This is a genomic window from Collinsella sp. AF23-4AC (assembly GCF_003462685.1).
Classification (GTDB): domain Bacteria; phylum Actinomycetota; class Coriobacteriia; order Coriobacteriales; family Coriobacteriaceae; genus Collinsella.
Genome location: NZ_QRVE01000011.1, coordinates 1 through 57,671, shown reverse-complemented (window position 1 = coordinate 57,671; position 57,671 = coordinate 1). Strand labels below are relative to the sequence as shown.

The following is a 57,671-nucleotide window of genomic DNA, read 5'->3' as shown; positions in this document are numbered from 1 at the left end:
AAAGTACTCAACCAAATAATAAAACAATTGAATTTTAAAAGAAACCGATACCGTTTACGAAATTGGAACAGGTAAAGGGCATTTAACGACGAAACTGGCTAAAATAAGTAAACAGGTAACGTCTATTGAATTAGACAGTCATCTATTCAACTTATCGTCAGAAAAATTAAAACTGAATACTCGTGTCACTTTAATTCACCAAGATATTCTACAGTTTCAATTCCCTAACAAACAGAGGTATAAAATTGTTGGGAGTATTCCTTACCATTTAAGCACACAAATTATTCAAAAAGTGGTTTTTGAAAGCCATGCGTCTGACATCTATCTGATTGTTGAAGAAGGATTCTACAAGCGTACCTTGGATATTCACCGAACACTAGGGTTGCTCTTGCACACTCAAGTCTCGATTCAGCAATTGCTTAAGCTGCCAGCGGAATGCTTTCATCCTAAACCAAAAGTAAACAGTGTCTTAATAAAACTTACCCGCCATACCACAGATGTTCCAGATAAATATTGGAAGCTATATACGTACTTTGTTTCAAAATGGGTCAATCGAGAATATCGTCAACTGTTTACTAAAAATCAGTTTCATCAAGCAATGAAACACGCCAAAGTAAACAATTTAAGTACCGTTACTTATGAGCAAGTATTGTCTATTTTTAATAGTTATCTATTATTTAACGGGAGGAAATAATTCTATGAGTCGCTTTTGTAAATTTGGAAAGTTACACGTTACTAAAGGGAATGTAGATAAATTATTAGGTATACTACTGACAGCTTCCAAGGAGCTAAAGAGGTCCCTAGCGCCTACGGGGAATTTGTATCGATAAGGGGTACAAATTCCCACTAAGCGCTCGGGACCCCTTGTAGGAAAATGTCCTAAGTGTGGCAACAATATTGTATTAAAAAAATCGTTTTATGGTTGTTCAAATTATCCTGAATGTACCTTCACTTTAGCTGAACATTTTAGAAAGAAAAAACTCACCAAAACAAATGTAAAAGAATTACTAGAGGGAAAAGAAACCCTGGTAAAAGGAATCAAAACGAAAGATAGAAAGTCCTACAATGCCGTTGTAAAAATCGGAGAAAAGGGATATATTGATTTTATCTCTTTTTCAAAATAAGCATAAAAGCCCTTTAAAGAGGGCTTTTATATATTAATCACAAATCACTTATCACAAATCACAAGTGATTAATCACAAATTAAAGCTTTAAATTAGCCTTTGTTGCTAACAACCTGCTAACACTCTACGGTGTATGAGGGTACACCAGAGAGTATCAACAATTAAACATAACAAGCACTTATGCTTTAATTTACGGCATTAAACGCTCCCAAGAGGATAATCGAACTTCTAGCTACCACGGTTCGCAGAGAACTCCTAAGGGCCTGAGGTGCTCGAGATTGGGAGCGACAAGCCCGACGAAGCGTACTTTAGGTACGCGAGGAGGGTTGGAGCCCCAAGGTTGAGTGCCTCAGTGCCCTTAGGCCAGGTCTTCGCCGTTGGTGGCGATGACCTTCTTGTACCAGTCGAAGCTCTTCTTTTTGGAACGCTTGAGAGTACCGTTGCCCGCATCATCGCGGTCGACATAGATAAAGCCGTAGCGCTTGGACATCTCGCCCGTGCCGGCAGACACCAGGTCGATCGGGCCCCAGGTGGTGTAGCCCAGCAGGTCAACGCCGTCCTCGGTCACCGCGTCGTGCATCGCGGCGATATGTTGACGCAGGTAGTCGATACGGTAGTCGTCGTTGATGGAGCCGTCCTCCTCGACAACATCCTTGGCGCCCAGACCGTTCTCGACCACAAACAGCGGCTTCTGATAGCGGTCGTACAGGTCGTTGAGGGTGATGCGGAAGCCCAGCGGATCGATGGCCCAGCCCCACTGGCTCTCCTGCAGGTAGGGGTTCTTGGCGCCGGCGAAGGCATTGCCCTGGGTGCGCTCGACATCAGGGTTGTCGGCACCGGCAGAGCAGCGAGTGCTGTAATAGCTAAAGCTGATGAAGTCAACGGTGTTGGCGGCCAGGATCTCGCGGTCCTCGTCGGTCATACCCACGTCGATACCCAAGCGCTCAAGCTTCTTGACGGCATAGGCCGGGTAGTAGCCGCGGCTCTGGACGTCGACGAAGAAATAGTTGCTCTGGTTGTCAATCTGCGCCTGGCGTACATCGCCCGGACGGCAGCTGTAGGGGTAGTAGCTACCTGCGGCAAGCATGCAACCGATCTTGACCTCAGGGTCGATCTCGTGAGCGATCTTGGTTGCCCAAGCGCTGGCGACGAGCTCGTTGTGGGCGGCCAGGTACTCGACGGCCTCCTTGTTCTCGCCCTCCTCAAAGACCAGACCGGCACCCATAAACGGCAGGTGCAAGATCATATTGATCTCGTTGAAGGTGAGCCAGTACTTCACCAGGCCCTTGTAGCGGGTGAAGATCGTGGTCGCGAGGTTCTTGTAGAAGTCGATGAGCTTGCGGTTGCGCCAGCCGCCGTACTCCTTGATGAGATGGATCGGGCAGTCGAAGTGCGTAATGGTCACGAGCGGCTCGATACCGTGTGCCTGACACTCGCGGAACACGTCCTCGTAGAAGGCCAGGCCGGCCTCGTTGGGCTCGGCCTCGTCACCGTTGGGGAAGATTCGAGTCCACGCCAGGCTCATGCGGAAGGTCTTAAAGCCCATCTCGGCAAAGAGAGCGATGTCCTCCTTGTAGTGGTGGTAGAAATCGATGCCGGTCTGCGCGGGATAGTAATAGCCGTCCTCGAAGTCGAGCATCTTGCGCTGGCCGGAGACCACCGCATAGCGCTCGGGGCCATGCGGCGCCACGTCCACGTTGGCCAGGCCGCGGCCATCCACGTTGTAGGCGCCCTCGCACTGGTTGGCAGCCGTCGCTCCGCCCCACAGGAAGTCTTTACGGAAAGCCATACATCGATCCTTTCACACGCTGTTTGTCGTGGCTTCAGTATCCCCGCAAACAGCGCGCCGCTCAACGGCAGCAACGCAGGTCGACACTTCTTTTCGCGCGCGGGCGTCCGGCAGCCGCCCCTGTCTGACACTTTTTGATACCTGCCCGCCCAAACCGCCAGCCACCACAATGGGGACAGGCAGCTTTGTGGTGGTTTGGGCCCGTTTTGTCTCGATCTGTAACAGTTGGGCAGCCAAAACCGGGCCCGGTGTTACAGATCGAGATTTTTCGGACAGCCCCTTCAGTTTGTCTAAATCTGTAACAGGTAGAGACGATTTAGCCCGCTAGATGTTACAGATCGAGACAGAAGATTCTAGTCGCAGGTGATGTCGAGGTTCTTGCCGAAGAGGCCCACGTAGCCGCCTTCGGCTGCCTTGGGGCTGTCGGCGTGGCAGAGGACCCACTTGTCAGCCTTCCAGTAGCAGTAGCTGTCGCCGACCGCGGGCACGTCGGCTGCGGCCTCGGGGCGCGGACCATTGGTGCCGGCGGGCAACGCAACCATTACCTGGAAGCCGCCGTCGTCGACCATGCATGGCGTGTAGTGGAGCGTGGTGTTGAAGACTTCGACGACCGTACCCGCCGGCACGCGGAACGCCTTGACGCACGCGGTGTCGAGCTTGCCGTCCTCGATCTCCCAGCGATGCGCCACGAGCAGGATAAAGTCGCGGGCGCCCAGGTTAAACTCGCTGGCGCGGTGATACTCCAGGCAGTTGAGGCGTGTGTTGTGGCCGTTGCACCAGCCGAGCTGGAAGGGGCGGCCGCCAAACATGAGAAAGCCCAGTTTGTCGGCATCCTTGACGCCTTCGAGCTCCGGCGCACTTGCTACGTACTTGCTGCCCTCGGGAATGGGCGTGGCAGAGAGCGCCTCGAGCACGGGCGACGTGAGCTCGGACGGAACGTCATCCCAAACGTTGCCATAGGATTTGAACTCGGGATCGTTGACAGAATAGATATGCATGTTCACTCCTGTTCGTTTATGTGACAGTACGAACATTCTAGAACAAACATGAGCGATTTTGAACGCTCGTCCCGACCACTCAACAAAAAGGCGCCCCCGCATAAGCGAAGGCGCCCAATGCGCGCGCTTTGGGCGATAAAGCCCTTACGCCTGCTGGTAGTGCAGGTGCTTCTCGTCGATATCGGCCAGGTCGCGGTCGAGGTAGCGACGCGCGAGCCAGTTAGCCATGGGAAGGTTCTGGTCCAGATAGTTACCGCACTCCTCGGGAGCGGCACCGGGGACATCGCCCTCAAAGCCGGCGACAAACTCGAACAGCTCACGCACGAGCGGCAGGATCTCCTCGCTCGTCACCTCGCCAAACACGACGAGGTAAAAGCCCGTGCGGCAGCCCATGGGACCAAAGTAGACAATGCGGCTCGACCACTCGGCATGGTTGCGAAGGAACGTCGCGCCCAGGTGCTCGATGGTGTGGCACTCGGCCGTGTTCATGACCGGCTCCTTGTTGGGCGTGGTCAGGCGCAGGTCAAACGTGGTGACGGCGGCGCCGGTCGCCGGATCGCGGTCGATGCGGCTCACGTACACGCCGGGCTCAAGCAGCAGATGGTCAACGGAAAAACTCGCGATACGCTCCATGGCAGATCCTCTCGATAGTCAATTTAGGACGGGGCTCTTTTAGCTGGTTGGAATGGTCGCACCAATCATACCAGTCAAAAAAGCCCCGTCCCAAATGAGCTGCCAAGGACGGGGATCAATGAGTTTTTAATCCCCGTCCCAGAAAAATCCTTGGGCGCCGCGCAGCCGCCTAGGCAGTGTAGGCGATAGTCGCGTCGACAGCATGGCGCCAGCCGGCGATCTTTTTGACTCGCTTGTCGGCGGGCATCGACGGCTCCACGATGCCGCGGGCGCCGTAGACGTCGACGACATCGCGCGTGTACATGTCCAGCGCAATGCCGCAGGCCCAGGCCGCACCCAGGCCGCTCATCTCGTCGTTGCTCGCGATGCGGATGGGCGAGCCAACCAGGTCGCTCTCAAACTGCATCAGGTACGCATCGCGCGTGGGACCGCCGTCAACACGAAGTTCGGCCAGCGCCGCGCCCGAATCCTCGACCATCGCATCAATCACGTCAAAGATCTGATAGGCGATCGACTCGTCGGCGGCCTTCACGAACTCCGCGCGACCCGTGGTGCGCGTCATGCCAAAGACGCAGCCCTCGGCGTCACTCGCCCAGTGCGGCGCGCCCAGACCGGTAAACGCCGGCACAAAGTAGACGCGGCTCGCCGGATTGGCGGCGTAGCACAGGTCGGTAACTTCCTCGGGGTTATTGATGAGCTCCAGATCGTCGCGCAGCCACGTCTTGACGGCGCCGGCGTAGCTCACGTTGCCCTCGAGCACGTACTCGGTCACGCCGTCCATGCGCCATGCGAGCGAGCTCGAAAGCCCGTGCGAGCTGGCGACGAACTCGTCGCCGACGTTCATCATGACCGAGCTGCCGGTGCCATAGGTCGCCTTGGCCATGCCGCGGCTATGGCAGCCCTGCGCAAACAAGGCGGCATGGCTGTCGCCGAGCACGCCGTGAATGGGCACGGGTGCCGGCAAAAAGCCGCCCAGGTCCGTCATGCCAAACAGGCCATCGGAATCGGTCACCTGTGGCAGGCAGGCTGCATCGACGCCAAAGGCCTCGCACACCGGCTCGCTCCAGCAGCCACGGCGCAGGTCAAAGAGTTGCGTGCGGCTGGCGTTGGACCAGTCGCAGCGGAACTCCGCGCCGCCCGTGAGCGTCCAGACCACCCAGGCATCGATGGTGCCCAGGCACAGCTCGCCCGCTGCAGCGGCCTCGGCAGCCGCGGGAACGTTCGCGAGGATCCAGGCCATCTTGCCCGCCGGGTAGTAGGGCGAGAGCACTAGACCCGTCGTGTCGCGCACCAGCTCGGCCACGCCCTCGCGCGCGGCCAGCTCGTCGCACAGCTCGCGGGCGCGGGCGCACTGCCACACCACGGCGTCGCACAGCGGCTCGCCCGTCGTGCGGTTCCAGGCAACGGTAGTCTCGCGCTGGTTGGAGATGCCGATGCCGGCGACGTCGGCCGGATCGACCCCGGTCTCCTCCACCACGGCGCGCGCCACGGCCAGCACGTTAGCGGCGATCTCGGCTGGATCATGGCTCACCCAGCCGGCCTCGTTGACAATCTGGCGATGCGGGCGATCGGCACGATGAATCAAATGGCCGCCCTCGTCCACCAGCAGCGCCTTGGTGCCCTGCGTGGATTGATCGATTCCGATGATGTAGCGGCCCATGGCCACCCCTTTCAAAACGAATGTGACAAAGGGGCGGTCCCTTTGTCACATTCCAGTTACTCTGCGGGCAAGAACTCGGCGACGGTCTGCGCGATTCCGGCACCCGTCAGGCCGTAGTGCGCAAAGACCTCGGGGCTCGTACCGGTGATGACCGGCGCGTCGGGCAGGGAGAGGCACTTGACCGGACGCGGGCAATGCTCGCCCACGACCTGCGCGACCATGGAACCCAGGCCGCCGAAGGGGCTGTGCTCCTCGACGGTCACGACGGCGCGCGTGGCGCCGGCGGCCTCGATCACGGCCTCGGCGTCGAGCGGCTTGACGCAGTACATGTCGAGCACCGTTGCCGAGATTCCCTGCTCGGCCAGCAGATCGGCGGCGTCCACGGCGTGGCGGACCATCTCGCCGGTGGCGACGAGCGTCACATCGGTGCCGCGACGCACCCAGGTGGCGCGATCCATCTGGAACGGACACTCGTCCTCGGTGTACACGTCCTCGACCGGGTTGCGCCCCACGCGGATGTAGGCCGGCTTGTTGTCGGCTACCAGGGCGCGCACAAGCTCGGCGGTCTGGAAGCGGTCGCTCGGCAGATACACGCGCATGTTGGGAATCGCGCTCATAGCGGCGATATCCTGCGCAGAATGGTGGCTCATACCCAGGGCGCCATAGGACACGCCGCCCGAGATGCCGATGAGCTTGACGTTGGTGTTGGAGTACGAAACGTCGACCTTGCACTGCTCATACGAACGCGTGGTCACAAAGGACGCCGGCGAGGCGGCCCAGGCCTTCTTGCCGCACGAGGCCATGCCGGCGGCGATGCTCACCAGGTCCTGCTCGGCAATGCCGACCTCAATGGACTGCTGGGGATACTGATCGAAGAACGGCGTGAGCGACGCGGAGCCGCGGGAGTCGGAGCACAGGACGACGATGTCTTTATCGGTTGCGGCGGCCTCGAGCAGCGTGTCGCAGATAACCTTGCGGTTGGCGATCTTGTTAGCCATTGATAGCCTCCTTATGGGCAGCGAAATCGGCGATGATCTGGGCATATTCCTCATCGTTGGGCAGGTGATGATGCCAGGCAGCCTTGTCCTCCATAACCGGCGAGCCGTAGCCCTTCACCGTGTTGAGGATGATGACCGTGGGCTTACCCTTGGTCTCGGCGGCCAGCGTCAGCGCGGCGTCGATGGCCTGGACGTCGTTGCCCGGAATGGACAGCACGTTCCAACCGAAGGCGGCCCAGCGCTCCTCCTGCGAATCCTGCTTCATGACGTCCTCGGTGCTGCCGCTGATCTGCAGGCGGTTGCGGTCCACGAGCGCGCACAGGTTATCGAGCTGGTAGTTGCCGCCGCTCATGGCGCCCTCCCAGACCGAGCCCTCGGCAAGCTCGCCGTCGCCCATGATGGTGTAGACGCGGTAGTCGCGGCCATCCATCTTGCCGGCAAGCGCCATCCCGACGGCCACGGGCAGGCCGTGACCCAGCGAGCCCGAGTTCATCTCGATGCCCTTGAGCTTGTTGTTGGGGTGGCCGATGTAGGGGCTGCCGAACTTGGAGAAGCGGGCCTTGACGTCATCGAGGTCAAGATAGCCCTCGTGGCAGAGCACCGCGTAGTAGGCCTCCATGGCGTGGCCCTTGGAGAGCACGAAGCGATCGCGGTTGGGATCGTCGACGGTCTCGGGAGAAATGTTGAGGTGGTTGGCGTAGAGGGTCATCAGCGCATCGATGACCGACATGTCGCCGCCGATGTGCCCGCCGGCGCCAGCCATGATGATATCGACGCAATCGCGGCGAAGGTCCCAACGCAGGGATTCAAGCTCTTCGATAGTTGCCATTTCTACTCTCCTCGCAGGTAAGCTTTGACGTCTTCTTCGATGGGATCGTACAGGTCGGGGACAATGCCGATGTACTTGCATGCCTCGTAGAGCACCGGCACCACGTTGGCGTGGATGGCGACACAGTGGTGGATGTAGGGACCCTCGACGATCTTGGCCTCGAGGCGCTTGAGGTTTTCGACCTCGACCCACAGGTAGGTGCCCATGCCGGCCGGGCCGTCGATGCCGCGGGCGTTGCCCAGCAGCAGCGAGTACTCGCCGTTGTCGCCGTCAAAGCGGGCAAGGGTGAGGTCGCCGTGCTTGGCCTCGGCCGTCAGCGCGCCGGGGTGATCGAAAGCCAGCGGGTAAGTGAGCTTGGGCTTGACGGCCGCGCAGCTGCAGGGCCAGGGGCCGCAGTGCTGCAGCAGCTCGCCGTTCTCGTTGTCGGGATGACGCACGGTCCAGTCGGCGAACATGCCGCGGTGACGGCCCAGGTCGGCGGCCTCGACCATCAGCGCTGTGATGGCGCCATGGATGTCGGTCTCGCAGACGACGGGGATACCCATCTCGTTGAGGATGGCGTTGGCGGCGCAGGGCATAATGCCCAGCTCGTCCTGCAGGGCGTTCCAGCACTGGATGGCACCGGCGTTGCAGCCGTACTTCTCGACCAAGCGCTTCATGGCAATGGCAAGACCGGCCACAGCGGGGACCTTATCCTCGGGGATGCAGATCTCAAAGCTGTCGGCAATGTGGGCGAGCATGGCTGCCATGGCCTGCTCGTCGGCCTGGGCGTCGCGCACGGCCTGGACAAGCTCGGTCATGGGGATGGGCGAAAGCTGAATGTTGAACTTCTCGAGCAGCTCGCCCTCGTTGCACATGGTGGACCAGAAGTCGAACGGGCGAGTGGCCATCTGCAGGATGCGGGTGTGCTTGAAAGTCTTGACCACGTTGCACACGGCCAAAAAGTCCCAGACACCGCGCTCGAACTCGGGATCGGTCAGACGGCAGTTGGTCATGTAGGTGAAGGGAACCTGGAAGCGACGCAGGACCTTGCCGGTGGCGAACAGACCGCACTGGCTATCGCGCAGACGGGTGCCGTCGGGCTCGGGGCGCTCGTCGCGCGGACCCCACAGCAGCACGGGCAGGCCGAGCTCGCGGGCAAGGCGGGCGCAAACATACTCGGTACCAAAGTTGGCGTGGCAGAGCATGATGCCATCGACGCCCTCGGCGCGGAACTTCTCGACGATAGGCGCGATATGGCTGTCGTCGAACAGCAGGCCCTCGTCGTTGATGTCGTCGATATCCACGATGTCGACGCCGATCTCGCGCAGACGATCAGCCGTCAGGCCGCGATACTTGATCGCGTCCGGCGCGCTAAAGATGCTGCGGCGCGTGGGTACAAAGCCGAGCTTGATCTTATCCATGTACGTCCTCCCCTAATCACATGTTCAGTAAACAGATGTGTGTTTCGTTTTGTTCTGTTTACTAAATGTTTTACTCTTTTGTTTAAAAGTTTAGCGCGAAAGTCTCGTAAACGGTAGAGAAATCAGCCTAAACGGTATGTAAACAATCTGAACATACAAGGGCAACAAAAAGAGGGCCCCGAAGGACCCTATCTATCCGCATATGTATGTACGCGAAATCAATACCGCCCTATTCCCGCGAGCACACCGCCCGCGGGGGTAATCTGGCTGCAAGGCCCGTGGTTACGCGCCCATCTTGCGATAGACGTCCACGAACTCCTTGGCAAGGATGCCAAAGCCCTCGGCACTCATAAGCTGATCTTCGGCATGAACAACCAAAAGATCGATGCTCAGGTTCTCGCCAGCTGCAGTCTGCTGGACAAGGCCACCGTGAGCCGCGTGACCCTCGGCATAGTGCTGCTGCCCCTCGGCGATCTTCGCCTCGGCCTCTTCGAACTTGCCGTCACGAGCTAGGTGAATCGCATCGATGTAGCAGGTGCGCGCGCAACCGACGCCCGCAATGATCTGAAAGCTCTGAAGCTGAATCTCTTCTGCCGTCATACCTACAGTCCCATCAGTTCCTTGGCCTGGGCCAGAGCCTTGGCGCCGTCCATCATGCCGTAGATGGCCATGGGGATCACGCCGACCGGTACCTCGGGGCATGCGGCAGAAACCTCGTCCTTGGCATAGCCAACCTGCGGCCCAAGCAGGATGCAGTCGGCATTGCGTCCGATGGTGGCAGCCTCGCTGACGGCGTGGGCGGAGACCTCGCACTCCAGACCCTCGGCGTCGGCAGCCTTCTTGATGTTCTTCATGATGATGCTCGTGGACATGCCACCGGCGCACATAAGAACGATGTTTTTCATTGCAGTTCCTTTCCTGTAACCCCTCACAGGGACTTATATGTTTCGGCAATCGACGCGATCGGCCGAACCTACGAACTTACGGACAATGACCTACTCGGCAGAAGCCTTTGCGGCGGCCTCCTCCTCGAGGGCCTCCTTGTCGGCCATCTTGACAAACGGGATGAACAGCAGGGCAACGGCGAGAATCGCAGCGCAGACAATGACAACCAGACCAGGACCGCCGATGAAGAAGTCGGTGATGGGCAGCGGTACGACGAACGGCATGTTGACCGTCGGGTTATACGCGTTGCCAAGACCCAGCAGCAGACCAATAGCGGCAACGGCGCATGCGACCGGCTTGAGCAGGATGTAGGGGATGAACATATAGGGGTTCATGGCGACGGGCGTACCAAAGATGATGGGCTCGGAGATGTTGAAGATGGCAGGCACCAGAGCGACCTTGGAAAGCGTCTTGTAGCGCTCGGACTTGGCCGTGAGCAGTGCAAGCTCCATGCCCAGGGCGTCAACAGAACCCACGGAGAACATAACGATGAACGGCAAATACGGAAGCGGCTGGCCGGCAAGGTATGCCTCGACGTTGGCCAGAGCGCACGTCGAAACGACCGGCATGTACACGCTCATCAGGACGCTGGGATGTACACCAAAGAAGAACAGCAGGTTGCACAGGATAAAGTAGACGACGACGGCCCACGGGCTGGAGCCCAGGAACATAACGGGCACCGCAATGGTGGAGTTGATGAGGTTAAAGACATCGCCGTAGCTCGTCAGGCCCATGCCCCACTTAAGCAGCGCGGCCGAGGTAAAGATGACGATGGCGCAGAACATCGGGGACAGCGAGTCGTTGACGAACTGCGGAACGGAATCGGGCATGGGGATGGCGATATGCTTCATAAGGAAGTTGAGCGCCTTCGGCACGATCAGCGCCACGAGCAGGGCCACGAACAGACCCGAGCTGCCCAGGTAACGGGTGGTGATGAAGGTCGAGCCGTCCTCGGCATGGCCCAGCGGGATCAGCAGGAGCAGAACGCCAATGGACGCAACCGTCGTCGTAAGGCCCTTGTTCTCAAGCACCTTGCCGTAGGAGTACGAAACCGAAGCGCACATGTAGATGGCACCGAGGTTCATGGTGACGACCAACACATCGGCAATCGTCGCCGACATGCCAGTGCCGGTAAGGAACGCCTGCAGCGGCGGGATCGGCAGTCCGTTGATGATGGAGAGCAGCGCCACGCCCAGCGTAACGGGCATGGTCGCCATCATGCCGGACATAAGGCCCTTTACGACCTTAAAGCTGCTCACTTTGTGGGCAATGGGGCCCACGTGCTTCTCGAGGAAGCCCTGCATCGAATCGAGAACGCTCATTTCGTGTTCACTGATCCTCTCTAAACGATTCATCTAGCTGTCAAGCGGGAAATTGCGGCCGACTCTTTCCCGCCTATGACCAAGGGAAATATGGTTATGCCTTGAGCTCGAGGACGAGGAGCCAATCCCCAACCTCGGGTTTGTCAGGCAGTGTGATGCTGTCCGTGACGGCAGAGACGTTCTCGCCGTCACGGTATGCGCCCGTGCGGGGGTTAAACCATCGGCTTGCATAGGCAGCGCCCGTCGGCACGCCCTCGATAGCAAGCTTTCGGCGCACGGTATCGCCAAAGTACGCGACGATGCGCGAAAGGTCTCGGTTGGCGGTTGCCAGCGGAGCCTTGTTGGCAAACAGGTTGCCCGCATCGGTCGTTTCGTAGGGAGCGAGCTCCCAGAAGTGATTTTCTTCGTAGAAGGAGCGCATATAGCCCATCTGGACTGCACCCTCTCCGTCTACCGCCTGGGCCCACGTAATGCCAAAGCGGTTGAAGATCGCCATAAAGGGATCGAGCTCCTCGGGACTTTCCCACACGTTGTCCCAGATGCCCTGGGCTCCGTAGGTATAGCCAGCGCCGCCCGCCTGCATGCAGATATACGCCACGCGACGCAACATGTCTGCGGTGCACAGGCGCGTACCCATTTCCTCGAGAGTCGAGCAAAACTCGTAGAGCGCCTCGCCCTCGACGAAGGGCTTGTCGTCATGAGCTGCCAGATAGTCAAAGTAGTCGCTCGCCTTGATTAGGTAATCGCCATGACCGGCCTGGTTGAGCGTAAAGTCCATCCAAGCCTCGTCCTGGTAGTAATCGGCAAAGGGGCGCTCGTTGGTATAGTGCGCCGTAGCCAGGTGGCCATAGCCGTCGCGGGCCTCGATCTCCAAGGCGACCTCACGCCATCCGTCGATCAAAGCGGCTCGATCTTCTTTGCCATACCCGGCAACCTCGCCGGCAAGCGTCCAAACCATCGGATATGCGCCATAGCGCGCCACCAGATAGCGGGCAAGGTGCTTTTGATGCTCCACGCCATGATCGCCGCGAATAGAAAACGCCCATGCCTGGCCAAGCGCGTTGACCAAACCGGCATCGGCGACATAGGCCATGCGGCGATCAAGCTCCTGCCGGTAGAAAGCAACATTGGGCAGATCCTCTGCGCCCTTGGGCATACCGCCGTCAATCCAGTAGCGACCATCTGCGCCCATGTCAGAGCGCAAGTTGGTCTGGTAGACGGTAAATCCCTGCTTGGCACGCAGGTCGACCATGCCGCGGAACTGACTCGTCATGCCAGGGTGGTTCGACTTGTCCCAGCTCTCGCGGTAGGCAAACTCCCAGTGGGTGTCGCCGAGCCAAAAAAACGGCGTGCCATCCGAATAGGCAAATAAGTGCGGGTTGTCCGCGACGCGGATAAAGCCGTGGCGATACAGGTCGAGGTCGCCCGTGTACGGTACAGCCTCGACGCTGCCCACACGGCCATTAAGACCGGTCTGCTCGGGAGCCTCGATACCATAGTTCCAAGCGCCGAGCTCGGTCGGGGCAAACGAGACGCGGTAGGTGCGGTCGCCGTCCCAGTAGGCCTCGCGGCGGATCACCCTGCCGCTCGGACCGACAAACTCCGCCCAAATCTCAACATCCAAAAACGGGTTGTCGAACGAACAGGCGCTCTCAAACGTCAGAACGACCGGACGCCAGATCTCGGCGACAGCGTCATGGTTCAACGTCGTATCCATTACAGACCCCTCTCCGGTCTTAATACCTACTAGTTCAGTCCCCGCTCGCTCGCGGACCTCACGGCAAAGTCAACGATCGCCCGGGCGTCTTCGGCACAGACAAAGCCTTGCGACACCTCAATCGCCGTATCGCGCTCGCACAGGGCGCGGTAATTTTCGAGCGATCCGTACAGCTCCTTGAGCATCGATGCCGAGAACGACTCCATGTGGCCAAACAGCCCATCCTTGTCGCTCGTTTTATCGACCGTGCCCTGACCCGGCTCGACCAGGCTCGTGTTGGAGTAACGGGCAAACGGATGCTCGAGCAGGCAGGTGCGAAGACCGCCCTTGGTGTTGCCCAGGGCATCCTTTACGTTCTCGCCGTTTGCATCCAGCTCAATGCGCGGGCACGTTGCCGGCGCGGCGCCGGTGCGGACCCAACGGAACAGGTTGCGGAAGGCAGCGTGGAAGAGATACTGCGACGGATAGGCGTTTGCCTCGGCATGCTTGCCGACATACACCGGCAGGTGGTCGATACGCTTAAGATCCTCGTCGTCCTGGTAATAGTCGACATAGCTCCACTGCGTATCGTGGGAGGCGCCCGTCACCTCGTACAGCCGGTACTTAAAATCGGGGGCATCGCTATCGGGCATAAGCGTGCGCCAACTCTCAAAGCGACCGTTCTCGCTTTCGGTCTGAAGGGCGATGAACGGCTCCTCGACGTGCTCCACGCGCATCAGGTGATGCGCATAGTCCCGGCAGCACTCATACTGGTTGACGGGAGTGCACAGCGAATGGATGCCGCCGCCGGACAGATAGCCGTCAAACACGCGGCCGTCGCGGCGCACCTCCTCGCGATAGGCAAAGCTGTTGAGGTAGCGGAACAGATAGGCGCCTGACTGGGACCATCCCGTAAGGCAGATCGCCTGGTGCGGATAATCGCGGATCGGGTTGAGGTCGGAGTCCTCGCGCAGGAGCCACGCAAGATCGGTCAGCATATCCCAAAACAGACCTGTCTCGTAGGAGATGTCCATGTCGGGAAGTGCACCGCCGCGCTCGAGCTCGGCCGGATCATAGTCGAAGGGTCGCTCGGGAGTCGGGTTCGCCCAACTCATAAAGGCATAGCGATCGGGATTGAATTCCTTGAGCTTGGAGATGGTATTGGGCTTGCTGGTGATGCCTACATAGATGTCACCAGAGCGCACAAACTCACCGTAGCCCAGAATCCACATGCGCTCGATTTCCATGAACGACGTGGGGTTGATAATCTCGACCACCACGTTGCCGCTCGCCTGCGCCGGATCTTTGGGCGCGCGGACAACAATGCGATTGGAATAGGGGGCATCGGCGGTCATGACCTCTACGCCGCCATCTTCGTCGGCAGTGCGATACACGTTGGCGGTGCCGTCAACGCGATATTCGCGTTCGACGTAGCCATTCGCGCTTAGATGACAGTAGCGCTCGGCGCTCGAAAACGGATAGCTCTCATCCGTAACGGGCATTTCGGAAATAACGCTGATCATCTCGTCCCCCTTGCTGTCGCGTTTGTTGAGACAAACTCTACTGGGGACGCAACTTAACTTCTATCGATTCTTAAGTTGACTTACTAAATATTTAGCTTAATGAACAGCCGAGTGTTAAGCTCGTTTTAAGTTAACAACCGTTAGGAACCACCATGGCCGTTACTGCAAAACAAATTGCTGATCAGCTGGGAATCTCGGCAGCGGCCGTCTCCCTTGCACTTAACAATCGACGCGGCGTAAGCGAAAAAACACGGCAGCTGGTGCTCAGCACCGCTGAAGCCCTAGGTTACGACTTTAGCAAGATTAAGTTCGAGCGACAAAGAAGCGGAACCGTTGCCTTGGTTGCCTTTAACCGGCGCCGCATCTTTGCGAGCCCCTTTTTCGCCGACATGCTCGCCGGAGTCGAGGGCACCCTTAGGCATGCGGGATTCTCATTTTCGCTGGTGAACTACTCGCCATTCGAAAACATTCACCAACAGATCGCCGACATCGCCGAGGCACGATATGACGGCGTCATCATCCTCGCAACCGAGATGTACGAGTCGGATTTTTTGCCGTTTGCATCGCTGGACTGCCCTCTGCTGCTGCTGGACTCATGCATGAGCGTTGGGGTCGACACGGTCAAGATCGACAACGCTGCCAGTATGACACTTGCCGTACAGTACCTGTATTCGAAGTATGGATCGGTCCCCGGCCTGTTAACGACGCCCATTACCTTGGGCAACTTCACCGAACGACGTTTCGCCTACGAGCACGCCAACAGTCAGCTAGCCGGGTCGGAAAAATGCGGCATCATCCACGAGCTCGCCGTCGATCTAGACGAGGCCTACTCGGGCATGCTCGACATTATTGATTCGGGCGAGTCCCTTGCCCAAAGCTACGTCGCCGTCTTTGACGATGTGGCTATTGGAGCCATGAAAGCCTTCATCGAGCGCGGCTATCGCGTGCCCGATGACGTACGCATCGTCGGCTTCGACAACAACATCGGCGGCACCTACGTGCAGCCGCAGCTGACCACGCTCAACGTTCCTTCGCAGTATATGGGCGCCATCGCCGCACGACGCCTCGTCGAGATCATCGACGAGGCCGAGCACCACCCGCTCAAAATCGAGCTGGGGGCATCGCTTATCAAACGCCGTTCTGCCTAGATCTCGCGCACGCTTTGGCGCTCGACAAAATAGGTCGATACGGCCGTCTTGCAGGTATAGCTCTTGGGATTGCGGATGTTGCCCACCAGACGGCGCACCGCGATCTCGCCCACCTCGTGTTTGGGAACATGCACCGTGGTGAGCGGCGGGTTGGAAAAAGCGCCCAGCGACAGGTCGTCAAAGCCGATGATCGAGACATCCTCGGGCACGCGAATGCCATGCTCGTTGAACGCGCGCATGGCACCAACGGCGAGCACGTCGTTTTCGGCAAAGAAAGCCGTTGGCAGATCTTCGTGCGAGGCGTTGTCGAGCCACGCGCCCATGTCGCGATAAGCGCCCTCGAGCGTGGTGCCCAGCGTGACGCGCCATGTCGGGTTGGCCTCAAGGCCCGCGTCCTCAAGCGCTTGACGATAGCCGCGCTCGCGATCCTTAAAGTTGCGGATACGAAGGTCGCCCGCCAGATAGCCGATTTGCTTGTGACCTTTCTCGATAAGGTAGTCCACGGCACGCAGCACCGAATCGGTATTGGCAATGACCACGGCATCGAAGTACTGGCGGTCGCTCCAGCCATCGAGCACAATCAGGTGGGCAGCGGCGTTAGCGAACAGGGCGTAGTCTTCTTCGCCCAGCTCGGTGCCCATCAGCACGATGGCAGCGGACGGATCGGCAATCAGGCCCTCGACCTGCGGGCGCACGGCGTCCAGGTCGCTAAAGTCGAGCGAGACAAAGCTCGTGCTCATGCCGTGGCGACGTGCCTGGCGCTCCACGCCCTCAATAACCGCGGGATGAAAGGTGCTCTCGTCCAGGATGGCGCCCGTCTTGCGCGCGAGCACAAACTGGATGCTCTCGAGCTGCGTCGACTGCTGATAGCCGAGCGACTGCGCGCACTCCAGGATGACCTTGGCGGTCTCCTCGCTCACGCTGCGCTTGCGGTTGAGCGCGTTGGACACGGTTGCGGGCGAAAAACCGGTGATGCGGCTGATCTCGCGAACACTTGCTTTGGCCATTGTTCCCCCTAGCAACGGTCGTGGCGGAGCATCGTGGCCTGACCGCCCCGTGACTCGACAACTAAACGACCGCAAATTCAATCTAAACAGAATAGTAAATGTTTAATAGCTAGTTTAGCCTGTTGTCAAGCGAAGCGACGCGACTATTCCCCCAACGGGCGTATTTACTCGGTAGCTAATCTGGAACGGGGCACAGAGACCGTTTAGCCCAGGACGCGGGCCATGCGCGCCTTAAACTCCACGAGGAAACGTGGGGCGTCCACGGTGAGCGCCACGAGCGCGCTCTTATCCGGATCGGACAGACGGTGCTCGTCGCAGATGGTGCGGCCGCGATACTCGCCCAGCAAGTCAACGCGCAGGTTACAGCCGAGCGCGCCCACGAGCGTGGGATCAATCGCCACGGCAACCGCCAGCGGATCGTGCAGCGCGCAGCCGCCCAGGTAGGGCGCGTTCATTTCGTACGAACCGATATAGTGCTCGACCATGCTCGCAAACGCGCAACCGGCCATAGTGCCCGAGCCCGTCCAGCCGGCAATGTCGCGACGCGTGAGCACCACGCGGTGCGTCACATCCAAGCCCACCATGGTGAGCTTGCGACCTGAACGCAGCACGGCATCGGCCGCCTCGGGATCACTTGCCATATTGGCCTCGGCGCCCGCGCTCACGTTGCCGGGCACGGTAAGCGCACCGCCCATCACGACCACGCGGCCGATGGACATCATCGCCGCCGCATCGCGCTCCAGGGCAAGCGCCAGATTGGTAAGCGGGCCGGTCGCAACGTAGACCAGATCGGGCCCATAGGTACGCGCGGCATCAATCAGGTAATCGACCGCCGCATTGCCATCGGCCGACGTCGCGCCCACCGGCTCGTACGGCGAGGCGGGCACGCTTGCGCCGCCGATGCCGTTCTTGCCGTGGATAAGCGTGGTGGACGCCGGCGGCGTGTAGGGTTCGGTTGCCTTCATGGGACGATCGGCGCCCAGGTACACCGGCACCTCGGGACGACCCAACAGGTCGAGCACCGCCAAGCAGTTGTGCGCCGACTGCTCGACGCGCACGTTGCCAAAGCACGTGGTGATGCCGACGAGCTCCACCTCGGGGCTCGCGATGGCATAGGCGAGCGCCATCGCATCATCCACGCCCATATCCAGATCAAGGATCAGCTTCTTGGTTGCCATTGTTCTACTCCGCTTCTCCGTCTACATCCAAACCGTCTAAACCAAACTTGTGCTCGACTTCCGCACGCATGGGAATTGATTGCTGAGCGCCCAGGCGCGACACCGTCACCGCCGAGGCGCGAGCACCCGCCGCCATGCACTCAAAGAGCGGCAGGCCCTCCAGACGAGCCGCCGCCAACGCGCCGATAAACGTATCGCCCGCGGCCGTCGTATCGACCACTGTGCTCGAAAGCGCCGGCATGCGCAGCGGCTCGCCGTCATCGCCAAGCGTAACCGAGCCGGCGCCACCCAGCGTGATGACCGCGGCGCCGGCACCCTTGGCGAGCAGGGCGTTGAGCGCGGCGACGCAACTCGCATCATCCGTGGGCAGAATGCCCGTCAGCACCTGGCACTCGGTCTCGTTGGGGCAGACCAGGTCGACCGCAGGCCACGCTCCTGCCGGCAGGTCGCAGGCGGGTGCCGGGTTAAAGATCGTATAGAACCCCAGCTCGTGAGCGCAACAGAGCGCCGCAGCCGTTGCCATCAGATCACATTCGCCCTGGGCGATAAAGACGCTTCCGGCAGCCGGGGCAATCTCGCTGGCGTCGCCGTCGAGCTCGTCGGCCACCAGGCGCCTCAGTGCGCGGGCAACGTCCTCGCCCGCAAGTGCATGGTTGGCGCCCGGCGACAGCACGATGCGGTTGTCGCTCTCGCAGCGAATGATAGTCGCGGTACCGGTCTCCACGCCATCGAGACGTGTCACAAACTCAACGCCCACGCCGGCATCCTGAAGCCCCGCCACGAGCACATCGCCAAAGGTATCGCGCCCAACGGCGCCAATCATGCACGTGTGCGCACCCATGCACGCGGCGGCGACGGCCTGGTTGGCCCCCTTACCGCCGGCGTTGGTGATAAAACCGCTGCCGCCGACGGTCTCGCCCGCGCGCGGCATGCGCTCGCACGCCACCGAAAGGTCCATGTTCATGCTGCCGAACACCGCAACGATGCTGTGATCCGCCATGGAAACCTCCTCGTCCGTGGGCTCTGCGCCCGCTGTCGGCCGTCAATCGTATGCTCTCGCACCTCTATAACTTTAGTTCACTTTGATGTGGACGCACGCTTGAGCTTGCGCCAGCAGCAAGCATTCACAGGAGCAGGCAGCTACAATGAATACGTGCCGATTATTCTCGTCATTGGATGATGTTTTATGGAACAATTCTCGCAATCGGGCTCGCGCGGCCGACACCGCACGGGCAACGAGCCGGCGCCGCACAAACGCGTGAAGGGCGAACGCCGTGCCAACGAGCCGCGACGCACCGCGAGCCCCCATCGCGCTTCCGCCAACAACGAGGGCCGCGCCAACACTCCCGCCGCGGAGCAGACGCCTGCTCGTCCCAAGTCCCGCTATATCCCTGCGCTCGACGGTCTGCGCACGCTTGCCGTCGTCGCGGTGGTGCTCTACCACCTCAACCTCACGTGGGCTCAGGGCGGCCTGCTCGGCGTCACGATCTTCTTTGTGCTTTCGGGCTATCTGATCACGCGCTTGCTGCTCAACGAAGTCGCTAAGACCGGCTGCATCGACCTTAAGAGCTTCTGGATTCGCCGCATCCGCCGCCTGGTCCCCGCCGTGGTAACGGTAGCGTTCGTGACCTGCGCGCTGTGCACCATCTTTAACCACGTGATGCTCACCAAGATGCGCCCCGACATCCTGCCGTCGCTGCTGTTCTTCAACAACTGGTGGCAGATTGCCCAAAACGTCTCGTACTTCAATGCTCTGGGCGACCCCTCGCCGCTCACGCACTTTTGGTCGCTTGCCATCGAGGAACAGTTCTACCTGATTTGGCCGCCACTGTTGTTTGCCATGGTATCCATGCATGTGAGTAAGCCCAACACGCGCCGCGTGGTTCTGGGCCTTGCCGCGGTATCTGCCCTCGCCATGATGGTGCTTTACAACCCTGCCGCCGACCCCAGCCGCGTGTACTACGGCACCGACACCCGTGTGTTCTCGCTGCTGCTGGGTGCCTGGATGGCCTTTATCCCCGATCGCGACCTGGCGCCGGTGCGTCTCGCTCATCGTTTGGGGCTCAAGCGCCTGGCTGGCGCCGCCAAGCACGGCAAGAACGCCGAGAGCAAATCTGGCGAGAAGGCCGACGAAGCAGCCGAGACCGCCCCGGCACAGCCGAGCGCCCTCGTGCGCTTTTGGTCCTCGCCCGCATCCATCGATGTGTTGGGCGTCGTGGGTCTGGTTGGCCTTGCCGCCATGGTCGCGCTCACCAACGGCTACACCGCCTTCCAGTATCGCGGAGGCACGCTGCTGTGCTCGATCCTCACGCTCATGGTCATCGCGGCCTGCGTGCAGCCCCAGGGAATGGTTGCCCGCGCGCTGTCCGCCGAGCCGCTCGTGTGGGTTGGCAAGCGCTCGTACAGCATCTACCTGTGGCACTATCCGCTGCTGCTGCTTATGAACCCGGTCGCCAACATCAACGACACGCCCTGGTGGCAGTACATTTTGCAGGTACTTGTGGTGGTCGCCGTAGCCGAGTGCTCCTATCGCTTTATCGAAACGCCGTTTAGGAAGGGCGCCTTCGGCCACACCGTCGCCGAATTCCGCGATGGCACCACCACGCCCGCCAACTGGGCACGCGCGCACGCCCCTGTCTGCGCAGCCTGCGCTGTCGTGTTGGTCGTTGCACTGGGCGGCCTGATCTTTGTGCCCGAGACGTCTGCGCTGAGCGGCGAGGGCGCCGAAGTTCTGAACAAGGAAGCCAAAAACACCGCGCCCACCGACCAGCAGGCGGCCGACGACACCGACAAGGACAACGACGGCTTCCCCGATGGCTCCTACGACCTGTTGATGATCGGTGACTCCGTGTCACTGCGCGCCGTCGATTCCTTTGACGACGCGTTTCCTCACAGCCATATCGATGCCGAAAAGGGCCGCCAGTTTGATGCGGGCCGCGCGACATTTGAGGGCTATATCCAGCAGAACCTTGCCGGCAAGATCGTGGTCTTTGCCCTGGGCACTAACGGTTTGGTAACGGACGCCCAGATTGACGCCATCATGGCCGATGCCGGCGAGCAGCGTATCGTCGTGTTTGTAAACACGCGTAGCCCGCAGCCGTGGGTCGGGTCCACGAACCAGGCCATCGCCAACGCCGCCACGCGCTACAAGAATGTACGCGTTATCGACTGGTACGGGCACAGTGCAAACCGCAACGACCTGTTCGATGGCGACGGCACGCACCTGTCGACTACCGGCGTGACCGAATACCTCAACCTGATCCACGATGCGGTCAAGAAAGACCTGCCCGTGCACCCCGAGGACCACGTCAACGATCCGCAGCCGGCAGCCGTCAAGTCCGCCGCCGACGCACTCGTCAACGCGCTCGCCTACAAACCGCACAAGCTGGGCACCGACAAGTAACGCACAGCCAAATCTGCTTACACCCGCAGGGGGCGTCGGCCACGGCCGACGTCCCCTGCGGCAGTTAGGGACGTTCCTTATGTGCCGGCACCTAGGGACACTCCTAACACAGTCGAGGAACGCCCTCCTTGCGACCGAATTCTGGGCACCTCGCCACCCCGAGCGTTGTTTCCAAGCCCACACCCGCAGCAAACAACCCAAAATCACTCTTTTCGAACCGGATCCAAGAGGTCTGTGGGCAAAAAAGGGCAAATATGAGTACTGTTACCATTTTAGTAGCAGGCAAAACCACCCAAAATGACGTCCGAGCGACCCCTACAACCCCCTAAAGCAGCCAACCTGACTGGTTTAGGGGGTATTGGAGCCAATTTTAATGAACATACTATAGGTTATGTTCATTATCTTCTTGGATGTAAATGCTATTCACTTGGCAACAGTACTCATATTTGGCATTTTTTGCACATCGGTATATAACTGACCCCCTATAGCGGGCAAAAAAGAGGCCGCAGTCCATGGCCGCGGCCCGCTCGACACCAAAAAGAGGCGTTAAGCGCTGTAGCCCATCGCTTGCAGCACAAACATGACGACTGTCAGCACCGTAATCACGCCGATAGTCGCCCAAGTGAGCACATTCCACACGCGGCCGTTGCGGTTAGTGCCCATAATGTGACGGTCAGCGGCAATAACCACCTGGAACACCAGAACCACGGGCAGCAGCACGCCATTGATGACCTGCGAGGTCATCATAATCTGGAACAGATCGACGCCGGGCATAAGCACCAGCACGGCAGAAATACCGATGATGGCCGTAATGATGCCGCGGTAAACCGGGGCCTCGTCCCAGCTGCGATCGGCGCCGCGCTCCCAACCAAAAGCCTCGCAGATGGCACTCGACGTAACGCCCGGCAGCACGCAGGCAGCCAAAAAGCTCGCTGCGACCAGGCCCGAGGCAAACAGCACCGTGGACCACTGACCCGCGATGGGCTCCAGCGCGCGGGCGGCATCGGCGGCATCGCTAATCTGAATACCCGCCGGGAACAGCACCGTACCGGTCGTGATGATAATGAAGCCCGCAATGATATCAGCAGCAATCGAGCCGCTCACGGTATCAATACGCTGCAGCACGATATCGTCCTCGCCCGCATTCTTATCGACCACGTTGTTCTGAGCCAAGAAGATCATCCACGGTGCGATGGTGGTACCAATTGTTGCGACCACGAGCGACACGTAGCTGGGGTCGTTTTGAATATTGGGGACGACCAAGTCGACCGCGACCTCGCCCCAGTTGGGGCCGGCCATAAACGCGGCGACAATGTAGGTCACGAACACGCAGCTTACCAGCAGCAAAATCTTCTCGATGCGCTGGAAACTGCCTGACATGGTAAGCATCCACACCAGCAGCGCCACGAGCGGCACCGAAATGCTCGCCGGAACGCCAAACAGGGCAAGGCCGCTCGCGATACCCGCGAACTCCGATATGGTCACCGCCGTGTTGGCGATCAGCAGCGCCGCCATGGCCAGCACGCTCTTGCGCACGCCAAAGCGCTCGCGAATGAGCGACGCCAGGCCCTTGCCCGTGACGCAGCCGCAGCGCGCCGCGGTCTCCTGCGTCACGATAAGCAGCACGGTCATGACGGGAAGCATCCAGAGCATCTTATAGCCATAGCTGGCGCCCGCGCTGGAATACGTGGCGATACCGCCGGCGTCGTTACCCGAAAGCGCCGCCAGCAGACCGGGGCCCATGGCGCCAAAGATGGCCGCGATGGTCAGCTTTTGCTTGGTGCTCGCCTTTTGTTTCGTGTTTTCCACGCGACCACCTATCCCATGACCGACATGGTGAGCAGCACCGCGGCGATGCAGTACGCCACACACGAAATCATGACGGCGATGACGTTCATGGCGGTACCCGACGTATTGAGGTAGTGCTCATCGCGCCAGAACAGCACCATCAGATAAATCACGGCGCTCATGTTGCCCACCAGGCAGATGATGGCAGCAATGTTAAAGCAGCCGGTAAAGAGCTGCTCCTCAAGCATAGGGGCATCGGGGAACGCGGCGGTGCGCACCAGCTGCGCGCACAGGTAAGTAACAAGCGAAAGGATCAGGCCCATACCCGTGCTCTGGAAGAAGAACCCCAGATACGGCTTGGGCTCATCGTCATGGCCGTCGTACTCCAGGAAGTAGTTCTTGACGAACGACACCATGCGCGAGGCAGCCAGCAGCACGAGCGGCATGGCGCACATGGGGAACACCACCAGATGCGCGGAGCCCAGCGCCGTCCCCAGCACCGTCGCCATGATGCACGAGGCGATTCCCCACACGACGACCCAGTACTGACGATGCACGAACCAGCTGAGCACGTTCGTCGAGTCGTCCGACGCGCTATCGCCCGAGCCGACACCGGCGATCTGCAGGTCCTCCTGATGTTCCTCGGCGATAACGTCCATGGCATCGTCGAAGGTCACGATACCCAGAATATGACGGTTCTCGTCGCAGACAGGGATGGCAACCAGGTCGTACTTGGTCATCTCGTCCGTCACGTCTTCCTGGTCGTCGTCGGGCGACACATAAACCAGGTCGCGATAGGCCAGTTGGCCCAGCGTGGCGTCGCGGTCGGCCACGATGAGCGTGCGCAGCGAAAGGACGCCGGTGAGCATGCCGCTCGGATCCTCGGTGTAGACGTAGTAGACGCTTTCGAAATCCTCGTCGAGCTTACGAATCGCCTCGATGGCATCGCCGACCGTCGCCGTGGCGGGCAGCGAGACAAACTCCGAGGTCATGATGCGGCCGGCGGTATTGTCCTCGTAGCCCAGCAGATTACGAATCGCCTTCTCCTCCTTGACGCCCATCAGGCGCAGGAGCTTCTCGGCCTTCTCATAATCGAGCTCGTCGATCAGGTCGGCAGCGTCGTCCGGGTCCATCATGGCCAGCATCGACGACGCGTCCGTGTCGGACAGGCCCTCGAGCATCTCGGTCATGAGCTCGTCGTCATCGAACTCCGAGATGGCCTCGGCGGCCTGCGCCGTATCGAGCTGCGCGAACACCTGCGCGCGCAGGCGCGGGTCGAGCTGCTCGATGATGTCAGCGATGTCGGCAGGATGCAGCTCGCCAAGCGTCTTGTGCGACACCGAGAGCTGGATGTTCTTAGTCGAGCGATCGAGCAGGTCCATGTAAGACCAGGCGATAATGTCCTCGCTGAGCGGCTTGCCCAAGTGCTTCATAAAGCCCTCGACGACGTGCTCGAGCGCGGGGCTGATTGCACGCAGCAGACCGCGGGCGCCGACCTCGGCACCCAGCAGGCGCAGCTGATTTTCGCCCGACATGGAGAACTTGATGTCGTTGACGCGCACGACTTTCATGCCCTGCGTGTCGACAATCTGTTTGTTGAGCACGTCGCGAGCCAGCAACAGCTCGGTCGGCTGCAAGTACGAAAAACGGATTTCGGTGGCCGGCGACTTAAGATGAACGCCCGTCTCGTCGATACGGTCGACCCATTTGCGCCAGCTGATCATAAACGGCGTCTTGCCGGGACCACGGAACGCGAGCGACGTCACGTGCGGAAAAACTTCGCCGGTTGCAATGCCAAAATCGTTCACAACGCCGAGCTTTTCGCCATCGACGTCCAAGACCGGCAATTTGAGCATCTCACTCAGATAATTCAATGGTGCTCCCCATCATTATTCCTGCGGACCGCGTGGCCATGCCGGCACGCAATCCGTGGACTTTTAGACATGTATACGCATGCGCGGGCGGCACGCCGCTCGGCGCTCACACCCCGTGCACGCGCAGAAAGCACCTGCATGGGGTCATCGACTGTATGGTCGAGGTTTGGATTTCACCTGTAACCTTTCTCTTGACCCTCATTAACCGCAGTAACTATAGCATCAGCATCGCGCTGCGGCACCGAATTTATGCGCTGCACATTGCAGGCATACCAAACGCTGACGTCCCCAATGACTACTCTGTGGTGTCGTCGTCCTCGGGGAGTTGGGGGAACACGGCGTTTTTGGGCATGGTGACCTTCGTCAGCGAGGTGAGCTTTTTGCTCAGCGATGTGTCCGTCTTGACCAGATCGCTCAGCGTCACGATTTTGTAGCCGTCGGCGACAAGGCCGTCAATGATCTGCGGCAGCGCCTCGAGCGTCTGCTCGGCGCACTCATCGCTATCGGTGAGCAGCACAATATTGCCCGGCGTCACCGAATCCAGCACCGTCGAGACCTGCTCGTCGGCACCGTTGAGCAGCCAGTCGCCCGAATCGATATTCCACGAGACCACCGCGGACACCAAATCCATCGAATCGATCCAGTTTTGCTCGTCAAACGCGGCGTAGGGGGCACGCAGCAACATCGTCTCGACGCCGGTCGCCGACTTAATCGCCTCGGTGCCCTTCGTGATCTGCTTGCGCACCGTCTCGCGATCCTCGCCCTTGAGCGAATCATCGCTGTAGCTGTTGGAGCCGATCTCGCACCCGGCATCGGCAATCGCTTTGGCAGTAGCGGGCGAGGCTTCCGCGGCATCGCCCGAAAGGAAGAACGTCGCCGTGACGCCCTTTTCCTTGAGCACCTGCAAGATCTGCTTGGTCGCGCCGCTCGGACCCTCGTCAAATGTCAGGGCCACGTACTTTTCGTTGCCCTTGGGCGCCACGCTCGCGCACTCGACTACGCAGTCGGTGGCGGGCACGACCTCGCCGCGGTCCTGCGTCTTGCCCGACTGCTCGCCGACCCATACCTCGGAGCGGCCCTGAACGCCCCAGGTTTTGACATACTCAATGGCGCCCGTGCCCTCGACCTTGAGCTTGGGCTCGATAACCGTGGCCTGGACCTCGTGCTTCTCGTAGGTGTTACGGCCATCCTTGACCGTCACCTTCTCGCCGCCCTCAAGTTCGCGGCTATCCCATTTGCCCTGCTTCACGCGCTTGCCGTCGACCTTCACCGACAGCTTTTCGCCGCCACGGCGCTTGAGCACGCTATCGTCGACGGCCAGTAGATCGCCGGCGTCGTACGTTTCGGTCAGGCTTTGATCGTCGATGAGATTCTGCAACGTAGAGCCCACGCGCACCGCGGTCTTTTGCCCGTTGAGCTCCACGTCCACGCTGCGGTTGACGTAGCCCACGACGGCAGCGATAAACAGCACGAGCGCGCAACCCACGGCGATGAGCGCATAGGGCAGACGGGACGGTCGGCGCGGCGAGCGCCCGTTGCCGATGCGCGCGCTGCGGTCGCTAAACCCGCGGCTATGGTTGAGGTACATCGCGCCGGGCTTACGGCGACGTCGACGCTGACCGCTGGGCAGTTGCCCCAGGTCGCGGCGCGCCGTCGGACGCGCACCCGAGCGCCCGTTTAAGTTAGATCCGTTTTGGCGCATGTGCCCTCCCCCATAAACACAGCGAGCCGGAGCAACATGTCTCCGGCTCGCCTCCCATCATTTGGTACGTCGCTATTTGCTAGCTTTTGACGAGCCCCCGCTCGCCTTTTGATATTCGTCCTTAAAGGCCTTGAACATACCGCGCGTCTTGCCGAGCTGCTTGCCCAGTGCGCGGCTGCCCTTGTCCACGGCGACCGATCCCTTGTCATCGAGCACCTTGGCGCCCTTCTTGACCTTATCGCCCACCACGACACTGGCCTCGGCAGCCTTGGCGGCCGCGCCGCCCGAATACCCGAGTGTCTTGACCTCGTCCGAGACAATCATCGCGCCGTTCTCGTAGCCGCGCAGCATCGTCGGCGGCACCTGCGTGTCGCCCACCAGCACGCTCGAAGCGGCACCGGCGGTCACGTAAAACATCTGCACAATGCCCGAACGCGGCTTGAACTCAACGTCCGAGCAGTAGCCCACGACATCGCCCGATTCCGTGCGCACGTCCATACCAACCCAGATGATGCAATCGTCCAGGTTGATATCGAGGCGCTTGGCCGCGGCGGCATCGTAGGTGCCCTTGACGTCGTCGACCGCAACAGCACCCTCATAGACGCCGATGGCATCGAGTGCCACAAAGCGGTCGGGGCGCTCGATCATACCCGCGATATCGGACTGGCGGACCATAAAGCCCACCACGCGCGTGCCGCCCGGGGTAAAGACGGGAAAGTGAATCTTGCCGAGCTTTTTAGGGCTGCGCGGCGTGCCGTCCTTTTTGGTGCGCTTGTCTTCGGCAGGTTTGCGATAAACCTTGACGCCGACAAAATCCCCTGCGCGCATTATGCCTCGGTCGAGGGCTCCGTGGCCTCGGTGTCGGCCTCAGCGACGTTCTCGACCACGACGTCGGCAGCGGGCGTCACGTTGCCGCCCGAGATGGCGTCGTTGAGCTGCTCGCGAAGCTGGTCCATGCGCTCGCGGGCCAGGTCGACCTTGGCGCGCAGGTCATCGGTCTTGGCGTCGACCATCGGACCAAAGTCGTTGACCGCGGCACGAGCCTCCTCGGCACTGTGCTCGTAGGTGTCACGCATGTTGTCCCAGGCATCGTTGGCGATATCGGCGGCCATGGCGCGGGTCTCGGCGCCCGAGCGCGGGGCCAGAGCAACGCCGATGATAGCGCCGGCGGCAGCACCAAAGAGCGCACCGGAGACAAAGCTGAAAGTCTTTCCCATGATCATTCCTCTCCTGCGGGCACCTCGATGCCCACCGTTTGAATGCTGTCCATTATACCCGCAGCGCAACACTTGCCGTCGCGCTCATCTGCGTACGGTAAAAGCGCAGGTACATGATGGTGATAAGCAAGTGAGCCTACTCCTGCGGCATGGCAGGCATGGCGACCGTGGCGGCCGGATCCTCGCCGGCGCCATCGACGAGCGGCAGGTTTCCCTCGTGCGCTGAGCCGGACGGAGCCGTTGCCGCACCGCCAAAGACGGCCGCGGGGGCCTCGTGGTTCTCGGCGACCGCACCCTCGGTATCGATTGGCATCTGCGGCTCGTCGTCAAAGCTCGGGACGCCTTGGGGCTCCGTGGGAACGGGCTCAGCAGACGCCTCGGCAACGGGCTCAGTGCCGGCGTCGGCAGGAGCGTCGCCCTCGGGCGCATCCTCGGCCGCGTCCTCGCTGTTCGCAGCGGCAACGGCCTCGTGCGGGTCCTTGCCCTCGGCCTCGGCACGCATGCCCAGCACCAGGTTGCGCAGGCCCGCGACCGTGCCTTCCACGTCGGGGGCCGGCTGGTCGGCGTGCAGGTACGCCCAGTCCATCATAAAGGTCGCCGACGACAGCGCGCCAATGGCCAACGCGTCATCGGGGCACGAAAGCTCAACCTCAAAGACGCGCTCGTCGTGCTCGCTCACGCGCGTGCGACCGCACGAGATGCTGCCGGCAAGTCCGGTCTCGTTCATGAGCTCGACCGTCACGTGCTCTAGCAGGTGGCAAAGCTCGGTCTGGCCCATGCAGTCCTGGAATTCGCGGCCGGAATCACCCAGGCACAGATGCTTGGCAATCGCCGGCACCAGGTAGTACACGCGCGCTGTGGCCTCGATATCCTCCGAGGTCATGAGCGGCATGCCGGGGTTCACCAGCACATGCGCGCAGATCTTGTCCTCGCTGACGGTGACCTTAAGGATGTTGAACAGGCCTGCCATAACTCTCCCCTACTCTTCCTTGCCCTACTCGTCGCCGTCGTGCGGGTCCGCAGAACCCGCACCCGACGCCGCCGGCTTCTCTGCCGAGGACTCGGAATCCTTCTTATCGGTTTCGGCCGGAGCGATCACGCGAATGAGCGAGATGCGCTGGCCACGCATCGACTGTACCTTGAACTTGTACCCCGCGACCTCAAACACCTCTCCGATGTCGGGCACCGAGTCGCAAAGCTCCAAAATCCAGCCGGCGATGGTCTCATAATCATCGCTTTCCTCGAGCGGCCAACCAAGCTCAATCGCGTCATCGCACGAAAAACGCCCATCGACAAGCCACTCGCGGCGCGAAAGGCGCGTGAGGTACTTGTTGTCGGGGTCGAACTCGTCCTCGATCTCGCCGACGATCTCCTCGACGATATCTTCGATGGTGATGATGCCGGCCGTGCCGCCGTACTCGTCCACGACGACCACGATCTGGTCGTGCGAGGTCTGCATCTCGGACAGCAGCGGCAGGATGTCCTTGGTATCGGGCACAAAGGTGGCATCGCGCAAATAGCTGGCGATGGGCTGGTCACCCTTGCCGTCGAGCGCGGGCTGAATCAGGTCCTTAATGTGCGCGATGCCCGCGACGTTGTCGGGATCCTCATGATAGACGGGGATGCGACTAAAGCCGGTCTGGCGCATGGTGGACAACACGTCGGCGACCGTCTCGTCGTCCTCGCACATGGTGGTGTCCACGCGCGGCACCATGACCTCGCGGGCAACGGTGTCGCCCAGGTCAAAGATCTCGTGGATCATACGCTTTTCCTCGTCGAGCAGGTCGTCCTGCTCCGAGACCATGTACTTGATCTCTTCTTCCGAGACGTTCTGGCGGTCGTCGGCGCTCTTGATGCGCAGGATGCGGGCCAGGCCGTCGGAGCAGGCGCCAGTCAGCCACACGAGCGGGCGAGCAATCTTCTGGAACACGGAAAGCGGGCCCACGACCTGCTTGGACACGCCTTCGGCATTGGCCAGACCAATGCGCTTGGGGACGAGCTCGCCGATCACGATGGACACGAAGGCGACCGCGACGGTGATGATGACCGGCGCCAGGCCGCGCGCGATGGCGGAGAGCGGCGCGATGCCAAAGCTCATGAGCCACGTGGCGAGCGGGTCGGACAGACTCGTCGAGGCGACGGCGGACGAGGCGAAGCCCACGAGCGTGATGGCGACCTGGATGGTGGCGAGCAGCTGGTCGGAGTCGGCAGCCAGCTTAATGGCACGCTCGGCGCGCTTGTCGCCTTCCTCGGCCTCGTGCTCCAGCACGGCGCGCTTGGCCGTGGTGAGCGCCATCTCGGACATAGAGAAGTAGCCGTTGATGAGGGTCAAAACGAGGGTGGTGATAAGGGAGATGGTTATGTCCATCGGGAGTTTCTCGAACCTCCAAGATTCGGGACGTCAGGTCAAAACGTTGATGACGGATACGGCAATGGCGCCGGCGCCCAAACGAGGACGCGGGCGCGCAGGCGTGGTCGCTAAATTACGAGGAGGATCACCGCCATGAACTGGAAGATACTGCCGGCGAGCACCCACAAGTGAAACACACTGTGCAGGTAACGCACGTTTTTGGCGATGTAGAACGGCACGCCCACGGTGTAGCACACGCCGCCGACAGCGAGCAGAGCAAGTGCCACGGGGTTGAGCAGCGACACGAGCTCGGGCAGCTTAAAGACGACGAGCCAGCCCATCAGCAGATAGACCAAGCCGCTTACCCAATGCGGCTGGCGCTCGCGCAAAAAACACTCGAGGGCGATCCCGACGATGGCAATGGCCCATACGGCAAAGAACAGCGCAGGGCCGCCGTCGTTTGCGAGCGTGATGAGGCAAAACGGCGTATAGCTGCCGGCTATGAGCAGGTAGATGCAGCTGTGGTCGATGATGCGAAACACGCGCTTGGCGCGAGCGGGCTGAATCGCGTGATAGAGCGTGGAGGCCAAGTATTCGAGGATGATACTGACGCCATAGACAATTGCCGCAGCCATGTGGGCCGGGCCTCCGCCGCGCAGGGCAGCGAATACGATCAGGAGCACCAGGCCCGCGATACCCAGCAGACAGCCGACACCATGGGTGACGGAGTTCATGATCTCCTCACCCACCGTGTAGTGTGGAACGGCCGCGGTCTTGGGTCGCGGCTTAGAACTGTCGCTCGAATCGGACATGCCGGTTACATCCTCCAACGTAAAGAGTTCTCAACACTATATCAAAGCGTCTGGGTGCGTGCGAAATTTGCACCATACGTGACCCTTTGTTTACCCATTCTTTGCCTGTTGACGCATCAACGGTGAACGTCCATAATGCGCTTGCATTAAATGTTGATGTATTAACATCTTATAGGAAAGCTTCTTATGTCTCAAAACGCACGTTCCCATCGAAAGCTCAAGATAGCCGGCATCGTTGCGCTGGTGCTCGTTGTCGCGCTGCTGGGATTTGCCGGCAACTTCTTGTTCGACTTTGCCCTGAATCCCCAAGCGCCGTACACCATGAAGATGATGCAGGACGGCAAGGACGCCGAAAAGGGCGAGCAGATTGACGCCGAGGAGGGCGAGGCGCGGGCGTGGTTTAAGGAAAACCGCGAGAGCAGCAGCCTCACCGCGGACGACGGAACCGAGCTTGCCGCCTGGTATTTTGCTGCGTCGGAGAGCACGCACGACTACGCCGTCTGCCTGCATGGATATACCAACGAGCCCATCGGTATGGCCCGATACGTCAAGCGATTCCACGACCGCGGCATGAACGTGCTCGCACCTGCCGCCCGCGCCCACGAGCGTTCCGGCGGTGACTACATCGGCATGGGCTGGCCCGAGCGACTCGATGTCGTCGCGTGGATCGGGCGGATCGTTGCGGCCGATCCCAAGGCGCGCATCCTGGTCTTTGGCGAGTCGATGGGCGCGGCGACCGCCATGAATGTAGCGGGGGAATCTCTGCCCGCAAATGTGAAATGCATTATCGAGGACTGCGGCTATACAAGCGTTTGGGACGAGTTTTCCCTGCAGCTCAAGGATGTATTTGGCCTGCCCAGTTTTCCCTTGCTCGATGTGGCCAACCTGGTATGCAACGTGCGCGCAGGCTACGACTTTCATAAGGCGAGCAGCGTGGAACAGCTCAAGCGCGCGACGGTTCCCATGCTTTTTATCCACGGTGACCAAGACACCTTTGTACCGTACAGCATGCTCGACCAAAACTACGAGGCGTGCGCCAGCAAGGTCAAGCAAAAGCTCACTATCCACGACGCCACCCATGCCAAGAGCGCGCAAGTCGACCCCGAGCTCTACTGGAATACGGTCGACGACTTCCTCGACAAGAATTTTTAGGCAAAAAGCAACGTCTGGGGTTTTGTTGCCAAAAATCGGTTTGCAGTCGGCGGTATTCGATTTTTCACCGCACTTCTGAAAAGCCGCCCGCAAGCGTTGTGCTCGTGGGCGGCTTTTGCTCAACTTACGCTACAAAGGCGCTTATTTTGTCCAATAGCTAGGCGCTACTTGACCTCGATGAGCTCATACTCGCTCGTGCCCAGGCCAATCTTCTCGGCGTGCGCGATGCACGCGCGCCAGTCGGTGTCGGGATGTGTGATGCAGAAGGGGTCCTTGGCCTGCTCGCCCTCCAGATGCTCGTGCTTATGCTCCATCTTGGCCGCGCTATCGGTGAGCTCGGTGTTGGGCAGCGGCTCGGATGCCATGACGGCATCGGCGCAGGCCTGGTCGATGGCGACCGGGTCGAAGCTCGCGAACATGCCGATATCGTTGACGATGGGCGTGTCGTTTTCGGGATGGCAATCGCAGTTGGGGCTGATGTCCATGGCGAGCGAGATGTGGAAGCTCGGGCGGCCGTCGACGACGGCCTTGGTGTACTCGGCGATCTTACAGTTGAGCACGTCGGCCGCGGCATCATAGCCGGGCTTGATGCAGTCCTGGTTGCATGCCGCAATGCAGCGGCCGCAGCCCACGCAGCGATCGTGGTCGATGGCAGCGACGTGGACCGTGCGGGTGTTGCCGTTGGCAAGCTCGCGCTCGCGGGTGTCGTTGAACGAGACAGCGTTGTGCGCGCAGATCTTTTCGCAGGCACGGCAGCCAACGCAGTGCTCGGTCGAGACGTTCGGCTTGCCGGCGGCATGCTGCTCCATCTTGCCGGCACGGCTGCCGCCTCCCATACCCAGGTTCTTCATGGCGCCGCCAAAACCGGCCTGCTCATGACCCTTAAAGTGGGTGAGGCTGATCACGATATCGGCATCCATAAGTGCCTGACCGATCTTGGCCTCGCGCACGTACTCGCCGCCCTCGACCGGGACAAGCGCCTCGTCGGTGCCCTTGAGGCCGTCGGCGATGATGATCTGGCAACCCGTGGCATACGGGGTAAAGCCGTTCTGGTAGGCGGTGTCGATGTGCTCGAGCGCGTTTTTGCGGCTACCGACATAGAGCGTGTTGCAGTCGGTGAGGAAGGGCTTGCCGCCCAGCCCCTTCACGACGTCTGCGACGGCGCGGGCGTAGTTGGGGCGCAAAAAGCTCAGATTGCCCAGCTCGCCAAAGTGAATCTTGATGGCGACAAACTTGTTCTCGAAGTCGATCTGCTCAATGCCGGCGCGGCGAATGAGGCGCTTGAGTTTGTCGAGCTGGCTCTCGCGAGCATGCGTGCGCAGGTTGGTGAAGTACACCTTTGCCGGTGCTGCGGGTGCGGTTGCGGTCATAGATCTATCCCCTCGGTCTATATGGCGTTACAGACATAGAGGATGGTACCCGTTGAAGTGGGGTTGAAGTCAAGCACGGCCACTCATTGGGGACACACTCATTGGGGACAGACTTAAATGACTGAAACTACTCATTTAAGTCTGTCCCCAATGAGTGCTGGCAGGGACAGTCCTTGCCAGTCCGGCCGGCGAGCCGGCGAATCGGCAAAGACTGTCCCCGATGACTAGTCGTTTAAGAACGTCCCCAATGACTACTCTTGCACCTTGAGGGCTTCGGCCAAGCTCACGCGCTTGATAGAGCGCGTGTGTAGCAGCGCCACGACCAGGTAGGTCGCAAAGCCGATGCCGACGCATGCAGCCATGGACCAAGCGGGCACGTAGATCTCGATATTGCCGTTGTAGGCGAGCAGCATCGAGCGGAAGATGGCCGTGAGCGAGCCAATAATGACCGGCAGGCTCAGCACGAGCGACGCCGCCACGCACAGCGTGATCGAGCGGATGTACAGATGCGAGATCTCGCTATCGCGATAGCCGAAGACTTTCATGTAGCTGATCGAACGGGCGCTGTGGTCGATCACAGCCTTGGTCAGCAGGTACATAAACAGCAGGAAGATAAACACCGCGAGCCCGATCATCATTCCGATCATTTTGCTCATCATGCCGATGAACTGGTCGCCCACGGCGCGCATGTCGTCGGGCGTGGTGTCGCCGGCAAAGTAACGAGCATCGAGGTCGAGCTTCTCGTCGCTCACATAGCCGTTAAAGTAGGCGGCATCGTTGTCGAACAGCTCGTTAAAATCGTCGATGCTCATATAGATATTCATGTCCGACTTAGAGCCCCAAACGCAGTCCTTGCCCGCGTATTCAAAGGAATAATTCTCGCCCTCATACTTGTCGTGGAGCGTGACCTTCTGGCCCTCGCTCCAGCCAAACTTGTCGAGCAGGCCGCCGCCAAAGACGACGCGCCCATCGCCGACGTTGAGGGCTTTCCAATAGCGCGAATCGGGCGAGATGCCGTAGACGGAAATCGTCTCCTGCCCATTTCCGTCGCCACGGTCGTACTGCAGCTGGTAAACGGCATATTTCTCTGCCTGCGCGATTGCGCCCGCGCCGTTGTCGGTCGTATTGACCGGGTGGATATCGTCGTTGTCAGTCTCGATCTTAGAGGCCTTGTCAATCAGGCCGATGGCCTCATCGCGGTCGCAGCCGAGGGCATCGGCAAGATCGTCAAGGCGCGCGTAGAGCGCATCCTTCTTGTCCTGGACCTTGGCAAGCGCATCCTGCGCTGCGGTCAGGCTCTCGGCAGACGGAGATGCGGTCGCGGCATCGGCTGCCGTCTGCGCCGCATCGGCCGCGCCGTCAAGCTCGTCATCGGCATCCTGGGCGGCAGAAAGCAGCGCGCCGTCAACCGACTGCAAGCGCTCGAGTGCCGACCACTGCTCGCGCTCCTCGGTAGTGCCCTCGAGCTCCAGCGGCGCCTTGAGTGTGTACTGATGCTCGGCGACCAGGCTCGTCTCCAGGTTGTCCGCATAGTGCGTCATCGTGGGCAGGATCGCCAGGCCAAAGAGCAAAAGCAGCGACCCAAACGCGATGCCCACGAAGAGCGTGGCGAAGTTGCCCAGGTTGCGCAGGAAGACGCGCAGGCGGAAGCGGGAGACAAAGCCCATGCGTTCCGGCAGCTGCAGACCGCGCTTGGTGCCCGATTTGCCGCTCGCCTCGTGACGAAGGAACTGCAGCGGCGTCTTGCCCATTTTGCGGAGCAGACCCACCAGCGTGATGAGGATGAGCGCGGCGGCGGGGACCACAGCGCACTTCACAAAGATTTCCCAGCTCCAGTACACCTGGAAGGGCGGCAGGCTGTACGAGCCGTAGTAGAGACCGCGCATGGGCTCGGTAAAGAACGTAACGCCGAGCGCGGTGCCCAAAAGTGCCGCGAGCACGCCCACGATGGCGGGAAGTGCCAGGTAGTGCAGCACGATCTCGCGACGGCGATAGCCGCTGGCGAGCAGCGTGCCGATGATGGCGCTCTCCTCCTCGATGGTGGCGTCAGTGAGCACCACAAAGACAAACGCCATGATCACGATGATGATGTCGAGCAACGTCATCCACATCATGGAGTCGCCGTCCACATCGTCGCGTGCATAGCCAATGCCCTGATTGGAATCGGCGTCGACAAGATCGTCCACGCGCGCATCGGCATCGGCCAGCGCCTCGACCATGTCCTGTTCGGCATCGATGCGATCTGCAGTGGAGAGATCGCGATCGGCAAAGGTGAAGGAGTAGGTGTAGGCAGGCGCGCCGCCGGCATCCTCGAGCGCGGCAAAGCCGGCATCGGTGACCTCGGCCACGCCGTACGTGATGGTGTTCACCGTAAAGTCCGAATTGTTGAGGAACAGCGCCTGGCTATCGGGCTGGGTCATGATGCCGCAGATGGTGTAGGTGCGGCCCTCAAGCTCGACCTTATCGCCCACGGCGAGGTCGTTATTGGTGGCAAAGACGCGGTCGATAGCCACCTCATCGCCCGTCTTGGGCTCCTTGCCCTCACAGTAGGACGCGATATCGACCTTGGTGCGGTGCGCATAGGTGCGTAGCGTGCGCTTGGTGCCGTCGTCGCCGGACGCCTTTTTGATGATGGCGTCGATAGAGAAGTTCTTGTAGAGCGTAACGCCGCCGACGTCCTCAGCCACGTCTTCGGCAGCCTTGAGCTGCTCGTCGGTGGCCTCGAAGGAGGTAGTCACGCGGCCGTCCTCAATCGTGTAGTCGTCGCGCATGTCATCGATGAGGCAGCCGATGGAATGCGCCGCGAGCAAAAAGCCCGACGTGAGGGCGATGCTTCCGCACATAAGCAAAAAGATACCCAGGTACTTGCCGATATTGCGGCGCAGCTCACGCGGGAGGCGTTTTGCGAGAGGTGTCATGGCGCCGCCTACCAATCGAGCTCGGCGGCCGCGACGGGCGACTCGTTGAGTTCATCCTCGACGATGCGCCCGTCGCGCAGGCGCAGCACGCGATTGGCCATGCGCGCGATGGCGGCATTGTGGGTGACGATGATGATGGTGCAGCCGTAGGTGCGGTTGACATCCTCCATGAGCTGCAAGATTTCCTTGGACGTCTTGTAGTCAAGCGCGCCCGTGGGCTCGTCGCACAGCAGCAGGCCCGGGTTTTTGACGAGCGCACGGCCGATGGCGCAGCGCTGCTGTTGGCCGCCCGAGACCTGGCGCGGGAACTTGTTGCGGTGCTCGTAGAGACCCAGCGAACGCAGCAGGTCGTCGACATTGAGCGGGTTTTTGGACAGGTGCGCCGTGACCTCGATGTTCTCCTTGATGGTGAGATCGGGCACCAGGTTGTAGAACTGGAAGACAAAGCCCAGCTCGCGGCGTCGGTATTTGCCCAGATCGGTAGGCTTGAGCACGGTGAGGTCGCAGCCGTCCACCATGATGGAGCCGCCGTCGGCATCCTCCAGGCCGCCGATCAGGTTGAGGAATGTCGATTTGCCCGAGCCGGAGGGCCCCAGCATGACGCAGATCTCGCCGCGGTTGATGGACGTGTCGATGCCATCGAGTACCGTCAGGCGCGCATCACCGTCGCCGTAGTGTTTCTTGAGCCCTTTGACCTGGACATAGGTTTGCTTTGTCGCCATGCTATCCCCCGTTGTTAGCCTTCTGCTACTTTTCTAGGCTAATAGTAAACCCAGGTGAACTATTTTTAAGCGACGTGCGCGAACTATTTTCCAACCTACTCATTGGGGACAGACTTAAATGAGTGAAATCGCTCATTTAAGTCTGTCCCCAATGAGTATCCCCAATGAGTAGTCCCCAAGTGCCGACATATTGGGACAGTCCCTGCCAGCCCTGCCGGCGAATCGGCAAAGACTGTCCCCAATGACTAGGCGGCTAGGCGTGGGATTTGTTGTGGGCGAGGGCTAGGCCTACGGCGGCGATGGCGGCGGCGAAGAGCACCGTGACGCCCAGGTCACAGACGATGTCGCCCAGCGCGGCAGACGTCAGGTCAGAGGCAAGCGCCTTGCCGATCGCGTCGTTCACCCAATACGTCGGCACAAAGTGCGCCACCGTCTGCACGGCCGAACCCATCAGCGACAGCGGCATCCAGGCGCCGCCCAAAAACGTCATGAGCATGCCGAGCAGGTTGCCCACACCGTTGAGCAGCTCCTCGCGCGCGCCCAGACTCGACAGCGTAAAGCCAACGGCCAGCGGCGTGCACGCCAGGGCAAACGTTGCCGCCAGCGCCAGGCACACGCGACCCACGCCGACCTCGGCAACCGCGCTGGCAAAGCCCACGACGCCCATCATGCTCGACACGAGCCAGATGCAGACGGTGAGCACGGCGGCGGCCGCGAACACAGCGAGCGAACGCTGACGCTCAGAGACCGGGCTGGCATCCATGCGGCGCACGCGCTCGGGCTCGTTCATGCCCGAGAACACCAACCCCACCGACACGATGACCGACGAGATAATCGCGTACGCGCCAAAGTTGAAGTACGACTCGAGCGTGGCGGCGGCAGTCGAGTCGACCTTGACCTGCTCGATCTGGACCTCCGCGCGCTTTGCGGCGGCATGCTCGGCGGCTTTGGCGACATCGCCGTTAGAGGCGGCAGGCTCTAGGGCCGCCGCAGCGCCCGCGAGCGAGATCCAGCGCGAGGCCTCAGCAGACGAGAGCGCCGCCGCCATGGTACCGGAGCCGTACGTCACATCGAGCTTGGGCAGGTCTTCCCCCGCACGGGCGGCTGCAACAAGATCGTCCTCAAACCCCTCCAGGATAAAGAACACGCAATCGGCGCTGCCCTTGGCGCTGTTGCTCTTGGCGAGCGCATCCGCAAGGTCGTACGTGTCGTCACCAACGCCCGTGACCAGGTCAAAGCGTGAGCTCAGATGCTTGGTAAGCGCCCGCGAAAGGTCGCTATTGTCGCGGTCGACCACAATCACGTTGGTGTCGTAGGGCTTGTACTCGGTAAGCTGCGACGAGTTCCAGCTCACCGAGGCCGCGATGAATACGCCCATGAGCGAGATGAACACCGTATAGATGAGCAGGTAGAACGGGTGCGCCAGCGCCATACGAAGCGCGGTCTTAAAGGTGCTCATAGCGGCTCCTTCCAAAGATCAGCGTAGCGGCGGCGACAAACACCAGGGCCATCAGGACGAGCGCGCCGGCGCGGACGGCGAAGGGCCCCAGGTCCTCAAAGAAATACAGGCGATTGAACATGTCGCAGATGAGCTTGACGGGGTTGAGCCAGCACTCGGCCGGGCAGGCGCGGGCGACGTCGTCGGCAAGCGCCATCGCCGGCTCGCCGTAGAGGCCGGCGAACAGGGCGCACGTGGTGGCAAAGCCCGTGAGGATGCCCGACTTGGACGCCTTGCCACCCTTAACGGGAAGCGTGCCCACAAAGAGTCCCAGGCCCGTGGCGGCAAGCGCGGACACGGCGCCGCCCACCAGACACAGCCCCTCGCGCCCGCCAAAGTCGACGCCAACGACTAGGCGCACGTAGCCAATCGCAACCGCCATCGAGGCAAAGGAAACCAGCCACGAGCCGACAAAGATGCCGGCTAGCGACGCCGTCTTGGAAAGGCCACCCACGCAGCGGCGCGCGCCAAGGCCCGACAGATTGGGCTGCAGGTCGACGACGCTCAAAGCGGCAAACTCGGCAGACATCATCGCGACCAGACCAAAGAGCGCGTAGTAGTAAATGGTCGTGCCGTCGGGCGTGGTGCGCGTCAGGCTCACGCGACGGGTTCCACCCTCGAGCGACAGGGCGCGCGCAACCGTCTCCGGATCGGCGAGCGCCGCCGGGTTGTCCTGGGCAATCTGGGACATGAGCTCGGCATTTTGTGTATACGAGCTTGCCACCGTCTCAAGGATGCTGCGGTCGGTGAGCACCGACGAAGCACGCGAGCCGTCATAGCTCGAGAGCAGCGTGAGCTTGGGCGTGCCCGCAGCGTCGACCGTATAGATGCCCGCGACCTCGCCGGACTTGAGCGCACGGTTCGCATCGGCTGCGTCGTCGTACTCGTGAATCTCGAGCAGTTGATCGTCGCCCTCCTTGGCAAGCGAGGTCGCCACGTCCTTAAAGGACGAAGCGCCCCAGGCTTCGTCAGCGACAACGGCCACCGGCACCGGGTCGACCTTGCCGTCAGAGCTCAGGTTCGCAAACATAAACATGAACATCGTGGAAAGCGCGACGGGAAAGACCGCGCCCCAAACCCACGTGCTCGGCCGGCGCAGCAGCGTCTTGACCGTAATGATAATGGTGTTGAACATGGCCGCCCCCTAGTCGCGCAGCTCGCGGCCGGTGATCTCGAGGAACACGTCGTTGAGGGTCGGCGGCTCGCTCCACACGCGGCCGAGCGCAACGTCGGCGGCGCGCAGCGTGTCGAGGATGTCGACCAAATTGTGCGGGCTCGCTTCGCAGGTGCAGATGAGCTCGCCGCCGGAAAGCTCAACCGAAAGCACATGCTCAAGGGCGCGCAGCCGCTCGACTGTGGCGGGCTCGACGGCGCCGACCTCGACAGTCACGCGCTCGCCCATCTGAATCATGCGCTTGAGCTCGTCGTTGGTGCCCTGCGCCAGCACGCGCCCGCCATCCATGATCATGATGCGGCTGCAGATCTGCTCGACTTCCTCCATGTAATGGCTGGTATACACCACCGTGGCGCCCTCGTCGCGCAGGCGGCAGATGCCCTCCAGGATGGCGTTGCGGCTCTGCGGGTCGACCGCCACCGTGGGCTCGTCAAAAAAGATGAGCTCGGGCTTGTGCGCGATGCCGCAGGCAATGTTGAGGCGGCGCGCCAGTCCGCCCGAAAGCTTGCCGGGACGAAACTTGGTAAAGTCGCCCAGCCCGACAAAGTCGATCGCCTCGTCCACCAGCGCGCGGCGGCGCTTGCGGTCGTTAACGTAGAGGCTGCAGAAATAGTCGATGTTCTCGCGCACCGTGAGCTCGTCAAACACCGCCACCTGCTGCGGCACCACGCCGATGCGGCGCTTGAGGTCGTAGCGGGCGGGCGTCATGGGCTCGCCGAACAACTCGATGGTGCCTTTGTCGTAGGCAAGCAGCTGCAGAATGCAGTTGATGGACGTGGTCTTGCCCGAGCCGTTGGGGCCCAGCAGGCCAAAGATCTCGCCGGGGGCGATGCTCAGGTTAAAGTGGTCGAGCGCAATAAGATCGTCATAGCGCTTGACGAGGTTTTCGACGTGGACAATGTCTGTCATGAGGCGGCCCTTCTGTTGGTCGTGGCCCGGTACGATTGCATCATCGCAGGAGCGGGCGGCGCGCACCAGTGAGCTTTGTCACGAGTGCGAGGCTTGGCCGCGTGGCCTGCCGACGCCCCCGATTTGCCGCGCGGGAGGAATGTCACAGTTGCGCAGGCGGCCCCTCCACCACGCGCGGCTTCGCGTACAATACCCGTATGAACAGGCTTTTCGACAAATCGATCGTGCTGGCGTGCTGTATTGCGGCCGCCATGGGTCTTGCTGTGGACGCTCGCCTAGTCGCGGCGTTTTGCCTTGGCGTTATTGCCACCTCGCTGGCCGAGGTGGCACAGGGGAAACGCACCCGGCGCGCGAGCGAGACCGCGAGCTGCGCTTACATCATCGCGGCCGTCGTCGTGCCGCCGTTTGTGCCGTTTGCGCCTCTCGCTCTCTATGACATCGCGCGACGCGTTCGCCGCGAGCACGCCTGGGTCGCGCTGGGCATTGGCTCCGTGTTTGCCTGCGCACTTGCCACGGACCTTCGCTGCGGCGCGCTCACCACCCGAACGCTGTTGCTAACCGCCATCCTTTCGGTCGCCGCCACGTTGCTGTCACTGCGCACCGCGCAGCTGGAGCGCGAACAGGAACGCATGCGTCGCACCCGCGACAAGCTGCAAGAACGCGCCCTGGCACTCGAGGCACGCAATCGCGACCTCGCCGACCGCCAGGACTACGAAGTCGAGCTCGCGACGCTCGCCGAACGCGCCCGCATCGCGCGCGAGATCCACGATAACGTGGGCCACCAGCTCACGCGCGCTTCGCTTCAAACCGAAGCTCTGCGCGTGGTCCATGCCAACGAGCCCGGCGTTGCCGCCGATTTCGCCGACGTCAAATACACCGTTGACGAGGCGCTCCAGCTCGTGCGCGCCAGCGTCCACGCGCTCAACGACAATGCGACCAACCTCTCCGTGCAGCTCGAACGCATCGTTGAAGGCGCGCGCTCGGACGGCGGTCCGCAGATTGAGCTTGAGGTTTTGGCCGAGCATGCGCCCGCCAACGTCGCCAACTGCTTTGCGGCGGTCCTGCGCGAGGCGCTCTCCAACGCCATGCGCCACGCCCATGCCAAAACCATTACCGTGCGGTGCATGGAGCATCCGTCGTTTTACCAGCTCATCGTTACCGATGATGGCGCAGACGCGACCCCGGCGAGCAGCAGCAACGTCGCAGAAGGCATGGGGCTCGTCTCCATGCGCGAGCGCGTCGAGGCGCTTGGCGGAACCTTCACCGCCGGCCTGCGCGCCGGCGCCCCCGGCTGGCGCGTGTTTGCCACCGTCCCCAAACAGCAAGGAGATGACGCCCGATGAGGCTCATCGTTGTCGACGACGACCGCTTGGTAGTCGATTCGCTCAAGATTATCCTGGGCGCCCAACCGCAGATCGAAGTGGTGGGCACCGGAGCCGACGGCAACGACGCGGTGGCACTCTACGCCGAACTCGCGCCCGATATCGCGCTGCTCGACATTCAGATGCCAGGGCGCGACGGCCTTTCGGCGGCGCGCGAGATCCTTGAGCGTGATCCTGCAGCACGCGTGGTGTTTCTGACGACGTTTTCGGATGACGAGTACATTGTGTCGGCACTCAAACTGGGCGCCCGCGGCTACCTGATCAAGACCGATGTCGCCGCTATTCCGCCGGCGTTGGCGCAGGTCATGGAAGGTAAACGTGTGCTCGAGGGCAAGGCGATCGAGGACATCGATTTTGACGGGGCGGACGTCGAGGCGGGCACGCCCCGCCGGCCCGCAGCCTTTGCCGGCCTGACCGACCGCGAGTTCGAAGTCGCCGAGCTCATCGCCCGCGGCCTCGACAACAAGGAGATCGCTGCCACCGCCTATATGGGCGAAGGCACCGTGCGCAACCACATCAGCTCGATCCTAGCCAAAATGGGCCTGCGCAACCGCACGCAGATCGCCATCGCCTACCTGCGGGGGTAGTTGCCCGACGACCAACCGCTCCGGCATAGCAAAATGGCTGCCACCGATTTAATGCCATTTCAAAACTATGCCGGCTTACGGAGCTAAACTCAGGACCCCCATCCATACCCGCGTTTTCTGCAAAATGACAGCTCGTCTACCTGCGGTTTTATTTTCACGAATATCGGCGTGGTTGGGGATTCGGAATCCGGCCCCGTAAACCGGCATAGTTTTGTTCGAGCAACCCTGCACGAGTGCCTCCGCAAGCCTCGCGGGGCCAAAATGATCCGTTTTCCTCCGTCCCCGAGGGATCATTTGGCGGCGCCAACCACGAAATCGGCCCATCTACTACGTTTGACTCGATACCCCTGACCATGCCATCGTTTTGAACAAAAACGCAGGCGTTCTACCTGCGGTTTTGTTTTCGCGTTTTTGGGCATGGTTGGGGGTAAGGGGATAAACGTAGTAGATGGGCCGATTTCGTGGCGGCCCTTCCTCCCCTACGCACAAAAGTGCCGCCACGGAGAAGGGAGACGTCTCCGTGGCGGCTGGGGGTGGGGGTGGGGCTATGTTCTGGCTCCCCGCCGGTCGCCCGGGGCCTTTTGGCCCCGGGCGCTGCCAGCGTGCCTAGCGCTTACGGATACCCCAGACCAGGGCTCCGACGCCGGCCATGGCAATAACAAATGCCATGAGCAGTGCAGCGGCCTGCTGGTCACCCGTGGTGGGCAGGAAACCCTTGACCGTCTTGACGATGTTCGTCACGGTCTTGGGCGTGCCGGGGTCGGGCGTCGGCGTAGGGGTCTCGGGCTTCTTGTACGTGTTATTGAACACGATGCCCTCGACGCTCTTGTCGCCCTTGGCAAAGGCGACGCTCGCCTTGAGGTTGCCCTCGCCGTCGTCGACCACGTTGACGGTCGCGGTAAAGACGGACTTGTCATAGGTCATACCGGCCTCGTCGCCCTTGACCTCGCTGATGGTGTAGACGTACGTACCAGGCTCGTCGTACTCGAACTTGTCGAAGTTGATCTTGCCGTCGGCATCGTTGGTGACGGTGGACTCGATGTCCTCGCCAACGAGCTTAAAGCTAAACTCGTCCTTCTTGAGCTCGCGTCCCTCGAGCACCTTGATGGCGCCGATGAAGACCTGCGTGGGCATGGCGTGATACTTGTTGGTAAAGCCAGCCGACTCGGTGGTTCCCTCGAGCTTGTGCGTCGCGGTCAGCGTGCCGTCACCATTGTCGGAGACGGTGGTCACGACGGTGTAGGTCGTACCGTCATAGGTGACGCCCTTGTACAGGCCGAGCGCGTTGGGGCAAGCCTCGCGCAGCGTGTACGTGTGCGTGCCGGGCGCCTCGTAGCGGATCGGGCTCAGCGTAACGTTGCCGCTGGCGTCGTTGGTGCCACTAGCGACAGTCACGCCGTCCTCGAGCAGATCAAAGGTGAACTCGCCAGCTGCAAGGTCGCGTCCGGTCAGACGCTTGACCGTCTTGACCTGATCGGTCACGGAAGAATCGGTAGGTGCCACGCCGTACGTGTTGGTGAACGTAAAGGCCGCACCGTCGCCGCCGTCGCGCTTGACGATCAGGTGTCCGGCGCCGTCGTCAGTCACGGTGTAGGAAACCTTGCGCGTGGCGTTGGTGTCGTTGGTCACGCCAGGAGCGCTACCGGACTCGGCCACCGTATAGGTAAAGGTGTGCGAGCGCGGAGCAGCGGGGGCCTCGGGCTTGGACTCGTCGCTAGGCTCGTCGGCGTTGGCATTAACGTCGGCGTCGGCCTCTTCAGCCTCCGCCTCGTCGGCCTCGTCTGCCTCGGCCTTATCGCCCGCATCGTCCGTCACGCCCAGGGCGCGGTTGAGGTCCTCGAGCGTAAAGTGGATCTTGCCAAAGTCCACGTTGCCGGCCGCGTCGTTGGTTGCGGTCGTGCGCTCGGGCATCGGGGCACCCACCTCATCGGCGGCCACGGTAAAGGTGAACTTACCCGTGATGTCGGCCGGGGTCAGACCCTCGGCAGCCTGGAGCTTCTTGGTGCCAACAAGCGCGGCGTCAACGGCATCGGCGCCGTAGACGTTCTCGAACAAGGGCTCGATGCCACCGTAGTCGACCGTTGCCGTCAGGGTACCGTCACCGTTGTCGACGACGATAACCTTAAAGCCAAAGCTCCACGTTGTAGCGGAAACGCCATTCGGCAGCCCGAATAAATCTTCGTAGGCCGTGTAGTTAATGGTCCAGGCAAGCTTACCGTCCTTGTCGGTACGATGGGCAAGCCCAGCCGCCTCAAGATTGGCAAGCATCTCGGTGTCGTAGTGCAGCGCATCAAAGCTCACATGCCCGCCGATATTGGGCTTGAGGTTTTCGTAGCCCACAAGCTCGCCCTGATAGGCAATGCCGAACCAGAACTCGCCGTCGGCCATCGGACGACCGGTCAGGGTCTTGGTGGCGACAACCTGAGCAGCGGTACCACCAGGCGTATTGGTCGTAGCGCTGTAGCTGTTGTGGAACGGGACCAGGGCGCTCTCGACCGCAGCCGCGCCGGTCTTGTACTCGGTCACCAGCGTGCCCTCGGGACCGCCGGAGACGGTCGTCGTGGCGGTGAGCGTACCGGCGGTGTCGTCGGCGATGGCGATCGTCACGGTGCGGACAGCGTCGTCGTAGGTGTAACCCGGCTGGCCGTCGTTCTTCTCGGCCACGGTGTACGTAAAGGTCTTGCCGGCATCAGCCTGCGTAAATTTGACCTCATGGCCCGCCAGGATGTCAATCTGGCCGACCGTTCCCTCTATCGTTGCGGGGGACTCATAGTTGTTGGCCCCGGGCAGCAGGCCAAGTGCGCTAGCCGAATCATCGTCGGCGGGCGTCACGGTAAAGGTGAACTGACCCTCGGTCATGGGGCGTCCGCGGAGGGTCTTGCTGAGCTTGAGGCCGCCGGCCGCGGCGTAATCGAGCTCAGTGCGGTACGTGTTGGTAAAGCGTCCGTTTTCCTTCTTGGTGACGTTGGCGGTCAGGGTGCCATCGCTGTCCTCGGTCACGGTCACTTCGGCGGTTGCGACATGCGCGTCATACGTCATGCCGACCGTGCTGCCCACGTTCTCGCGAATCTCGTACTTATAGGTTCCGGCGGCAGCGTAGTGAATCTTGCCGAACTTGATGGCGGCGATGCCGCCCTTCGCGTCCTTCTTGCTCACGGTTACGGTTGCGGGATCAGGCAGCGGGGTGCCCTCGGGAGCGGTGATGGTAAAGCTAAACTCGTCCCCATCCGTCCAGTCGCGGCCGTCAATGGCCTTGCTCAGGCCAAAGTCGAGCTCGGTCTCGAGCGGGGTCACGCTGTAGGTGTTCTCGAAGGTCGCAGCCTCGGCGTCGTCCTTCAGAGCATGTGTGGCGCTGAGCGTACCATCGCCGTTGTCCGTGATGGTGGTCTCGATAGTGTACTTGGTGTCACTGTAGGTGATGCCCTTGCTGATGGTTCCGCCGTTGACCTCGCGCAGTGTGTAGGTGTGCGTTCCGGCCTTGTCGTACTTCACGGCGCTCATCGTGATCTTGCCGTCGGCGGCGTTCTTGCCGGTGGCGACGACCTTGGCGTCCTTGCCCTCGCCCTCGACGAGCTCGAAGGAGAACTCGCCCTCAGTCATGTCGCGCCCGGTCAGAACCTTGGTCGCGGCGATCTTGTCGGTGACGCTAAATTCGCCGGGGTTCGGCTTGTAGGAATTCTTGAACTCAGCAGTCGTGGCATCCTTCAGCTCGTGCTTCGCCTCGAGCTTGCCCTTGCCGTTATCGGTGATCGTGGTCACGACGGTATAGGTCTTGTCGTCGTAGGTGATGCCGTTGCCTTCGGCACCCTTAACCTCGCGCAGGATATAGGTATGCTCGCCAGGCTTATCGTAGGTGATTTTGTCCATGACGATCTTGCCGTCGGCATCGTTCTTGCCGGTGACGACGACATCGTTACCCTCGACGAGCTCGAAGGAGAACTCGCCGTCCTTGAGGCCGCGCCCGGTCAGGACCTTGGTCGCGGTGATCTGGTCGGTGACACTGGAGCTCACGGGAGTCACGTTGTAGGCGTTCTCGAACGCTGCGGGCTCGTCGCCCTGCAGCTTGTGCTCAACCGCAAGCTTGCCATTGCCATCGTCGGTGACGGTAGTCACGATGGTGTACTCAGCGGTGCTGTAGGTAATACCGTTGTCGGCGTCGCCCTTGACCTCACGCAGCACGTAGGTGTGCGTTCCGGCCTTGTCGTACTTCACGGTGCTCATCTTGATGTTGCCGTCGGCATCGTTGGTGCCGGTGGCGACGACCTTGGCGCCCTCGCCCTCGACGAGCTCGAAGGAGAACTCGCCGTCCTTGAGATCGCGGCCGGTCAGGGACTTGGTCGCGGTGATCTGGTCGGTGACGCTGGACTCGTTCGGGGCAGTGTTGTACTTGTTCTCAAAGCGTGCCGGCTTGGTGCCCTCGAGCGCATGGGTCACCTTAAGCGTGCCGTCGCCGTTGTCGATGACGCTCGTCTTGATGGTGTAGTTCGTCTTATCGTACGTAATCCCGTTGCTCAGCCCCGCCTCGTTGGGGAGCTTCTCGCGCAGCGTGTAGGTGTGGGTGCCGGGCTTGTCGTAAGTGATCTTGTCCATGGCAATCGTGCCGTCGGCAGCGTTAGTACCCTTGGCGACGACCTTGTCACCCTCGACGAGCTCGAAGGAGAACTCGCCGTCCTTGAGCCCGCGCCCGGTCAGGACCTTGGTCGCGGTGATCTGGTCCTCGACAGGCTTCACGCTATAGGTGTTCTTGAACTCGGTCTCGCCCGAGATCTTTTCAACGTCGGCCTTAAGCTCGCCTTTGGCGTTAACCGTCACAGTCACCTTGAACGTGGCAACGTTCTTGCTGTAGGTAATGCCACCGGCGTCGCCCTTGACCTCGCGGACCTCATAGGTGTACTCGCCCGGCTCGGCATAAGTAATCTTGCCAAAGTTAATGGCTGCCTTGCCCTTGTCGAGATCGGCATTGGTCACAGTTACGGTCGCGGGGTCGGGCATCGGGGCATTGTTGTCGGACGTCGCGGAGAGCTCAAACTCAAACGCATCCGTATCCGCCCACTTGCGGCCCTCGAGCACCTTGGTCAGACCAAAGCTCGTCTTGGTATCCACCGTCGCCGGCGTCACGTTAAAGCTGATCTTGCCGTTGTTGCCCAAGTAGGAATTGACATGCGTAGCACCCGCCTTGGCGGACACGTTGTTCCACATGGGGTTGAGAACGTCGGTCGCGGTACTGGTCTTGTTGCCGCCCACGCTGTCCTTGGTAGTGTGGAGCTCGTCGATAAAGGCCAGGCGCGCGGTTCCCACGCTAAACGAAAGGTTATCGTCCTTGTCGCGAACTATGGCGCCGTCAAACTTCGCAGCGTCGCCGCCGATAAACTCGATGACGGCAGTGGCGGACTTGGCCTCGTTGTTCTCGCCCTGCTCCTCAAACTCATCCTTGTAGTAATAGGTGCCTTTTTCTGCCAGTGAAATCTTTGCAGGCTGTGTGCATTCCTTATCGGTGTAAATTGGAGTCTGCTTCTGGAAGTAGTAGTAGCGGTTGGTATCGGCCGGCTCAAAGTTCGCAACCGTATCACCCAACGCACCGGTCTTCCACTTGTTTGCGTAGAAGCTCACGGTCTTGCTGCCATCGTCGGCAACGGTCGCATTCTTTTCGATGTAAGCCTTGAGCCCCGTGACCTTCTCAGGCGTAAATAGGTTGTCGAGCGCAACACTCTTCACGCTCGAAGCATACTTCACCTGGATGGGCTTAACGCTGTCGACCGAAAGCTTGCCGTCTACGGTCTTAAAGTGGCTCAGCGGAATCAACGATGCAGGAATGTTAACCGTTACGATATCACCCTTCTGGAGATTATCATCGCCGGCACGCTGCACGGTGATGAGCAGGTCTTTTGCCTTGTCGGTGAACTCGTAGGTGTCGGTATTGGTCTCTTTGTTGATCGCCTTGCTCACCTTGGTAAACGACGTGCCGTTGATGACGACTTCGGTAAAACCGTCAACCTGCATAAAGTCGCCCAGCTCATCGGTAAACGTGATGTAGCCGGACTTGGTCTCGTCGTAACCCTTATGGATTTCGGTCGGATAAGGCGGCTCCGATGTGATGGCCCGAGAGATGTCGTCGAAGACTTTCTTGAGCTCTTCGGCATTGGTCGCCGACTTGTAGTAGTCGGAATTTTCCGCGCGCGTACCGTGAGCATCCCATGCCGTGGCATTGGGGTAGTTGCTCGAAACGGCCTGCATGAACTTGTTCGCTTTGTTCGCTTCGTCTGTTCCTACATCTTGAATGCCGGCGCCAGGGTTCGCCCCGCTAAAGATTCCAACGGTATAAACGGTGGCCTTGCTGTCCTTCATGTTCTTGGCAGCCGTCACAGCATCGTTAGCAACCGTAGAATCAAACTTGTCACGTTTCGTTGGCGTGCCGTCGGTAAAGAACACAACAATCTTCTTGGCGCCCGCGCGACCAGAAGTGATGCCCTCTGCCAGCTGCAGGCCATTGTCGGCGCGCGTTGCACCAGCGGGTGTAATCTGGGCAATCCTATGCTTAAGAGCTTTCACGTTGCCGCCGGAGCAATCGGTCAGGTCTTTCATAACCTGTGTGTAATTGTAGGTGTATCCTCCGTCACGATACGTCTCGTTGCCGATATTGTTGGACGTCTTGCCCGCAAACTTAACGATAGCAACCTTATGCTGCCTATCCACGCCCTCGATACCCTCGTTTTGTTTGGCAATGGCGTCGATGAAGCTGCTGGCAGCGCTCTCCAGCGCATCGATGCGCCTGGTGGGATCTCCACTGCCCATCTCATCATCCATCGAGCCAGAGGCATCCAGCACCATCACGATGTCGAGCGGCGTGGTAACCGTCACGGTTGAATTAGACGTCGAGGACATGGCCGAAAGTGTAGTCAGAAAATCCGACTCTTCGTTTTCCTCGGCTGCCTTGACCGTCTTGTCGGTCCAGATTCGGCCGACGTGTTGGGTCGTTACTTTATTGCCGCTATGGCCGGCTGCCCAGATTTCCCAGCGACCGCTGGTATCGGGATCGACGACGACCTTTCCGCTCATTGTCGGTCCGTCCATTCCGGTGCTGGACCTGGCGTTGGCCTCGGGCAGCATGGCAAATGCTGCAGCCGGCAACACCAGCACTACGGCCAGTATCACCGCCAAGAGACCCCTCGTGTACTTACTCATCGCGTCTCCCTTCTCGCGGTCTCAGACCTTGCAACAGCCTAAAGTTACGAAATGAGACACAATTAGGGCAGGTGACACATGTTCCAGATTCTGTTTTGGGCGTGAGACAAATGTCTCACCAAAGTTGAGACGCGGCGTTTTCGCAGGAAAACGGGTACGACCGAAGATGGACGGGCCAAAATGGCCCAATTTCCTCCAGCCAGAGGGGGTTGATTAATAACCCCCGCCACGAAACCGGCCCATCTACTACGTTTAGCCCGATACCCCTGACCATAACCGCGTTTCATAAAAAACCGCAGGTGTTCTACCTGCGGTTTTGTTTTTGCGTTTTTCGCTATGGTTGGGGGTTGCCACTCAAAAGTAGTAGATGGGCCGGTTTCGTGGCGGCGGGGTCACGTGGCGGCCCTCGCAGGGCCAAAATGATCCGTTTTCCTCCGTCCCCGAGGGATCAGAGGCTGTTACGGATATGGTGTCATTTCAAAACTATGCCGGTTTACTACGATAAAAATGAGATCCCCGACCACGCGTGACTTTTTTGCAAAACTGTAAGCCGTCTACCTGCGGTTTTGATTTTGCCAAATGCGGCGTGGTTGGGGGCAGGCGATTTATCGTAGTAATCCGGCATAGTTTTGTTCGCGGCGGCTCCACCGCTCGTTTAAGCGCGGGGCCGGTGGGGCATTTGCCCCATCGGCCCCTATCCCAGCTCTATTCCGGTTTGGTTTCTACTGTGGGAGTCTTGTCCGCTGCGACTGGAGTGCGGGCGGTGTCCATAGTCAGGCAGCGCTTGGGGCAGCTCTCGATACACTCGCCGCACACCACGCAGGCATACGGGTCAATCGACCACGTTCCACCCTTGCGATCGACCGCGAGCGCACCCGCCGGGCAGCGACGCGCGCACATGCCGCAGCAAATGCACGCGTCCATGTCGTTAACGATGTGCCCACGCAGGCGCTCGGGTGCCGCGAGCTTCTCCTGCGGATAGCACACCGTGACCGGCTGCTTGACCATAGAGCCCAAGGCCGTCTTGGCAAATGTCAGCAAACTCATGCCGTGCCTACCTTTCTGTGCAGCTAATGCAGGGGTCGATGGTCAGGATAATCATGGGCACGTTGGCAAGGAGCACGCCCTGCAGCGCATGTGTCAGACCCGCCAGGTTCTGCGACGTCGGCGTGCGCACGCGAAAACGGTCCAGATTCTTGGTGCCGTTGCCGCGCACATAGTAATACGCCTCGCCACGCGGCTGCTCAATCACAACCTCGCCACGCGCGCCGTCGGCCGGCGTAAGCTTGGTGCGCCCGCCGATCCCGTCGTGCGGAATCTTGCCCACAAGCTCCTTAATGATGTCCATGGCCTGCGTGACCTCGGCGCAACGCACCTGGCAGCGGGCATAGCAGTCGCCATAGGTAGCGACAACCGGCTCAAACGCAGCCAGGTCCGCATAGGCACCGTCGCCAAACATGCGCACGTCGTAGTCCACGCCCGAGGCGCGCCCAAACGGACCGACCATCGAAAGCTCCTGCGCGTCCTTCTTGCTGATCACGCCCACGCCATGCAGGCGCTCACCGCAGCTGTCGTCGTCCAAAAACGTATGCACCAGGGCCTCGTAATCGGAACGCATGGCATCGAGTGTCTGGACAATGCCCGCCAGCTCGGAGTCCTCGATATCGTGCTTAAGGCCACCGATCTCGTTAATCGACAGAATCACGCGCCCGCCGCACGTGCTCTCAAAGATCTTGAGAATCTGCTCGCGCAGGGTCCACGACCGATAGAACAGTGCCTCAAAGCCAAAGGCATCGGCGAGCAGGCCCAGCCACAGCAAATGCGAGTGAATACGCGAGAGCTCGTGCAGAATGGTGCGGATATACTGCACACGGCCGGGTACCTCGATGTCGAGCATGCGCTCGCAGGCGCTGGCATAGCCGCAGCTGTGACCCACGGCGCAAATGCCGCAGATGCGCTCGGCGATGTAGCCAAACTGATGCATGTCGCGCTTTTCGGTGAGCTTCTCGAGTCCGCGGTGCACAAAGCCGATCTGCGGAATTGCCTCGATGACGCGGTCGTCCTCGATCACCAGGTCTAGATGAAGCGGCTCGGGCAGCACCGGGTGCTGCGGGCCAAACGGAATAACGGAGCGATGTGCCATGGACCTTACGCCTCCTCTTTCTGCTTGTCGCGGGCGGCCTTGGCGGCAAGCGCCGCGCGGACCTTGGCCGCTTTCTCGGGATCCATGGTGGCGAGCTTTGCCTCCATCTCGGCGGCCTTGGGCGCGGCCTTCGCAGCAGCCTCATCGTGCTGAGTATCGGAGCCGGCAGCCGCAGCGGGCTGAGCAGCGGCGCCCGCGGCATCGCCGGCGCCCGCAACGCCCTCCCCTGCAGCAGCCGCAGCGGCGGCCTTTTCGGCCGCGGCCTTGCGCGCCTTGGCCTCGGCAGCGGCACGGACCTTCATGGCTTTCTCGCGCGCGGCCTTCACCTCGGGCGTGATAACGCTCATGGGCTCGGCAGTCGAAACCTGGTAGAAAAAGCCCTTAAAGTCAATCTGCATGTCAGTGATGGCAAGACCAAACAGGTCGTGCGCTTCGTTTTCAAACGGGAACACTGCCGGATAGTACGAGCTGATGGACGGAATCTCCTGGTACTGGTCGATGCCCTCGACTACCAGGTTCTCAATCGCATAGCTGCCGTCCCGTGCGATCTGCTCCTGGGCAGCACGAACGTTGATGAACGCATAGACCAGGCGATACGATCCGTCGTCCACACAGCGCTCGGCATGCATCTGCACAAAGCGCGCGCCGGCACCCTTGAGCGCCTGCACATGCGGCAACAGTTCATCGATCCCGACGGTGGTGTAGATAGCCTTTTGCATTACTCGGCCTCCTTTGCAGCGGCGGGCGCGGCGGACTTCCCAGCGGACAAATCGGCCTCGACGTCGTCACCGGCACCATCAGTCCCGGCCCCCGCAGCCACAAACCCGTCCTCGCCCAGCTCAACGCCACCGTCCCAGGTAGCGGCACCGCCCACGGTAAGCGGGTCGCCGCCGGCGCGCATCACGGCCTCCTTCTGGTCCAGGATGCCGCACGCCTCCACGATGGCATCGATCACCGTCTCGGGGCGAATGGCGCACCCGGGCGCGTACACGTCCACGGGAATCGCGCGGTCCACGCCGCCGATCACGTTATAGGCATCGCGGAACACGCCGCCCGAACACGCGCAGATGCCGCACGCCACCACGCACTTGGGCTCGAGCATCTGGTTGTAGATCTGGCGCACGACAGGCAGGTTCTGGGCATTGACCGACCCCGTCACCAAAAAGATATCCGCATGCTTGGGGTTGCCGGTGTTGACCACGCCAAAGCGCTCCGCATCGAACAGCGGCGTGAGCGAGGCCAGCACCTCGATATCGCATCCGTTGCAGCTCGAGCCGTCGTAATGAATAACCCACGGCGAGCGCGACATTTTATGATCCATGGATGCCGCCTCCTAAATAAACACGTCGACGAGGATGGGCATAAGGTTGAGCAGGCCAAACACCAGCGCCACGCCCCATCCGAGCCTAAAGCAGCTGCGCCAGGTGCTGCGTGCGAAGGTGTTGTCGATCAGAACCTCGACAAAATACGTCGCAGCCATCACGACCAGGGCGACCACCCAGCTCACCGAGTTGTCCCAGACAAAGAACATGCCCACCCACATCAAAAACAGCACGGTCTCGCACCAGTGCATAAGGGTCATCTTGGCCAGCGTGCCGCCGCTCATCTCGGTGGCGACGCCCTGGACAATCTCCTGATGCGCGTGATGCGAGTACGAAAGATCGAACGGCGACTTGCGCAGCTTGATGGTAAGCACCGCAAGCAGCGCCAAGAAAATGGGCGCGCTGTACACGATGATGGGCGCCGACTGTCCGGTCACGGCGATGGAATCAAAGCTATCGGTGGCAAGGTACAGGCCCACGCTCATCAGCAGAACGGCGGGCTCGTAGCTCATGACCTGCAGCAACTCGCGGTCGGCACCGACCTGGGCAAACGGGCTTTGCGTCGAGGCGGACGCCAGCACCACAAAGATCGCGGCGAGCGTAACCATAAAAGCGCACAGCAGCGTGTTGGAGCCCGACACAAAGATGCCGCCGCCCACGACGGTAAAGATGAGCGCGCACGCCATATAGGTATCGTCCATGGTGTTTACGCTGGCAGGGGCCTTGCGCAGCAGCTTGGCAACGTCGTAGAAGGGCTGCAGCAGGCGCGGGCCCACGCGGCCCTGCATGCGAGCCGAGAGTTTGCGGTCGATGCCGTCGATCAAGCCGCCCGCAAGCGGCGCCAGCAAGGCAAACGCCACGGTGCCAATAAAGATGCCCACGACGCCCGAACCTTCGAAATACTTGCCGCGCAGCACCGAGGGCGCGCTCATGGCAAGCCGCTCGGGCCCAATCCATGCGCAACACAGCAGCGCAAACAAGATAATGCTGCAGCATACGACGCTACCCGCGGGGCCAATACGCTTCTCGCCAAGGACGTCCTCCGAGTACCAATTGCGCTTTTCGGCCTTCACCTCGCGTCCCATCGAGCCGCGGAAATGGCGGTAATTGTCGGTTCCCACGCCCGAAAGATATACGTTTACGTGCGGTTTGTTGCTCACGCGGAATGAAGTCAGCAGCACCACGGCGATAAATGCCACGATAACCACCATCAGATACATGGAGTCCTTGCCGATAACATACGGCACGCGGCCAAACACCATGGCCAAGTAAGGCGACACCAGACCGCTCGAGATGAGCGGGAACGCCACGCAGCACAGAATCAGCAGCGCGGCGATGGTGTTGAGGGCCATCCATTCGGTCTTATGGACATTGACCTCAACGTTTTGAGCCGTGGGGTCGACGCCCGAAAGCTTGGCAAGCCACTTGCCCCAGAAGTAAAACGTCGCGGCCGAGCCAAAGGCAAGCACCATGATCATGAGCACGTTGCCGGTCTGCGCAAACGCCACCAGGGCGCCCCACTTGGACACGAGCATGCCAAACGGCGCCACAAACATGCCCATAATGCCCAGCATCATCAGACGCGTCAGGTGCGGCATGCGGCTGAACATGCCGTCCATGTCCTCGATATTGCGGCTGCCGATATGATGCTCGGCCGTGCCCACGCACAGGAACAGCAGCGACTTGGCCACCGTGTGGAACAAGATCAGGAAGATGGCCGCCCATACGGCCTCGGGCGCGCCGACACCCAAGCAGGCACTGATGAGGCCCAAGTTGGAAATGGTGGAGTACGCGAGCACGCGTTTGGCGTTGCTCTGCGAGATGGCCATGAGTGCAGCGAGCAAAAACGTGATGGCACCCACACTCGTGACCATAAAGCCGGTCACGGGGTAGATGGCATAGAGTGGGCTCAGCTTGACCATCAGGAACACGCCGGCTTTGACCATGGTTGACGAGTGCAGCAGGGCGCTCGTGGGAGTGGGTGCAACCATGGCACCCAACAGCCAAGTGTGGAACGGCATCTGTGCGGCCTTGGTGAGCGCGGCGAGCGACAACAGGATGACCGGCATCACCAGCAGCGCGGACTGCGCGGTTCCGGTGCCGGAAAGCTCGATCATGCCCGAGATGGTCAGCGGCATGCCGTTAACGTGCAGATACATAAGTCCGGCCAAAAACGCGATGCCGCCCAGCATGTTGAGGATGATTTGGGTAAAGGCGTTCTTGATGGCCTCGGGCGTACGCGTGTAGCCAATCATAAGGAACGAACACACGGTGGTGATTTCCCAGCCGCAGAACAGCCACTCAAGGTTGTCGCTCGTCACGATGACGAACATGGCCGAGAGGAACAGGAACATGAGCGCCAGGAACTGCGGGCGACGGTCGGGCGCGGTCTGCCCGCGCAGCGCGGCCTCGTGCTCGTCATGGGCCTGGAAGTCCTTCATGTAGCCCAGGGCATACAAGCAGATTAGACTGCCAACGATGCCGACGGCGAGGACCATGATCACGCTCATGTAGTCCAGGTAGAGTGGCGTTGCCGTGACGGCTTCGGCCGCGGGCAGCGTCATGGCTGCAAAGGCGAGCGAGCCCACCAGCTGGACTATGCCGAGCACCGTGGTGAGCGCGTTCCTATATTTGTACGCGTTGTACAGGATGACAGCGCACAGGATGACGTCGATAACGGAACTGATGATCGAGAGCACATGCGAGGTGCCGGGGGCAACCTCAAAGCTCTGCGGACCCGTGCCAAAAAACATGACGGCGACTACAACTGTCACCGCCATAATAATGCCGGAGCCTATGAGCCCCGCCGCATCGCGGGCGCGGTCACCGCGCGCGAGCAGCATGCCCAGCGCCGGTACCAGCGGAAACAGGGTAAGGAAATACAGTAGCGTCATACCATCACTCCCCCATGCTAAAACGCTGCAATTGTTTAACGTTATAGCTCAATTGAGGAGTAGCGGCGGCGGGTTTTCGGTCAACTGGGGAGTTTTAGGCGTACGGGGTAAGGGCACGCCCGCATTGGAGCAGAGGGGCGGCAAGAAAAATGCGCCCCTGTGGGTGCACCATCCCGTTTGCTATTCCGCCTTTTTAACGCGCGGCTTGCGACCGCGCGGCTTATCGACCAGTGCGGACTCACCGCTCTCGCGGTACTGACGGCACCAAGCCTTGACCGAAGACTCGCTAGGAATCTTGTGCTTGATCATGGCCACGCGAACCGTTAAGCCGTTTTCCAAGCGGTCCTTGACCACGGCGAGCTTAACTTCGTACGAATAGGTGTGATGATGCGAACCGGCGTTGAGAACGGCGTCGGCACCGCCCACGGCATATGCGCGGGCCCACTGACGAGCCGTGGCCTGGGGAATGCCGAGCTCCGCGGCGAGGGCGCGATGACCGACCCCCTCTTGGAGGACCTCGACGGCGCGCTGCCTAACCTCGGGCGCATGCGTGCGAGTCCTTGTTGCTTCCGACATACCTGCCACTTCTTAGCCTTAACCGTTAATCTGCTTTCTTACGTGCATGTTAGATAGTAGCATTTTGCTGTTTGCGCGTAACAGTTAATTGAAAATCGCACGGCGGCATCTGGGCATTTGCCATTAATTTGCAACAGTTCTTTAGGTTTTATTTACGCAGCTAGTTAGCTCGCGGCTCATTGACGGTGTTTTACCAACCAGATTGGTATCTTTTTGTTTGGCTGGTATGGTTTGTGTAATTATTAACCCCTCTTCAGCCCGCACCTACATGTCAACTTTCCACTTACTTTCCAGCTTTCCACCTAGCTTTCCAGCTTTCCACTTAACTTACCACCTAAGGTGGAAAGCTGGAAAGCTAGGTGGGAAGCTGGGGCAGCAGCAGGCCAGGAGAATCAGAACCACCCTTAAAAAGGGTGGTTTGCTCTTAGGGTATAACCCACGGG

At 60.6% G+C, this 57,671-nt stretch carries 41 protein-coding genes and 2 pseudogenes (1 of these 43 running past the window's edge); 7 read left to right on the top strand and 36 right to left on the bottom strand.

Annotation, left to right across the window (positions count from 1 at the left end; translation table 11 throughout):
* Together erm(B) and DWY05_RS10215 are read left to right on the top strand one after the other, a co-directional pair.
* Positions 1-694: pseudogene (gene erm(B), locus DWY05_RS06970) on the top strand (23S rRNA (adenine(2058)-N(6))-methyltransferase Erm(B)); it begins 45 nt to the left of the window's first position.
* Between the two features lie 169 nt (positions 695-863).
* Positions 864-1,124: pseudogene (locus DWY05_RS10215) on the top strand (topoisomerase DNA-binding C4 zinc finger domain-containing protein); the annotation flags it as partial.
* 358 nt (positions 1,125-1,482) lie between these two features.
* On the opposite strand, the gene DWY05_RS06955 reads toward DWY05_RS10215, so the two are convergent.
* The 12 genes from DWY05_RS06955 to DWY05_RS06900 all read right to left on the bottom strand — a co-directional run bounded on the left by DWY05_RS06955 (position 1,483) and on the right by DWY05_RS06900 (position 14,920).
* Entirely contained in the window at positions 1,483-2,913 is a 1,431-nt protein-coding gene (locus tag DWY05_RS06955; RefSeq protein WP_117821146.1) for a 6-phospho-beta-glucosidase, read from the bottom strand.
* 353 nt (positions 2,914-3,266) lie between these two features.
* Entirely contained in the window at positions 3,267-3,911 is a 645-nt protein-coding gene (locus DWY05_RS06950; protein ID WP_117821147.1) for a DUF4867 family protein, read from the bottom strand.
* Between the two features lie 144 nt (positions 3,912-4,055).
* Entirely contained in the window at positions 4,056-4,544 is a 489-nt protein-coding gene (locus tag DWY05_RS06945) for an S-ribosylhomocysteine lyase (RefSeq protein ID WP_117770240.1), read from the bottom strand.
* 169 nt (positions 4,545-4,713) lie between these two features.
* Positions 4,714-6,204 carry a glycerol kinase GlpK gene (locus tag DWY05_RS06940; RefSeq protein WP_117821148.1) on the bottom strand — a complete coding sequence of 497 codons (1,491 nt, stop codon included), beginning with the start codon at positions 6,202-6,204 and terminating at the stop codon, positions 4,714-4,716.
* Between the two features lie 56 nt (positions 6,205-6,260).
* Positions 6,261-7,202: a transketolase family protein gene (locus DWY05_RS06935; RefSeq protein WP_099432483.1), complete on the bottom strand. Its 942-nt coding sequence runs from the start codon at positions 7,200-7,202 to the stop codon at positions 6,261-6,263.
* The gene (locus tag DWY05_RS06930) at positions 7,195-8,031 is read right to left on the bottom strand and encodes a transketolase (protein ID WP_197736868.1); all 837 of its coding nucleotides are present in this window, start codon (positions 8,029-8,031) and stop codon (positions 7,195-7,197) included. The genes DWY05_RS06935 and DWY05_RS06930 overlap by 8 nt, the downstream gene beginning before the upstream one ends.
* 2 nt (positions 8,032-8,033) lie before the next feature.
* Complete coding sequence (locus DWY05_RS06925; RefSeq protein ID WP_117821149.1) at positions 8,034-9,434, bottom strand: L-fucose/L-arabinose isomerase family protein; 1,401 nt, start codon at positions 9,432-9,434, stop codon at positions 8,034-8,036.
* A gap of 282 nt (positions 9,435-9,716) precedes the next feature.
* Entirely contained in the window at positions 9,717-10,034 is a 318-nt protein-coding gene (locus DWY05_RS06920) for a PTS lactose/cellobiose transporter subunit IIA (protein WP_099432481.1), read from the bottom strand.
* 2 nt (positions 10,035-10,036) lie between these two features.
* Positions 10,037-10,339 (bottom strand): PTS sugar transporter subunit IIB, encoded by a 303-nt coding sequence (locus DWY05_RS06915; RefSeq protein ID WP_117821150.1) that lies wholly within the window; start codon positions 10,337-10,339, stop codon positions 10,037-10,039.
* A gap of 90 nt (positions 10,340-10,429) precedes the next feature.
* On the bottom strand, positions 10,430-11,701 hold the full coding sequence (locus DWY05_RS06910; RefSeq protein WP_158558708.1) for a PTS sugar transporter subunit IIC: 1,272 nt from the start codon (positions 11,699-11,701) through the stop codon (positions 10,430-10,432).
* A gap of 94 nt (positions 11,702-11,795) precedes the next feature.
* Positions 11,796-13,418 carry a DUF4038 domain-containing protein gene (locus tag DWY05_RS06905; protein WP_233504046.1) on the bottom strand — a complete coding sequence of 541 codons (1,623 nt, stop codon included), beginning with the start codon at positions 13,416-13,418 and terminating at the stop codon, positions 11,796-11,798.
* A gap of 29 nt (positions 13,419-13,447) precedes the next feature.
* Positions 13,448-14,920 (bottom strand): alpha/beta hydrolase domain-containing protein, encoded by a 1,473-nt coding sequence (locus tag DWY05_RS06900; protein ID WP_117821152.1) that lies wholly within the window; start codon positions 14,918-14,920, stop codon positions 13,448-13,450.
* A 152-nt stretch (positions 14,921-15,072) separates the two neighbouring features.
* On the opposite strand from DWY05_RS06900, the gene DWY05_RS06895 reads away from it, so the two are divergent.
* On the top strand, positions 15,073-16,068 hold the full coding sequence (locus DWY05_RS06895; protein ID WP_117821153.1) for a LacI family DNA-binding transcriptional regulator: 996 nt from the start codon (positions 15,073-15,075) through the stop codon (positions 16,066-16,068).
* Here DWY05_RS06895 and DWY05_RS06890 read toward each other — a convergent pair.
* The 3 genes from DWY05_RS06890 to DWY05_RS06880 all read right to left on the bottom strand — a co-directional run bounded on the left by DWY05_RS06890 (position 16,065) and on the right by DWY05_RS06880 (position 19,253).
* Positions 16,065-17,075 (bottom strand): LacI family DNA-binding transcriptional regulator, encoded by a 1,011-nt coding sequence (locus tag DWY05_RS06890; protein WP_099432475.1) that lies wholly within the window; start codon positions 17,073-17,075, stop codon positions 16,065-16,067. The genes DWY05_RS06895 and DWY05_RS06890 overlap by 4 nt on opposite strands.
* A gap of 203 nt (positions 17,076-17,278) precedes the next feature.
* Positions 17,279-18,253, bottom strand: coding sequence for a nucleoside hydrolase (locus DWY05_RS06885; RefSeq protein WP_117821154.1), 975 nt, complete (start codon positions 18,251-18,253; stop codon positions 17,279-17,281).
* A 4-nt stretch (positions 18,254-18,257) separates the two neighbouring features.
* A complete protein-coding gene (locus DWY05_RS06880) occupies positions 18,258-19,253 on the bottom strand; it encodes a ribokinase (RefSeq protein WP_117821155.1) in 996 nt (331 codons plus the stop codon).
* Positions 19,254-19,439: 186 nt separating this feature from the next.
* Between DWY05_RS06880 and DWY05_RS06875 the strand changes: the two genes are divergently transcribed.
* A complete protein-coding gene (locus DWY05_RS06875; protein WP_117821156.1) occupies positions 19,440-21,656 on the top strand; it encodes an acyltransferase family protein in 2,217 nt (738 codons plus the stop codon).
* Positions 21,657-22,202: 546 nt separating this feature from the next.
* Here DWY05_RS06875 and DWY05_RS06870 read toward each other — a convergent pair.
* From DWY05_RS06870 to DWY05_RS06835, 8 genes are all read right to left on the bottom strand, one after another.
* Positions 22,203-23,399 (bottom strand): Nramp family divalent metal transporter, encoded by a 1,197-nt coding sequence (locus DWY05_RS06870; RefSeq protein WP_117769790.1) that lies wholly within the window; start codon positions 23,397-23,399, stop codon positions 22,203-22,205.
* 74 nt (positions 23,400-23,473) lie between these two features.
* The gene (locus tag DWY05_RS06865) at positions 23,474-25,318 is read right to left on the bottom strand and encodes a magnesium transporter (protein ID WP_117821157.1); all 1,845 of its coding nucleotides are present in this window, start codon (positions 25,316-25,318) and stop codon (positions 23,474-23,476) included.
* Between the two features lie 295 nt (positions 25,319-25,613).
* Positions 25,614-27,020 carry a polysaccharide deacetylase family protein gene (locus DWY05_RS06860; protein ID WP_233504047.1) on the bottom strand — a complete coding sequence of 469 codons (1,407 nt, stop codon included), beginning with the start codon at positions 27,018-27,020 and terminating at the stop codon, positions 25,614-25,616.
* Between the two features lie 72 nt (positions 27,021-27,092).
* Complete coding sequence (locus DWY05_RS06855) at positions 27,093-27,848, bottom strand: PRC-barrel domain containing protein (RefSeq protein ID WP_117630019.1); 756 nt, start codon at positions 27,846-27,848, stop codon at positions 27,093-27,095.
* Positions 27,848-28,237 (bottom strand): YtxH domain-containing protein, encoded by a 390-nt coding sequence (locus tag DWY05_RS06850; protein WP_117630034.1) that lies wholly within the window; start codon positions 28,235-28,237, stop codon positions 27,848-27,850. Before DWY05_RS06850 ends, DWY05_RS06855 begins: the two co-directional genes overlap by 1 nt.
* A 136-nt stretch (positions 28,238-28,373) precedes the next feature.
* Entirely contained in the window at positions 28,374-29,207 is an 834-nt protein-coding gene (locus DWY05_RS10110; protein ID WP_233504048.1) for a hypothetical protein, read from the bottom strand.
* 24 nt (positions 29,208-29,231) lie between these two features.
* Positions 29,232-30,605, bottom strand: a complete 1,374-nt coding sequence (locus tag DWY05_RS06840) for a hemolysin family protein (protein WP_117821158.1) — start codon at positions 30,603-30,605, stop codon at positions 29,232-29,234.
* Positions 30,606-30,715: 110 nt separating this feature from the next.
* Positions 30,716-31,399, bottom strand: coding sequence for a hemolysin III family protein (locus tag DWY05_RS06835; protein WP_199409594.1), 684 nt, complete (start codon positions 31,397-31,399; stop codon positions 30,716-30,718).
* 186 nt (positions 31,400-31,585) lie between these two features.
* Between DWY05_RS06835 and DWY05_RS06830 the strand changes: the two genes are divergently transcribed.
* Positions 31,586-32,551, top strand: a complete 966-nt coding sequence (locus DWY05_RS06830; protein WP_117821159.1) for an alpha/beta hydrolase — start codon at positions 31,586-31,588, stop codon at positions 32,549-32,551.
* 164 nt (positions 32,552-32,715) lie between these two features.
* On the opposite strand, the gene DWY05_RS06825 is transcribed toward DWY05_RS06830, so the two are convergent.
* The 6 genes from DWY05_RS06825 to DWY05_RS06800 form a co-directional block, all read right to left on the bottom strand.
* The gene (locus tag DWY05_RS06825; RefSeq protein WP_117821160.1) at positions 32,716-33,921 is read right to left on the bottom strand and encodes a DUF362 domain-containing protein; all 1,206 of its coding nucleotides are present in this window, start codon (positions 33,919-33,921) and stop codon (positions 32,716-32,718) included.
* Positions 33,922-34,172: 251 nt separating this feature from the next.
* Complete coding sequence (locus DWY05_RS06820) at positions 34,173-36,839, bottom strand: ABC transporter permease (protein WP_117821161.1); 2,667 nt, start codon at positions 36,837-36,839, stop codon at positions 34,173-34,175.
* A gap of 8 nt (positions 36,840-36,847) precedes the next feature.
* A complete protein-coding gene (locus DWY05_RS06815; RefSeq protein ID WP_117821162.1) occupies positions 36,848-37,561 on the bottom strand; it encodes an ABC transporter ATP-binding protein in 714 nt (237 codons plus the stop codon).
* A 253-nt stretch (positions 37,562-37,814) separates the two neighbouring features.
* Positions 37,815-39,020, bottom strand: a complete 1,206-nt coding sequence (locus DWY05_RS06810) for an ABC transporter permease (RefSeq protein ID WP_117821163.1) — start codon at positions 39,018-39,020, stop codon at positions 37,815-37,817.
* Positions 39,007-40,194 carry an ABC transporter permease gene (locus DWY05_RS06805; protein ID WP_117821164.1) on the bottom strand — a complete coding sequence of 396 codons (1,188 nt, stop codon included), beginning with the start codon at positions 40,192-40,194 and terminating at the stop codon, positions 39,007-39,009. Before DWY05_RS06805 ends, DWY05_RS06810 begins: the two co-directional genes overlap by 14 nt.
* Before the next feature lie 9 nt (positions 40,195-40,203).
* The gene (locus DWY05_RS06800; protein ID WP_117821165.1) at positions 40,204-41,142 is read right to left on the bottom strand and encodes an ABC transporter ATP-binding protein; all 939 of its coding nucleotides are present in this window, start codon (positions 41,140-41,142) and stop codon (positions 40,204-40,206) included.
* Between the two features lie 197 nt (positions 41,143-41,339).
* Between DWY05_RS06800 and DWY05_RS06795 the strand changes: the two genes are divergently transcribed.
* Both DWY05_RS06795 and DWY05_RS06790 read left to right on the top strand, forming a co-directional pair.
* Positions 41,340-42,485: a sensor histidine kinase gene (locus DWY05_RS06795; RefSeq protein WP_117821166.1), complete on the top strand. Its 1,146-nt coding sequence runs from the start codon at positions 41,340-41,342 to the stop codon at positions 42,483-42,485.
* Positions 42,482-43,111: a response regulator transcription factor gene (locus tag DWY05_RS06790; RefSeq protein WP_117821167.1), complete on the top strand. Its 630-nt coding sequence runs from the start codon at positions 42,482-42,484 to the stop codon at positions 43,109-43,111. Before DWY05_RS06795 ends, DWY05_RS06790 begins: the two co-directional genes overlap by 4 nt.
* A gap of 606 nt (positions 43,112-43,717) precedes the next feature.
* Here the strand turns inward: DWY05_RS06790 and DWY05_RS06785 are convergent.
* The 7 genes from DWY05_RS06785 to DWY05_RS06750 form a co-directional block, all read right to left on the bottom strand.
* A complete protein-coding gene (locus DWY05_RS06785) occupies positions 43,718-50,293 on the bottom strand; it encodes a Spy0128 family protein (protein ID WP_117821168.1) in 6,576 nt (2,191 codons plus the stop codon).
* A gap of 705 nt (positions 50,294-50,998) precedes the next feature.
* Complete coding sequence (locus DWY05_RS06780) at positions 50,999-51,340, bottom strand: 4Fe-4S dicluster domain-containing protein (protein WP_117821169.1); 342 nt, start codon at positions 51,338-51,340, stop codon at positions 50,999-51,001.
* A gap of 7 nt (positions 51,341-51,347) precedes the next feature.
* Positions 51,348-52,436: a nickel-dependent hydrogenase large subunit gene (locus tag DWY05_RS06775; RefSeq protein ID WP_117821170.1), complete on the bottom strand. Its 1,089-nt coding sequence runs from the start codon at positions 52,434-52,436 to the stop codon at positions 51,348-51,350.
* 5 nt (positions 52,437-52,441) lie between these two features.
* Positions 52,442-53,155 (bottom strand): NADH-quinone oxidoreductase subunit C, encoded by a 714-nt coding sequence (locus DWY05_RS10025; protein ID WP_199409595.1) that lies wholly within the window; start codon positions 53,153-53,155, stop codon positions 52,442-52,444.
* Positions 53,155-53,757 carry an NADH-quinone oxidoreductase subunit B family protein gene (locus DWY05_RS06760; protein ID WP_117821171.1) on the bottom strand — a complete coding sequence of 201 codons (603 nt, stop codon included), beginning with the start codon at positions 53,755-53,757 and terminating at the stop codon, positions 53,155-53,157. The genes DWY05_RS10025 and DWY05_RS06760 overlap by 1 nt, the downstream gene beginning before the upstream one ends.
* Before the next feature lie 12 nt (positions 53,758-53,769).
* Complete coding sequence (locus DWY05_RS06755) at positions 53,770-56,652, bottom strand: proton-conducting transporter membrane subunit (RefSeq protein WP_117821172.1); 2,883 nt, start codon at positions 56,650-56,652, stop codon at positions 53,770-53,772.
* Positions 56,653-56,832: 180 nt separating this feature from the next.
* Positions 56,833-57,228: a helix-turn-helix domain-containing protein gene (locus DWY05_RS06750; protein ID WP_117821173.1), complete on the bottom strand. Its 396-nt coding sequence runs from the start codon at positions 57,226-57,228 to the stop codon at positions 56,833-56,835.
* Between the last annotated feature and the right edge of the window lie 443 nt (positions 57,229-57,671).

What these genes read in the sequence shown, in the direction of transcription:
- DWY05_RS06750 (WP_117821173.1), bottom strand. Translation starts at nt 57,228, where the DNA reads ATGTCGGAAGCAACAAGGACTCGCACGCATGCGCCCGAGGTTAGGCAG.
- DWY05_RS10110 (WP_233504048.1), bottom strand. Translation starts at nt 29,207, where the DNA reads ATGGCAGGCCTGTTCAACATCCTTAAGGTCACCGTCAGCGAGGACAAG.
- DWY05_RS06935 (WP_099432483.1), bottom strand. Translation starts at nt 7,202, where the DNA reads ATGGCTAACAAGATCGCCAACCGCAAGGTTATCTGCGACACGCTGCTC.
- DWY05_RS06835 (WP_199409594.1), bottom strand. Translation starts at nt 31,399, where the DNA reads ATGTCCGATTCGAGCGACAGTTCTAAGCCGCGACCCAAGACCGCGGCC.
- DWY05_RS06930 (WP_197736868.1), bottom strand. Translation starts at nt 8,031, where the DNA reads ATGGCAACTATCGAAGAGCTTGAATCCCTGCGTTGGGACCTTCGCCGC.
- DWY05_RS06815 (WP_117821162.1), bottom strand. Translation starts at nt 37,561, where the DNA reads ATGGCGACAAAGCAAACCTATGTCCAGGTCAAAGGGCTCAAGAAACAC.
- DWY05_RS06760 (WP_117821171.1), bottom strand. Translation starts at nt 53,757, where the DNA reads ATGGATCATAAAATGTCGCGCTCGCCGTGGGTTATTCATTACGACGGC.
- DWY05_RS06785 (WP_117821168.1), bottom strand. Translation starts at nt 50,293, where the DNA reads ATGAGTAAGTACACGAGGGGTCTCTTGGCGGTGATACTGGCCGTAGTG.
- DWY05_RS06890 (WP_099432475.1), bottom strand. Translation starts at nt 17,075, where the DNA reads ATGGCCAAAGCAAGTGTTCGCGAGATCAGCCGCATCACCGGTTTTTCG.
- DWY05_RS06870 (WP_117769790.1), bottom strand. Translation starts at nt 23,399, where the DNA reads ATGGGCCCCGGTCTGCTGGCGGCGCTTTCGGGTAACGACGCCGGCGGT.
- DWY05_RS06820 (WP_117821161.1), bottom strand. Translation starts at nt 36,839, where the DNA reads ATGACACCTCTCGCAAAACGCCTCCCGCGTGAGCTGCGCCGCAATATC.
- DWY05_RS06850 (WP_117630034.1), bottom strand. Translation starts at nt 28,237, where the DNA reads ATGGGAAAGACTTTCAGCTTTGTCTCCGGTGCGCTCTTTGGTGCTGCC.
- DWY05_RS06790 (WP_117821167.1), top strand. Translation starts at nt 42,482, where the DNA reads ATGAGGCTCATCGTTGTCGACGACGACCGCTTGGTAGTCGATTCGCTC.
- DWY05_RS06920 (WP_099432481.1), bottom strand. Translation starts at nt 10,034, where the DNA reads ATGACGGCAGAAGAGATTCAGCTTCAGAGCTTTCAGATCATTGCGGGC.
- DWY05_RS06885 (WP_117821154.1), bottom strand. Translation starts at nt 18,253, where the DNA reads ATGGCAACCAAGAAGCTGATCCTTGATCTGGATATGGGCGTGGATGAT.
- DWY05_RS06855 (WP_117630019.1), bottom strand. Translation starts at nt 27,848, where the DNA reads ATGCGCGCAGGGGATTTTGTCGGCGTCAAGGTTTATCGCAAACCTGCC.
- DWY05_RS06915 (WP_117821150.1), bottom strand. Translation starts at nt 10,339, where the DNA reads ATGAAAAACATCGTTCTTATGTGCGCCGGTGGCATGTCCACGAGCATC.
- DWY05_RS06860 (WP_233504047.1), bottom strand. Translation starts at nt 27,020, where the DNA reads ATGCGCCAAAACGGATCTAACTTAAACGGGCGCTCGGGTGCGCGTCCG.
- DWY05_RS06825 (WP_117821160.1), bottom strand. Translation starts at nt 33,921, where the DNA reads ATGACCGCAACCGCACCCGCAGCACCGGCAAAGGTGTACTTCACCAAC.
- DWY05_RS06895 (WP_117821153.1), top strand. Translation starts at nt 15,073, where the DNA reads ATGGCCGTTACTGCAAAACAAATTGCTGATCAGCTGGGAATCTCGGCA.
- DWY05_RS06910 (WP_158558708.1), bottom strand. Translation starts at nt 11,701, where the DNA reads ATGAGCGTTCTCGATTCGATGCAGGGCTTCCTCGAGAAGCACGTGGGC.
- DWY05_RS06945 (WP_117770240.1), bottom strand. Translation starts at nt 4,544, where the DNA reads ATGGAGCGTATCGCGAGTTTTTCCGTTGACCATCTGCTGCTTGAGCCC.
- DWY05_RS06940 (WP_117821148.1), bottom strand. Translation starts at nt 6,204, where the DNA reads ATGGGCCGCTACATCATCGGAATCGATCAATCCACGCAGGGCACCAAG.
- DWY05_RS06800 (WP_117821165.1), bottom strand. Translation starts at nt 41,142, where the DNA reads ATGACAGACATTGTCCACGTCGAAAACCTCGTCAAGCGCTATGACGAT.
- DWY05_RS06900 (WP_117821152.1), bottom strand. Translation starts at nt 14,920, where the DNA reads ATGATCAGCGTTATTTCCGAAATGCCCGTTACGGATGAGAGCTATCCG.
- DWY05_RS06840 (WP_117821158.1), bottom strand. Translation starts at nt 30,605, where the DNA reads ATGGACATAACCATCTCCCTTATCACCACCCTCGTTTTGACCCTCATC.
- DWY05_RS06830 (WP_117821159.1), top strand. Translation starts at nt 31,586, where the DNA reads ATGTCTCAAAACGCACGTTCCCATCGAAAGCTCAAGATAGCCGGCATC.
- DWY05_RS06925 (WP_117821149.1), bottom strand. Translation starts at nt 9,434, where the DNA reads ATGGATAAGATCAAGCTCGGCTTTGTACCCACGCGCCGCAGCATCTTT.
- DWY05_RS06875 (WP_117821156.1), top strand. Translation starts at nt 19,440, where the DNA reads ATGGAACAATTCTCGCAATCGGGCTCGCGCGGCCGACACCGCACGGGC.
- DWY05_RS06905 (WP_233504046.1), bottom strand. Translation starts at nt 13,418, where the DNA reads ATGGATACGACGTTGAACCATGACGCTGTCGCCGAGATCTGGCGTCCG.
- DWY05_RS06775 (WP_117821170.1), bottom strand. Translation starts at nt 52,436, where the DNA reads ATGGCACATCGCTCCGTTATTCCGTTTGGCCCGCAGCACCCGGTGCTG.
- DWY05_RS06955 (WP_117821146.1), bottom strand. Translation starts at nt 2,913, where the DNA reads ATGGCTTTCCGTAAAGACTTCCTGTGGGGCGGAGCGACGGCTGCCAAC.
- DWY05_RS06810 (WP_117821163.1), bottom strand. Translation starts at nt 39,020, where the DNA reads ATGAGCACCTTTAAGACCGCGCTTCGTATGGCGCTGGCGCACCCGTTC.
- DWY05_RS06780 (WP_117821169.1), bottom strand. Translation starts at nt 51,340, where the DNA reads ATGAGTTTGCTGACATTTGCCAAGACGGCCTTGGGCTCTATGGTCAAG.
- DWY05_RS10025 (WP_199409595.1), bottom strand. Translation starts at nt 53,155, where the DNA reads ATGCAAAAGGCTATCTACACCACCGTCGGGATCGATGAACTGTTGCCG.
- DWY05_RS06795 (WP_117821166.1), top strand. Translation starts at nt 41,340, where the DNA reads ATGAACAGGCTTTTCGACAAATCGATCGTGCTGGCGTGCTGTATTGCG.
- DWY05_RS06950 (WP_117821147.1), bottom strand. Translation starts at nt 3,911, where the DNA reads ATGCATATCTATTCTGTCAACGATCCCGAGTTCAAATCCTATGGCAAC.
- DWY05_RS06880 (WP_117821155.1), bottom strand. Translation starts at nt 19,253, where the DNA reads ATGGCGGATCACAGCATCGTTGCGGTGTTCGGCAGCATGAACATGGAC.
- DWY05_RS06805 (WP_117821164.1), bottom strand. Translation starts at nt 40,194, where the DNA reads ATGTTCAACACCATTATCATTACGGTCAAGACGCTGCTGCGCCGGCCG.
- DWY05_RS06755 (WP_117821172.1), bottom strand. Translation starts at nt 56,652, where the DNA reads ATGACGCTACTGTATTTCCTTACCCTGTTTCCGCTGGTACCGGCGCTG.